This is a genomic window from Vibrio sp. 5S239, from assembly GCF_041439575.1.
In the GTDB taxonomy this organism is placed as follows: Bacteria; Pseudomonadota; Gammaproteobacteria; order Enterobacterales; family Vibrionaceae; genus Vibrio; species Vibrio kanaloae.
This window is the reverse complement of the sequence record NZ_JBGOOM010000017.1, coordinates 1-57671: the sequence shown is the minus strand read 5'-3', so window position 1 is coordinate 57671 and position 57671 is coordinate 1. Positions and strand designations below refer to the sequence as shown.

Sequence of the window (57671 nt, the reverse complement as noted above, 5' to 3'; positions counted from 1 at the left end):
CGCTCGGAAATGGTAAAGCTCGATCAAATTGACGATTTTTACAACAGTGCAGATTTCTCGTACTCACATTTCGCCGATCACGAACATAATATTGACCTTACTGTGCGGATTTCTAAACGTCCTATTGAAGCTCGGTACAAAAATTCATTGTTACCGCTGCTCGTCGATTCAGTCTCTATCCAAAAAAATGATAACGATATCTTGAACCTTGGCGAAAGCAATCAGCCTATTTATCAAACCTCACTTTCAACTGGCGCATCCATCACGTTCTACAGTGACAATGTTGTTGAATTGTGGGCTGCACTTGCTCTGATGCTCGCCACACTACTGTATCGCTCTTACATTTTAGGCTTTATCACTTACATGTATCGTTGGAGACATATCTCCTTTGAGGAAGAGCCAATAATCAACACAAAAGACAACACCGTTTTATACTACGAGTTGTTGTCGAGAGTTCATAACGTTGGCGTCCTGAGCTTCATCAACACTATGAGACGTACCAATTTATTGACTTTTCATACTATTTTAATCATTGAAACGGTCAAAAACGCTAAGTTAAATAACAACCATGAGATCTATGGTGTCAATGTATGTCCGAGTGCTTTGGTAGGATCTAATTTTGAAAAACTCAGAAAACATTTATTAGCATTAGAAGCAAATGAGTTTGTCGTAGAAATTACTGAGTACTCGAACATTGGTTATGGCTGTGAGGTCATCGACAACATCAAAGAAGTTAAAGAACTTGGTATAACCATTGCGTTGGACGACTTTGGCACTGGCAATAACAATATCGAAATCATTAGTATTATCTCTCCTCGCTACCTAAAACTGGACCGTTGTTTTGTTAAAGACATCGAATCAGGTGAGCATCATCAAGGTGTATTGCTAAACATCTCGGAAATAGGTCGCTTATCAAACATCACTATGATTTATGAAGGTGTAGAAACCCGCAGACAACAATACATCTTATGTCAACTCGGCTACAACTTACATCAAGGCTACCTGTATAGCAGACCCAATAATTCAAAGGAGATAACCTCTGACCCTATTTGAGTATTGATGCCGCCCCTTTTCTATTAAAATAGTTATCGCTCATAAGACCGATTTAGAGCCCACAAGGATGTAGGCTTCAAGTCCCACCTTTCCGCAAAACGTTTTATCCAACCATTAAAATACTCTGTCCATTTTCATAAAAACATTGCCAATTTGAACAAATAGTTTAGTGTTATACTCATGTATATCACCATGTAGTGTTAATTATGACCAAATGGAAAGACGACCAACCGATCTTTAGGCAGCTTGCGACAAAGATCAGTGACCAAATTCTTCAAGGTGTTTGGTTAGAGCAACAAGCATTACCCTCTGTGCGTACGGTTGCCGCTGATCTAAAGATCAACCACCTCACCGTCATGAAAAGCTACCAGTTACTGGTTGATGAAGGGTTAGTAGAGAAAAAACGCGGCCAAGGCATGTATGTAGCCGAGGGGGCAGTTCAAAAATTGAAAGAGTCTGCACATCAGTCATTTATCAACACACAGATCCCAGCCATCGCTGAGACGCTAGGCATCATTGATATGAGTGTCGAAGAACTCGTGAAACAGCTAGCACAACATATAAAGGACAAGTCATGAGTACGTTACTTTCCGTGAAAAACGTAACCAAAACCTATTCAAATCAAGTGGGTGTCGAGAACATCAGCTTTGAGTTAAAACCGGGGCAAGTGCTTGGTTTGCTGGGCCACAATGGCGCGGGTAAATCAACTCTGATCAAATCACTGCTTGGCGGACACAGCTATCAAGGTGAGATAGAGGTTAACGGCTATCACCCTATCCACCAGCATGCAGAACTCATGCAGCACTTGTCGTACATCTCAGACGTTAACGTGTTACCCGAGTGGATGACCGTTAAGCAACTACTTCGATATACCCAAGGTGTACACCCTAGCTTCAATAAACAAAAAGCAGAGCAGACATTAAGCAGCACCAACATCAAGCTCTCTTCGACTATCAAGCAGCTTTCTAAGGGAATGAAAGTACAACTTCACCTTGCGATCATCATCGCGACTGACACTCAAGTGTTGATCTTAGATGAGCCTACACTTGGCCTAGATTTGCTGTACCGCGATACTTTTTATCGCCACCTTTTAGAGTGGTTCCACGATGGCGATCGCGCCATGATCATTGCTAGCCATGAGGTTTCAGAAATTGAACACCTATTAACGGATGTGCTGATTTTGAAGCAAGGCCATTGTGTGCTGCAAAAGAGCATGGAAGACATCGAAAACGACTATTTCATTATCGAAGTCGCCAACAGCCATTCAAACGAGATCCAGAAGCTCAATCCATTGACCTCACAACCGGGCCTAGGGACCACTAAGTGGTTATTAGAAGGTCAATACAAAGAACTGGTTGAATCATTAGGAAACATCTACAACGTGGGTCTCGCTGACCTATTCCTTGCAACACAGACGGAGAAGGCATAATGCATCCAAGTTTTTACATGCTAGAAAAAGAGCTTATCGAGCACAAGATTAACACTCGTTTACCTCTGTTTGTCGCATTATGTGGTTTGTTGCTGTTCGTTAGCCTGTTCTTTAGCGGCCAGGCGCAACACGATTTTTTCTTTCAAATGGAAGTCAATGGCGACGTTAGTGACATCCACAGAGAGTTCGCACAAGACCTCAACTCAGTGATCTACTTTGGCGCGGGCCTTATTTCTCTGATCCTATCGACGCTTTACATCCCTAAAACGCTGCGTAAAGAGCGTCAAGAAGGCAGTTCGATGTTTTGGAGAAGTATGCCAGTATCCAATGCAATGACTCACGGAGTGAAGCTAGGCTTCGGTTTAGTGGTTATTCCGGCTCTCTGTGCGCTATTAGTGCTATTCGCCGATTTCCTGCTTTGGATACTGAACATTTCAAGCCAACAGCAATTAGCGCTGCTCGTCGAGCAGCAGTCTCTGTTTTATGTGTTAAGCAACTGGCTCGTGTTCTTTGGAAGAATGATGTTAGTTGCACTGGTTCTATTACCATTGGCAACGGTTACTCTGGCTATTTCACAGTTGGTTAATTCACCATTGCTTGTGATTTTTATCTCAAGCTATGCGATTAAGTTTCTCTCTGTTGCCGTGTTTGGATTTTATGGCATCAATGACTTCCTATCTCTCATCGCTTCGCTACCAATCAACGTGCTGATGGCGAGTAATCCGTTCAGCGCAATTGCAGAAGCTCCAGTTTTATCTTTAGGTATTTATGTATTGATTGGTGTTAGCGGTTATCTACTGAGCCTAAAGCTAAACAGAACGGATGATGTGAGTTTGAAGGGGCTGTTCCAACGTTAGAGAGAGCTCTCCTGACGTTAACGATATCACTCCTGAGTAAATCACCACGTCAGATATCCAAATCAAAATCAAAGCTTCTGAGAAATCAGGAGCTTTTTTGTTTTCCCAATCACAGCAAATAAGTGATCATAATTATCGCAGGCAAAGGCTTTAGGGCCAGGCAGACATTTTCGGTAAGTTATTATCCTACACCACAATTTCTAACGAAGTTATCAAGCCTTTCAACAAGCGAGGGTGACCAAATACCTACGACGATGGGTATTAGCAATACATCCAGTTAATTAGCCTTACCGTTTAGATCATAAAAAGAGCTAGAGGGTCGTTTTAACTAAGAAGAACTAAAGTGGAGTAAAGATGAGCTAAGAGGGGTATTAATGAGCTGACACTGGATGCATTGTACTTAATGCCTGTCAGCTCTTTGTAGAGTGATTTCTTTAGTCACCAACCAGATTAAGGTCCTTGGGAGAACTAATGAAACCGGTTTGTTGCATTTTTCATTATACTTAAGCTTTTCAGCTTTTTGACTTGATAGCTTTACGATTTAAAGCTTATTTCTTTGCCGCTTCTTTTGACGTGTCTTTCCAATATTGGATACGAACGCGATGAAGTTGTGCTCTTCTCATTTTTTTCATATGGGATATTTCCTTTTCATTTAACTGCTCTTCTTGAGCTATTTTTATTGCCAACTATTCGAATCTAACGGTGTTTGATGGCTAGATCAATGATACAGGTCACGAAATATATGGAATTCTTAGTACCATTTGCATCAAAGTTAGACCTAGATATCAACTATGGTTCAGTTTCATACCATGAGCCGTTATTCGAATTTAAGGTTAGCTCTCTCAAATGACATATTCATTTCAGTATCAATACAGTTCCATGATACGTATTAATAGACCGGACCAGCACGGATTTAGTTCCAAATATTTACTTTATCCCACCCACTAAAGTTACCACGTAACAACCGATATGTTGAAGATGATCGTTTTATACCCCACATTGATCTGTACGTCACAACATCAAAATGTGATTATATTGGCAATGGATAAAGCTTCTATCTAATAGATAATGCTCGTAATAGATAAAGTTAAATGGACGTAATAATGAGTAAAGTAATTCTACAAGGTCATATTCTAGTGCCAGACAACGCCCTAGAAACAGTCACCCAAGCCTTAGCTAAGCATAAAGAACTCACACTGGCGGAGCCTGGCTGTATAGTGTTTCGAGTCAGTCAAAGTACGCTTCAACCTAATCGCTTTGAAGTGTATGAAGAGTTCACTAACCGAGAAGCATTCGACACACACCAGCGTCGAGTTAAAAGATCGGAATGGGGTGAAATCTCCAAGAACGTGACACGTCATTATCAAATCACCGATGCCCCGGCACCATAATGACGCACCCACTAGTCAACTGCATCATCACACGGATTAAATAAGCTCCCTAACGAACGTAGGTTTTAAATGTGCGGAATGTCCACTGAACTCGGTGGTCAAAATTGCTAGTGCAAATTATAAAAACCGTCAAAGAATCAAACCATGTGATGACGCTTGAACTGAATCAACCCATAAATCCGCACCGCCTAAAGGAACACCTAAAGCTTGTAGGGTTGGCAACAATGCTTGCCCTAAAATAGCAGTGAGTAAACTCGAGATAGCTGGGCTTAACGCATTGCTAATAGGCGTGAGTAGATAGCCTAAACCAAGTGGAGCGTCAATATCTAGATTGATAGCTGTGGTAAATGCACGCCCTGAATCGGCTAAAATATTGTCGCTCTCTTCTGAAGAGTAAGGTAGCTCATCCAAAGCAATATGAGTAGCTGACCAGTCTCTATTATCTTCTATGTCTATGTTTATTGTTATTTCTATTGCAGAAAATAGAGGCAAATCGATACTAATTTCAATTGGATCGGCATCCATAGTTAATAACGAATCTTGGATAAGAAATTCTGCTTCTGGGTTATCTTGGTTAAGATCCAGATGAGTTAAAGTCGCCGTAGCTTTAGTTGCGCTAACATTAATAACAAGCGGAGAAATATCAATACCTGTAGGGGTGAGAGTAGATAAAGCGCCTGTAATATCATCGACCAAATCAAGATCTGCCGCGAGCTGTAATTCGATTTGTGAGTTGCTAACACTGGGCGGAGCGTTTTCACTTATCGGTAACGTTGCAATGGTGTATTGTGGTGCCTCGATAATTTGCGTCCTGAGTTCGATACTGGTAACACTAGGGATAACAACCGAAAGATCGGGGATATCGACGAAATGCTCTTTATTAGAAGCGAATATCGTGGCTTTAATTAATTTAAGTGCGTTAAGAGAAGTCTCAAGCGCTGCTCCTTGAGTACTAGTTTCAGTGAGTTTTAAGATGTCACCAAGAACGATATCTGGAATGGCAGTAGCAAGAACAAGTTGGTCTATTATGACGTTCAGGCCATCTGTGGATGAATCCCCTCTGTCAAGTATATTGAGGTAAGTATCAAGTACGGTTAAGAGTGAAATATCACTTTCTAGCACTTCCTGAGGTGATCCCAAACCTAAGTCTAGTGCCAGTGTATCTAACACTGAACCAAGTTTTAATGAGGTGTTGGCTAACCCTTGATAACTGGCCGCAGTTAAGTTGATATCGATGCCTAGTAACCCACTGAGCAAACCATTTAAAATGCTACTTTCTGTTGTTTCGAGAGTTTTACTACCAATCCCAAAACTGATGATTCCTGCTTTTTGTATGGCAGATTCTGCCATCAAGGTAATTTGATTGTCGTTGAAAAGGCCACCAGCAATCATACTTTGTGGGACGGTTTTTGTGGCCACAACTTTAGTGGCCGGGTAACCATCTGTAGCCGCGCTGGGGCTCGGATTAAAAATCCAACGGTTATCCTGAATCAAGGCATAACCATTTTGAATAACAATATCATCGACTTGTTGCTGATACTTATCAGTCAATATAGCCTCCCAGTTTTCAACTGCTTCAGGTTGGATGAAATAGGGATTGTTCAGACCAATTTCTGAAGCAGAAAGATCGGCGATTGATTGTAATTGCTGACGCTGGAAAGCAAGTCGTGCAGTATCAATAGCGACAGAAGTAAAGATAACCAAACTGAGCAGAGCAGTTGCGAGCCATAAAGTTAAAGCGCCTGACTGATAGCGTCGCATGAGTATTACTCCCCGAAATCGTTCTTAATAAATTTTTCCGGAATAGCGTGGGAAAAGGACGCTTCGACACGTTCTTGCACTGCTTTGCTAACTTCTGGTGTTAGGGCGTCTTTATGACTGGTTGCGAGCATATTCTCACGTTGAATTTCCAACCAGATACGGGTGTATTGAACCGTTATTTCCTCACCTTTTTGGTGTTTAGAGGGTAACTGCTGCGCTAAACTGATGCATGAGTAACCAATGGTAATACCTAAAAGAAAAAGTGCTTTCATTGTTCCGACTCCTTGATGCTCAATGGACTAAAGCTACGCAATGCAGTAGTCAGTTCTAGGTTTTCTTTATATCCCCAGCCGTATCGCTTAGTGAGACTTTGTGCTGCTTTACGATCATTATCTCGTGATAATGCTAGCCATAGATTTTTGGCAGAATGGTGATTATCGGGATTAAGTTCTAGCGCGGTGAGAAACTCTTTTTTCGCGGCATCCGTACCATTGTTTAGCAGTAGGAAAAATCCGTAGTCGTTACGAATAGCTGAATCATCAGGCTCTAAGTCAACAGCCAAACGTAACCACTTTCCAGCCTGTTGGTAGTTTTTCTGATACGCTGAAATCAAACCTAACCCGTGTGCAGCTTTGCCTCTGAGGCACGTGTCCATTAGTTGGTTATACACTTTGCTCGCATCATCCCACTGACGGGTTTTTAATAGTGCTTTAGCCTCTAGAGATGATCTAGTTACTGATGTTGTATTTATTTTTTGTAACATCGCCAGAGTGGAATAATATTGCTGGTTATTAAAGGCTTGTTGTGCAAAAGATAGTTTCATACCTTGAGACTGAGACAATTTCTCATTACACATACCTGGAGACTGAGTATAGTCACTTGGTTGCTGGCTGGATGAGCAGCCCGCTAGGATAAAAATAATAACCACGAATAAAAATTTCATTTAACCTCCAAAGGCAGCCATCAAAGCCAGCGCTGCCGGACCACCGAGAACAATAAATAAAGCGGGAAACATTAACGCCATCATGGCGATTGAAATTTTACCAGACAACTTAGTCACCTTTTCCTGCAGCTCTACGCGCTTGTGTTGGTAAATTAATTCGGACAGTGATTGGAATGACTCTTTCAACCCTCCACCTGTTGCCGCGGCCTGAGATAACATAATCAGAAAATCTTGAAACCCGCTCGACAAAGTTATTTGTGCCATGTCATTAAACACGACTTCCCGGTTTTGTCCCGCGTCGATACGTGCCACGATAAGTTTAATATCTTTATTAACTTCAGGAGTTAGCTCTTTCGCCTCCAAAAGGTAAGCTTTTAGTAATCCTTCTAGAGAGAGACCAACTTGCCATAAAATTGACATCATGTGCACGGTCGTCAACATCTCTTCGTTTATGCGTCGGGCGCGTTTACGAGCCTGGATACGAAACCAGTGAAGCGATAGTAATGCACCTACTGCCATGAATAAGGCGTAGAAAAGAAAGGTGCGTTCCATCGTGGATGAAAACAGGTATTGCTGACCAGTAAAGATCAAAAACAGCCCAGACCAGACTAGAAACATTTTAATTAAGCATAAAACTTGTTGTCGCCCACTGATATAACCCGCTTGACGCATCGCAAGTACGATACCGGATAACGACTTTTCATGGTCTTTTTTTGATTTTCGCCACCATTTCATAGAGCTCAGCATTAGGGGCTCTTGCACCGGTTTCGGTTTTGCAGAGACGTTAAGTTTTTGACCTGACGAGCGCATCAATTTCTCTTGGCGAATTGCTAGGTAACGACACCCTCCAGCACAAAGAGCTAATACTACTGAAAGTAGAAAATATACTTGAGCCATGTTCACCTCCTTGTAATATTCAAGTTAGTTATAAACTACGAAACATACGCCAGATCACTACAATACCTAATAGCTGAAGGACAATGCCAAACAGCAAGGCTTGGCGCCCAGTATCGGAGTACCACATATTGATAAGCAGCTCAGGATTTTGTGTCAGCATATAGGCACTAACTAATACCGGAGCAGAGCCAATTACCCAGGCAGTCATTCGTGTTTCGCCGGTAATCGATTTTAGTTCACGACGACTCAGATCCTGCTGTCTAAGCAGTTTCACTAAGCTTTCGAGTGAAGAGGTTATACTACCGCCATAACGAGTATTAACACTAAAAATGGAACCCAGAAGACGAAAAGCGGGCACCCCGGTAATCTGACTTTCTGTAATAAAAGCATTTTGTAATTCAATACCGAGCGCCCGTCGGTCATTGATGCGTTGTAATACATCGCTTAGTGGGTAAGAAGTTATCTTTGCCGACTGATCAACGGCTTGCGGGACTGTTAGTCCAACTTTTATTCGACGATGCACTTGGTCAATAAATGAAGGCAGCTGTTGTGTTAGCCGCATTCTTGTTTTCGCTTTACGCAGTCGTGCAATGAGTACTATAAGTAAAAACGATACAATCAGACTAACGGCAAAACTAAGGTGACCGAACCGCCATGCTACGCCGGCATTGAAGGTAGTAATAAGTAAGATTAGAACACCATTTTTCAACCATGATTGACTAAACCCTAGTGCTTGCGCTTTCTCGATTAGTAAGTCTTTTAAACTGTCACTCTGTGTACGTACTGTAAGCTCGGGGGATACATCTTCTTCAGTGGCCTGTTTTCTTTTGTATTTAACAGCGAGCGCGTAACAAAGAACAGAGGTAACAGCTACAGCAACGCTCAGTAACAAATATAGATTTACCATAACTGCTCCTCAAGCTTAATTTGAAGTTCATCGCTCGGAGTACCACTGGGTTGAAATGTTTTCTGAGTATATTCATAGAGCTTATGTGTATTGATGTGCCCATCTTCTACGTTGCCAACTTCAACCACCTCAGAGACGACGCGTTTTCCATTGGGGAGTCGACGGATCTGTATGACGATATCAACAGCGGATGAAACAACTTTACGAATGAAGTTCTCACTGGAATTAAAGCCGGTCAGTGTGACCATCATTTCTAATCTTAGTAAGGCATCACAAGGTGAGTTTGCATGCAATGTGCTCATGGACCCCAGATGCCCGGTATTCATCGCTTGCAACATATCTAAGACCTCCCCTCCTCGACTTTCTCCTAAAATGATACGGTCGGGCCGCATCCTAAGGGAGTTTTTCACCAGCTCACGTGCCGTCACTTCACCATTTCCCTCAGAGTTGGGAGGCCGGGTTTCAAGGCGGACAACGTGGGTGTTACGTAGTTGCAGTTCAGCAGCATCTTCAATGGTAACAACCCTTTCATGTGTCGAAATGTACTGACTGAGAATATTAAGTAGCGTTGTTTTCCCTGAACCAGTGGCACCACTAATTAAAATATTGAGGCGTGAAGCGACGCAGTGTTTCAAAAATTCAAGCATATCTGAAGACAGGGTCTCATTAGCTAAGAGGTAGTGCTCCGTTAAGCTATCTTGCTTAAATTTTCGTACTGATAGGCAGGGGCCATCTAATGCTAAAGGAGGAATAATTGCGTTGATACGGCTTCCATCGGGTAAGCGAGCATCAACCATTGGATTCGATTCATCAATACGTCGACCGAGGGGAGATAGCATTTTTCTAATCACTCTTACGACATGCTCGTCGTTCAAGAAATGATGGTTCACCTGTTCTAACCTTCCTTCCCGCTCGACAAAAACCAATTTAGGACCATTGATCAATATGTCATTGATGGATGGATCCTTAAGTAAGTTTTCAATAGGACCGTAACCTAACATCTCATCGACTAACTCTTCAGCTAGCGTGTCTATTGGCGTTGATTGATCTATATGATCTTTGATTAGATATTGTTGGATATATGTAGTGACAGACAACATCAGGTCATTGCGATTGTCGGATGCAAGACTAAACAAGACACCATCATCTTCCATTTGCTCTATAACGTACTTATGTAAGTCAGCTTTTAATTCCAAACTTAAGGGTTGGTAGGAAGCGGTTTTAAAGGTATTCAACCAGTTGTTCGTCGTCATAAACAGTTCCTGATATTTGTTGGCTTACGCTAGGAATCAGCCTTAAATGGCCAAAATCAGTTGGAAAACCCAATATTGCTGGGAAGATCTTCCGGTTCCGCATGCATGAACACCATCTCGAAAAAATCGGGGTCGTAGTTTCGGTAAATTTCTCCTGGCAGAGGCGGCAAAGTTGCCCCTTTCGCTATCGGACGTACTAAGTGGGGTGTAACAACCATCATCAACTCTTTATCATTACTTTCTAACCGACTGGAGCTGAAAAAAGCACCTAATATTGGAATATCACCTAACCCTGGGAAGCGGTCAGAATTTTTCATGGTACTGCTGCTAATCAAGCCACTGATGATAAAGGTTTCACCATCACCGAGTTGAACAGTAGTATCAGTACGACGCACGCTAATTCCTGGCACCTGGACACCGCCGGTACTGACCGAGTTGCTGTAATTTAGTTCGCTTACTTCCGGCGCGACTTTTAGCATGATACGGTTGTTTTCCATAACGGTAGGTGAAAGATTAAGCCTTACTCCAAACTCTTTGAAATCAATAGATATATCACCATCATTGGATGATCTAGGATAAGGAAACTCACCACCAGCTAAGAAAGTTGCAGTGTGTCCAGACATGGTCACTAAGCTGGGTTCCGCCAAAGTGTACGCAAACCCGTTAGCATTAAGCGCACTGATGGTGCCTAATATTCCTTTCGATACATCCCCAATCACGACATTAAACGCATCACTCAAGGCCAAAAAATTATTTCCTGACGATAACTCTCCAGCAAAGGAAGCGCCATTTAGAGCAGAGCTGTTACCAATGCCAAAGGTTGTATTTCCAGTTTGTCGCCCAAGAAAAAAACCCGCCTGTTTAAGAGCACTCTTACTAATTTCGACCACTTTAATATCGGTTTGAACCTGAATATTATTATAACTGACAGCCGTTGGTTGCACTTTGAGTTGGTATTCTTTAGGTGTGTCCTGAGCCGTAGTCCAAACACTCAAGGTAGTAGAACCAACTTTCTTACCTGTGACCAGTAGTGTGGTGTCGTTAAGTACCATTAGTGATACTACGTCAGGAGTGGCTATAGCGGCTCGTTTTAACTCACCTCTTAGGATGTTGATACTGCGTTGAGAGTCTTTCTTGAGAATAACGGTTTCTGCCGCTTGAGATAGAAACGATAATGGGATTAAGAATGTCAAAAATAGTCTTCTCAGGCTCATAGACAACGTTCCTTATTGTTGAGGCACTTTAACGACAGAGCGCTCATCGCCTTGAATCAGTTCGACATATCGAACGCGTTGAGGTGCATGCTGACGGGTTGGTTTTGGTTTGGAAGCTTTTTCAACCTTTTTTCGAGGAGGCAGAAATTGTCGAAGTTCAGCTACAGATGTTGTTTTAGTTCCCTCACTAGGTTGGCTTCTTAAAGAAACAGTATGTAGCAGTGACCTAGGCTGAAAATCATTCGTTTTTTCATTGGTTAGCTCTTTACTACCCACAGCAGCTAACCTTAATTCACCACTGCTGTCCGCCAGTAAAATAGTCGGCGCTAAATCCACATAGACAGACAGTACTACGGATTTAGCATGATTTTCCCGGTCCTCACTTTCTGTACCAAATTGTAGGTCACCCACCGCCAACACTTTTAAGTTAGATGCTATTTTTCTGGCTGTAGTCGTAGTACCAGATTCCCTGTTGGGCTTTAGTAACAACATCACATCAACATGGTCACCGGGCTGTATGTAGCCCCCAACGGTTAACACTTCATCTGCTCTTATAGCAACTGCTCTTTGGTTAAGCTCTAAGTCATCGATCATTGGTCGGATTGTGGCAAAAAGATCATCGGTCAAATAGTCACCTTTTTCGACAGATTTACTCAGGCGTCGACCAACCGCTAACCGTTTTTTTAATACGTATCTCTGGTCGAGTTGTGTTGTGGTGACCTGCTTAAACATATCCGCTGAAATCATCGTTCCATGGTTCTGAGGTTCATCGAAGGCCCAAACACTGTATAGAGTCGGTGCAGCTTTGGGCTGTTGGGGGGCCGGCTCTTGTATAGAAAACATGCCGACAAAAACGAGAATAATAGCTAAGGCTAGAAAGGCAACAGACGCCAATTTTAACACTGCGACTTTGTTCAGAGTCATGTTCATTTCTGGCTCCTAATTCAGTTTAAGAACAGCGGTACCAACAATTTGGTCCGGAAATACGGAGACTTCTTTAGGTAGTAAGCCGTCAATGATGTTGGTCGGAAGAAAAGGGGTCGTTCGATATTCGTCCAAAACAATCGTAACTTGGCAACATATGTCAGAGCCGTCTGTCGGATCAGTGATTGTTGAGATTCGGATTAATTCCTCGGGGTCTGGCAATGTCACTCCAAACAAAGAACCAAGACTTTCTCCTTGACCCTGGGTGAACCCCTGAATGATTATTTTTGCATGAGTGCGGATTGTGGGGGTTACTTCAGTAAGCACTTCAGCACCGGAGCAGTTTTTATAACTGAAATAACATTCCTCATTGACGAAGGCCATAGACTGGCGGATGCTCTCTTTGGCTACATGATCGAACATACTGGCCGCAAAAAAAATCATGCAATAATGAATCACAGCAAAAAGTAAGATCACTATGATCGGGAGTAAAAAAATAGTTTCTATAGCCACCGAACCAGATTGTTTTTTTAAATTCGTTATTGATTGAGGCATATCCTTTCCTACATACTAGTCGAAAATATTAATCCAGTAGCAGTGATTGCAATGGCCGGTATAAATGGTGCTTCGTTTTTTTTTCTAAAAAAAATGATGAAATAAATGATGAAAATAGATAATGCAATACCAGTAAATATTGCCATAACATCAATGGGTAATATAAATGATAACCCCAGCAGTATTTTTCCATCCGCACCGCCAAAACCAAATACAGAATAACCAATAAAAACCCAAAAAGACGTAAATATCACAGACCACATTATCTGAGGACTGAAATTAAGGTTTCCAACTCCATAAAGAGCTAAGAGAGGGGCTAGCATTAAAATGAAAATTAATAGCGCAGGTACTTGCCTACTTTTTATGTCATAAACACTCGCAATAAACAACAGACCGCAGTAAATGGCAAATGGACTCATTGAATCACCATAATTTAGCCTCAGCCATCTTAGCCTTCTTCAACGGTTGTTGGCAGAGCGTCTCTAACAGCGGTTAATACGCTTTCAATACGTGCGCCGATGTTGTCGTCACCCGTAGAGAAAAGCGCAATGGCAATTGCCGCGATGGTGGCAATAATGGCGTACTCGATACCTGATGCGCCCTTGTTACAGTGTAAAAAAGAGATAAATTTACACCACGTCTTGATGGTTAATCTTTTCAATAAAAACATAGCTACCTACCTGATAATTACGTACTTAGATGATGGAATTTGTCATGGAGAATATCCAATCCTTGTTAAAGGGCAAACAGTGTTGCATTGCTACCTTGTTACTAATCATAGTTAGAGAATCAAAATGATGTGAATGTTTTATGTGACTCAAGTCTCATATGTGAGTCTTAATGTTGTTTTCCCTATAATATGAAATTTTCCATCAGTTTTTATGAATTAATCATAAACAGTTGATGATAAAGATATTAATAGAAATCAAATTCACAACTGATAAGTATTATTTATTTTATGGGAAAATTACGATTTTTATTCTGGATTTTTATCAAATTTCAATCATGATTATTAGTATCTCACTGAGATCGAAACCTAGCTTTTCAGGTGGATATGAGATAGCAATATGGTTAGAGAAGAATAAATACGGAAAAGCTAGATTTTATAACATTGATGATACCAAACAGTAAGGTAAGTAATTTATTTCTCTAAAAAATGTATATTAAATTAAGTTGATGATATAGAGGAACGCTGGGAACCCTAGATTTATCATGGCGTATAATGTGTTATTTACACTATATTTTGTAGCTCTGAAGCTATTTTAAGTTTGAGCACAATAACAAATGTTCATCGTAAGGTTTATGAGTACGTAGTACCAACGAGTCCTTGAGCTAAAATAATCCGTTCCCTCTTAGTTATCAACCATAAGGAAAGTATCTGAATAAAGGAGGATACCATGACTATTTTATATCGAAATTTTCTTGTTTCGTTAGCGTCTTTATTGATGATAACTGCATGTAGTGGCAACGGTTCTGGGACAATTGCCTCTGGTGGTAGCGGCCCGGAAACGACAGAAGAGGACGTCGTTGGTCCGCAGTCCGTTAGTCCACAATCTGATAGCAACCTCTTGTCAGAAGCTGGTAATAATGTGTCGCAAAGTGAGTTAAGTAACTCGTTAGATTCAATAACAACGGGATCAGGAGAGGTATTAGTAAACCTGGGGGAAGTTGTGACTGCTTTGGGGGATGGGTTACCGCTGGGATCTACGGCTTTGGAAATCGATGATGCTTATGTCAGCCGCACTTTGCAAGGCACTGCTAATGCCACTGAAAAATTAGGGACAACAGTTGTCTCCGCTGGCGATACCGTTGCGCAGTTAGATGCGCTACCTGTGTTCGTTCAGCTTAATGACCGTACCGGATTATTAACTTATACCGGGGTGACTGTGTCCGATCTAGGTGGAACGGTCGAAAATATTGGTGGGTGGCTTCAGTATCAAACGTCAGAAGAAGGTAATTTATATGGATTATCTGAACAGCTTGGTACGATGACAGCACCTATTCTGGTACAAGCCGATGGTATGATCGACCTGAAAGGTAATGCGCTAGTCATATTTAACGATATACAAGACGTTAAGACCACTTTGCCTAACTTTGTTTACTTATCCACTTCGACTTTAACTAAGGGTACCACAGCGCTACTGATGGACACTCAAGGGATGGTTGAAGATACTGGCCAATTATTTGTTGGAGAAAAAGGCCTAACCGCATTACTCACCAATGAGTTGCAGCAGGATGAAACTTTACTGCTCAATTTGGAGTCAGCATTAGCCAACCGTTTGGATACTGATCCGCTCTCTGGTTTAAATGATAATAACTTACTTTCTGAAACAGCGCTGCTTTCTAGTGTAGACGGAAATCTAATCCTAGTTTCCCAGAATTTAGGTGATGTATTGAATTTAGAAACAGGCTTGGTCAACTCACTAGATTTGAGTACAACTCTACTTAACTTTAATCAATTGGATGATGCATCAACACCTCTGTCTAGTTTATTAGGATCAACAGCCCAAAGCCTTCAAGATGTTGTTGGTGGATTAAAGGGTAATTCATTAGATGTACTTTCGTTAGATATAACAGATAACCTAGCGGGAGAAGATAAATTAGGGCTGTCTTCTTCAAGTGAGGATAGAGGGACACTCACACATCTCACGACTAGCACTCTGAAACCGATTCTAGGTCAGTAATATGATTGAGTCTGATAAATAAAGAGCCAGAGATCATGGCTCTTTATTCTATAAGGGTATCTATGTTGAGAAAGAAAAAGTCCTTTTTTTTTGTTGTTGGTTTACTTTCAACCATCCAGTGTCACGCTGCGGAGCCCCCTTTATTAGTACAACCTGAACCGAAGAACCAAGCCGAGTCTTCTTCCTATGTTGACGTTGAGCAGATGAAAGGAGAAGTGGAGGTACTCAGCTCAGAGGTTATTCAGTCAATACACTTTTCTGGTGGTACATCGTTGGAGCTTGAGCAGCTAGCACAAGATGTTCAAGTGCTGTTGAATCAACCTTATTCGGTCGAATTGATCGGGCAAGCGATCGAAAAAATCACCCAGCGTTTTCATATCGCCGGCTACCCTCTCGCTTTTGCTACTGTTAAACAAAATGACTTTCGGGATGGTCGATTGACTATCACTATTGTGGAAGGATTTGTGATCAGAAGTGAACTTGAGATCCCTAATGATACAGTTAAACACAAAGTGCGCTCTATTTTACAACCGCTATTGAATGAGAATCCCGCAACTCAGGCCTCTCTAGAACGCGCTATCCTGCTAATCAATAGAATTCCTGGTTACCAATTTGATATTACACTCCCCAGACCAAAAACTATATCTGGCGCGACATCTATTCGTATCGTTACCCGAGATAAGACCGTATTTGAACCTTTTATCGGTTATTCAATGCAGCAAGATTCTGAGCGTAACTTCTCTTTGGGACTGCGTAGTAATATTAATCGGATGTCGATTAATCGTCTAACCCTCATTGGTTTACTCCCACGTGATAATAATAGCGATGAAGGATATTACTCAATGAGGCTTGAACACGACATTTTCCACAACGGAACTTTAGGTAGATTGAGCGCTAGCTATTATACCGATAACGAAGAAAGCATCCTTGATATAGGAGGTGTGAAGTTAGCGGTTGACAATACTTTTGAACGACACAGCTTGGATTACGTTATCTCTTACCCGATAACATTAAATCAAACGACCGACTTCAGTGTGTCTCTGGGGGTGCTCTATGAAAAAGAGGAACGCAATTATGATGTTTCCTTCAATGGCACATCTTTAGGCAACTTAGACGATCACCTAGATTATGTTATTGGCCAGATTTCAATAGATGTGATTAAACGATTTGACAATTTCAACTTCTCAGCCGGCTTAGGAGTCAACCAAAGTATCAGTAGTGCATTTAGATATAGGAGTGATTTAGAAACTGAAAATATCTACAACAGCGATTTTACTTTTTACGACCTTAATTTATCTACTTCATATGAACTTATTCAGGATTACGTTGTATCTTTGCGGGCAAACGGTATGTTTGCCGATGAGAGGATAGTGCCATCGCAGCGTTTAAATTACGGTGGTCTCAACTATGGCCGTGGTTACCCGGAAAACACCATAGAAGGTGATAGAGGATATGGCACCGAAGTGAAGCTGTTACAACGAAACAAACATGGCAATTATTTTTTTAACCCCTACATCACGTATGACTTCGCTTATACCGAACGAGAGCTTTCTACCGCCAGAACAGACCGGCTCTCATCAGCTGCACTTGGTATTGAAGTTGGCTTTGAGGCTAATTTATATGTTGCTATCGACTATGCTAAACCCTTAAAAGAAAGAGAATACAATAACGACTATGTCTACAACCTAAATATAAACTGGCAATTTTAGTTAACTTTCGTTTTCCTGATCCCAAAATCAGATTCAGCAATACGCCCCACTACAACAGGCACCTGAACAGTACATATTTCTTCGTCTTGACAAGTAAATATATAGTTCGCTTCCCCCGACTCGGCCGTTAAGCTACAAGAGCTGTCCTTGGGTCATAGTGTCGACTGTTAGAGTACCAAACATATCCGCCGGCGATAGAGTGATGGCGTAACTAAATGTTGTGATAAAAACAGACAAAAACACATGCAAAGTGATTGCTTTTTCATGCTAGTGCCAGACAACGATCTAGAAGCAGTGACACAAGCCTTGGTTGTACACAAAGAACTGACACAGGAAGAAGCTGGTTGTATTGCGTTTCGAGTCACTCAAAGAATGCTTCAACCTAATCGATTTGAGTTTATGAAGAGTTTACGAATCGATCAGCATTTGAAGCCCACCAACAGCGAGTAAAAACCTCTGAATGGGGTGGAATCTCCCAGAACATGACACGTCATTACCAAGTCACCGATATTCCGACATCATAATGATACATCCGCTACCCAACCGCATCGTCACGTTGATCAAACAAGATCCCTTACGAATACAGGTTTTAGACTGTATCTATCAGTTGGATTTACCGGCAGTGTTATGTCGCTGCGGGCTTTGTGAGAAACCTCGTTTGGGATCACCTTCACTTGCATGGTTATACCTCCCCGACTCCACTCAATGATATTGATGTGATCTACACTGATCCCATTGATACCTCTTACGAATCGGAGCTTAGATACGAGGCTCTGCTTAAACAACGGTTACCAGAACTTAATTGGCAAGTTCGCAATCAAGCCAACATGCAGACCAGAAATGAGGATGAGCCTTATCAAAGTTCATTGGATGCCATGAGTTACTAGCCAGAGAAAGAAACTGCAGTTGCCGTAAAGCAAAGCCCGACAGGGGAAATCGAGTGTATTTCGGCTTTTGGTTTAGAGAGTTTGTTTGATTTAAAGATCACACCGAACCCCAATCGCAGCAGAGACGTGTTTGCTCAACGAGTTCAGTCTAAAAATTGGTTAACTCATTGGCGAAGTTAACTATTGGTTGTTTGAGCCTTAAAGGGTCCTTTGTCGCTTGTACTAATTAGTCGCAAATTTTATACATTAATATGTTTAATATAAACTATGGTTAATATCAACTCACATAAATATAAGGTAGCTATTATGTCAATTATACGTGCGTTACCAATACTTATAAGCTTAGTTATCATTGGGTGTGCTGATACACATACACTTCAGGTTACGAATGTAAACTCGACAGCTAAATTTGAAACAAGTGATTCAGTTTTAATTGGCCGCTCAAAGAATGGGGAGTATGGGAAGCACTATTATTCGGGCTCAGGACTAATGGTGAGTAAAGCTCTTCAATCAGAATTATTCACAAAACTAAACAACGTCGCAATCGCTAACCAACCGGCTGATTACAATTTTGTCCTTGAATATGCGAAAAGCAATGAGTTCGACTACTTAATTTTTCCTACCATATTACACTGGGAAGATCGCGCGACTGAATGGTCAGCAAAGCCAGATAAAGTAAGGGTAAAAATTACAGTTGTTGATGTCAAAACAAAAGTAATTATTAAGTCTGGCATAATCGAAGGAAAAAGCGGGCTAGCTACCTTTGGCGGTGACCACCCACAAGATTTATTGTCAGACCCGGTCAGCGAATTTATGGCTAGCCTATTGAATTAAGTATTTATCGTGGTGATTCAATAATTGAGCTATATTGCGTAGATAATATCAAATCTACCTTATGAGACCGTAGTTAACATAATTAACCAGTGTCGAATCAAAACTTTGCCTCTGTACTAAAAACATTGACTAAAAATCCAATCAGATCGAACATGCACCGCTTCCCACCCTAATGTTAACCGTGCGTTGCGACTAACTGCTACGCCGTCTCGTCATACTGAGTAACGACCATGGACGGAAAAATGGAAGGGGTTAGCGCTTACGTAACTTTAGAGCCATGTTCATTTTTCGGCAGAACACCCGCTTGTGCCAATACTTTGGTTAAAGCAAGTGTAAAACACGTGGTAGTGGCGATGCTAGACCCAGGCCCTCGTAATAATGGTCGTGGTGTTGCGGTCCTTGAATCGTACGGCGTGAAGGTTGATGTGGGGCTATGCCAAACGCAAGTGAGCGCCTTTTTACCCCCTTACCTTGGTAAGTCCTAGATCTTAAACAGCCAGTATTAATTCAATTTCACTCGGTAAAGCGGATTTATGGACTTATCAACAAAATACGACCAGATATGATCATAAACTGCATGCTGATTAGGAAACGGCGCTAGTACTTTAGCTTCCTCTAAACTACACCAGCGGTACTCGGTATGCTCATGGTTCAGTTCAACCGCCTGATTGGGTGGGCATAACACGGCAAACACTGGAATTAGTTGAATCACATTGACGTCCGCCTCGTAGAACTGTTCTAGGAACTGCGCATTATACAGAGCTTCCACTGCGATTTTGGTTTCTTCTTCAAACTCACGAACAATGGCCTGACAGCCAGTCTCACCCACTTCGATTGAACCAGCAACATGGCACCAAAAACCGCCCTTCACACGCTTCATTAATAGCATTTTCGTTTGGCCGTTGATTTCAGAAAGAGCGACACCTGCCACGATGGAAGTATTTAGTGGGATCATAACATTACCTTAGTTACACAAGACATCGGTAAAGCTACCACCCTTCGTTTATTAAGTTGTCTTCTATAATAAAAAACGAGAAGTCACTCATCCATTTATGAAGCTCAAACCGTCACTCGGAAACTTGGAGTGACGCATCACAACAGTGGTATCCAATAATTGAACCATTTCTTATTTGTGGCGCTTTTCGATAAAGAGTAGAATCGCCGCCTTGTACCGTGTTGAAGGCTTTCTAGTAATACACGGTAGACTCACTACCCATTACACGACGATATAAGAATTAAGACGACAATATGCACTCACCAAAACCAACGCACGCCTCAGAAAAAAGCCACAACCCTGAGCATTGCTTCACTCGCTTTCAACAGCCGATCGAGTCATATTCGTTGCCTGAGCGTTTCACGTTCCCATTCTATTACGAACCACACCCACTGTGTGAAATCGCCTCTCACCAACTTCAACAATATCTAGAAACTCAAACCGATTGGCAGCATGATTTCGGGCTAGATTCTGACGATGGTCGCGGCAAAATGTTTGGTGTGTTACTGGTGAAAAGTCCTGAAGGTGAATTGGGTTACTTCTCTGCTTTCTCTGGGAAAATCGCCGACCAAAACCTACTGCCTCACTTTGTTCCACCTGTATTCGACATGTTAAGCAGCGACAGCTTTTTCCATCAAGACACGGCCGACATGATGGCTGTGAATGCGAAATTTAAAGCGCTGCAAGTCAACACTGAATATCTCGAATTGTGTGAGCTGTTAGCACAACAGAAAGCACAGGCAGAACAAGAGATCGAAGCGCAACGCTTGCTGATTATTGAAGGCCGCAAAACACGTAAAGAGCAACGTGAACAAGGCAAAGAAAACCTTGATGAGCAAGCTTTCGAACAGCTAAATAACGAGCTAAACAAAGCCAGTGTTGCCGACAAGAACCAGCAGAAGTACCTAAAACTCAACTGGGAACAAACCCTGCAAGTGTTGCAGGCTAAAGTTGATGTGTTCACCACTCAACTAGCTGAGCTCAAAGAGCAAAGAGCACACCTTTCTCATCAGCTTCAACACAAGTTATTTTCACAATACGCTTTCCAAAATGCGGAAGGCAATGTCGAAGATCTAAACCAAATTTTTGAAAACACGCCGAATAAGATCCCACCTGCCGGGTCTGGCGAATGTGCCGCGCCAAAGCTTCTGCAATACGCATACTTGAATGGTTATACGCCACTGGCGCTGGCTGAATTCTGGTGGGGTCGCTCACCAAAATCGGAAATCCGCAAACACAAAAAATACTACGCCTCTTGCCAAAGCAAATGTGTTCCAATTTTAGGCCACATGATGATAGGCCTAGAAGTCGATCCAAACCCACTATTAGAAAACCCAGCAGAAGGCAAAGAGCTGGATATTCTGTTCCAAGACGAGCACATCGTTGTGGTACACAAGCCAGCCGGTTTTCTATCTGTACCGGGCAAAACGATCAAAGATTCGGCCTACACTCGCGTTCAAGAAATGCACCCCGATGTGGAAGGACCATTTGTTATTCACCGTTTAGACATGGCGACTTCTGGCATTCTAATATTCGCCCTCACACGACGTGCGAACAAAAGCTTACAGAAGCAGTTCATTACTCGCGAAGTCGAGAAGCGTTACGTGGCAATGATTGAAGGCGTTCTGGCAGAAGAGGAAGGTTATGTTCGCTTGCCATTGCGTGGCGACCTTTACGATCGCCCTCGTCAGATTGTCTGCTTCGAACACGGCAAGCCTGCAGAAACCAAATGGGAAGTGATTGAGCGAAACGAGCAAGCCACTAAGGTTTACCTGCACCCTAAAACAGGGCGTACACACCAGTTGCGTGTTCACTGTTCACATGAAGAAGGTCTTAACATGCCTATCGTCGGTGATGGCCTATATGGCAATAAAGCCGACCGATTGCACTTACACGCGGAAAGACTTGCGCTGCACCACCCGGTCACCAAAGAGTGGATGGAGTTCCAGTTCGACGCTGAGTTCTAAGGGTTCTCGTTAATACTAAGCTTTAATTGAGAGCCACACCGTTTGTGGCTCTCCTTCTCACGCTATCCACCATTCTCACGCCCTTATTTCTTCTACCTCTTTCGGATATATCGCCACGCTTATTGCACTACATCAAGATTCACTTTGTTGTGAAGAGTAGGATACCCCTCTTCTTCTTTCCTTGAGGCCTTTGGTATGTCATCAGCTGCTTTGAATGTACAATCCAACACACAAGCCCCTTCAGTGATCGCGCCTCAAGCACTAAGCTTGAAACCACTCACCAACAAGAAGCCAGACTTAAACTCGGCGATGTTGAATCTCATTGAAGAAGTGAAAAACGAACTCCCTCTTTACGAGTCAGAGACGTTCATTTGTGGGCCAAAAGGAAATTGCTCCGGTTGCTCTAAGAAATTATTGGAGATGGTCGACAGTGAGTTGATGTACTGGGAACACAGTATTTCAATCGGACAAGGGCCAAACTTCGAAGAACTGCGTCGTTTTGGTAAACTATGCAGCAGCGTAAGACGCGGCTTAGAACGCAATGGCTTGGTAGAAAAGCGTCCGAGAGGTAAATAACAGCGTTCTCGTTGGAGGTTATCCAGCAAGGCTATATTGAGAGTCATACAAAAAGCCACTCATATCGCTATGAATGGCTTTGCCTTTGCTAAGCTATATTTAGCTCTACATCAGTTACCTAAAAGAGATCAGTACTTAACTTGGTAATTCAAAGTATAAGTACGACCACGGCCTTTGTAATCGTAAGCTGCAGCATCGTAGTGAGACGAGTATACAATTTGTGCGCGCTGACCCCAGATCGTTGTGTAGTCTTCGTTAAGTAAGTTTTGGATACCAAAACCTAAGCTGCCGACAGGTAATTGGTAAGAGCCCACAAGATCAAACACAGTGTAACCATCCAGTTTGTTTTGAGAGTCATCTTCGTAATCAAACATAGTTTGGCTTTGAAGTTTAAGCGCGAGCTCTGAATCATACCAACCAGCCCATGCTGTGGCTTTTGACGTGCTCGCTTCTCCAGCTGTCATATCTTTCCAACCATCGTCGCCTTTCACTTCTGAAACAACGTAGTGACCTGAAGCCCCCAGTTGAACGTTGTCATGTACCCAGTAAGACGCCATCGCTTCTAATCCGTAAACACGCTTTTTATCATCCAACTCTTCAATAAGCAGTGTCTGCTTGTTGTATTTAACCGCTTTATCCGAGTGAGAGTAATACGCTGCAGTTTGAAGATTCAAATCACCGTTGTCTAAGCGATAACCAAGTTCAACACTATTGGTTTTAATGCCCGACATTTTTGAGTTGTTAACATTAATACTGTCGTTTAATTGCCAGTTATCACCAACCAACGTGTAGTCACCTTGGCCGTAGTATTTCGCAGGATCCGCAAGGTCAAAACCTTGAGAGAAGTTAGTCCAGATTTGAGACTCATCATTGAGGTGATAAATCGTACCCAAGTTAAACAACCCAACACTGTAATTCGTTTCACCACCCGGTACTGAGTCGGCTGATGTTCCGTTGCCTTTAGCTATCTGACCCTGTTGCTTATATCCAACAAAATCGTCAATCTTATTGACCATATATTGATAACGGAAACCACCTTCGACACTCCAAGCATCAGTAATCGAATACCCGGCTTGCACAAAGCCCGCTACAGAACCAACCTCAACGCCAGGATAACGACCTATTTCAGCGTAAGTTTGGTTAACTAGATTACCAGAATTATTGGCTATCGTTGGATCATAAAGTGCTTGGTTGCTCTCTAAGGTATCTTGATAAGCATCAATACCATAAACGATGTTAAACTTGTTAAAACTCTTCGCTAAGGCTGTTTTTAAAGAGAAAACATCCGTTATTTGTTGACCTGAAGATTGATAATAAGGCGTGTAGGTCTGATCTTCTTTACGGTAAGACGCTTCAGCAATAAGTTGATGCCCTAAGAACTGGTCATCAACGTAAGACGCACGTAACATCATACGCTCAGTGCCATGTTCACGGTCAGAATAAAAACCTTTTCTCACGTCCACAAATTTATTGTTAACGATGTAAAGTCCGTAAGGTGAATCTTGTTGGCTGTCGTAGTATTGAGCTAACAAGTTCAGCTTCTTCGTCTCAGAGATATTCACACCAACTGTCGTCAAAAAATCAACTGTTTGGTTAAACTGTAACGAACCCTGAGAAATATCAGGCGTTACGATATCGCCGTCAGCATCAAAGAAACCCTGGGTTTCGGTATAAACCACAGATGCACGAGCAGTAACCTTATCGTTACCACCAGAAATTGATTGACCCACTTTGTAATCAAAGTCTTCTCCTGAATTAAAGCCTGATGAACCTCCCACATACGATTCAAACTCTAGCGCTTCACCATCCGCTTTTTTGGTGATGATGTTGATTACACCACCAGACGCACCCGCACCATAGATCGAAGTGGCACCCGACAACACTTCAATACGATCAATGTTAAACGGGTCGATCGAATCTAAGTGACGACTGATTGGACGTGAAGATTGTAAAGATACACCATCAATCATCACGAGCATCTTACGTCCACGTAAGTTCTGACCATAGTTAGTACGAGCACCACTGCTAACGTCTAACGACGGGATAGTTGCCGAGAGAATCTCGCCAAGTGACTTACCACCACGAAACTCCTGCTCAATTTGCGCCGAATCGATATACCAAACAGTGCCGGGGATATCACTGATCGCTTTAGGAGTTCGACTTGAAACAACGACCATTTTTTCTTCAGTTGTTGTTTGTTGAGCTTGGGCTGGGAATATTGTGCTTGCAGCGGCAACCGCTAAAGCAACAGTCGATAGTGGAAAACTTCCTTTTTTAACGTTCATTTTATTCTCTATTTTTATTGAGAGAAGGATCCAAAAACCATCAAGGCTTATGTGATGTCCTTCATTATTACTTTGCTAAATAAACCAATGTCATCATCACCCATCAGGTGGTTCACACATGGCTTAAATTCTCAAATCATGGCTTAAGCAGACAAGACAATACCAATTGTCCAAAACAACAAAGCCATTACGTATCAAATGCACTATTTAATAGAGCTCAATTCAGACAATGTGGAAGGACTCGGTCGATCAGGTCTTCAATAGATAAAGCGTGATACGCATCTTCTGTAAGGAGCAATGCAGGTAGGTCATATTCATGACTGCCAAGTTCAGAGTGATAGCTTAGAGGGATTTGAATCACTCTATTTTCTGATAAGGACAGCTGGAAAATGTACCGGCCTTCAGAACGTTGAATTTGAATGAACTGACTTTCGCGGGCAAGAGAGTTGAGAAAACAAGCAATGGACGGGTCATTACCTCGGACCTGTTTGTTTGAACTCTCGAGATTGAGCCGATCGTTTTTACGATTCATATTATTTCTCGAACTATTATTACCAAACCAATATAGAGAATGCTAATTATTATCATTTGTATAAGCAACCAATTTTTTTAATAATTAACAAAAATAAATAACAAACCTACAAATATTAATTCTATCAATAACATACCGACAAATAAAAAGGCCAGAGCACTCGAATTTTCGGTACTCTGGCCTCTATAACGACGTACAGATCGACTGCAAATATCGTATTAATTCCTGCTAAAACTGAAGGGTTCTCTTATTAACGTCTCATTAAATACAGGAAGTAACCTCCACCTATTAATGAAGCCAATAGACCAGCAGGGAATTGCCAAGGGAACCACAAAGTTCGACCTAACCAATCGGCAATGACCATAACAATTGCCCCCAATAATGCAGCGGTCAACATTTGTGGTACGGCACGATATTGGTGCAGAGAGCGAGCCATATGCGGTGCAAGTAGGCCAATAAAGCTCAATGGCCCTATTACGATGGTACACAACGTCGTTAAAGCCGCGACCAAAAGAAGTAAGACTAAACGTACCGTGGTGGCGCTCACACCAATGCTATTAGCCGTTACCTCCCCTAAACTGATGATCTCTATCCAACGATTGAGTGCTAATGCAAAAGCTCCGACTAAACCAACGCCACTCAATAGTAAGACGATATCTTGAGTAGCCACCAGATAAGTTGAACCCGATAGCCACGTAAGGAGTGCCGTTGCATTTTCATTCCCGGAACTCATTGCAATACGTAGCAAGGCATCAAGCCCTGCGCTCAATGCAATGCCAGTGAGTAAAGTTCGCGCGGGAGCAAAGTTGTGTTTTCGTCCCACCAACCACACTAATACTGTCACCGATACAGCACCTAGAGTCCCAAGAGCCATTTGTTGCTCTCGTTCAATCGCTACCCCCGTTAAAGTCCCGAGTACTAAAGCAAGAGCCGCACCAGAGCTGATCCCCAATACTTCGGGACTTGCCATTGGATTGTTTGAAATTCGTTGAATAATAGTGCCCGCAACGGCGAGTCCTATCCCTGCAATTAACGCAACCAATACCCGTGGCGCACGCAGTCGCAATAAGGATTGATTGAAACTCAATGTCCAACCAAACTGATCTCGCCCGACAACAACAGCTAGTAAAGCAGCGATTAACAACACGCCAAACATGATCACAATGATCTTTTTCGTATTTACATACTTATAGCGTTCCGTCTGCTCACTACGCGCTTTTAATTCTGAAGGTAACTTGGCCCTTTGTAGTAACCAAAGCAAAAATGGCGCCCCAATCAATGCTGTCATGGCACCGGTAGGAAGCAGCTCTCCCCCAACGCCTGAAAAAGGCTGAATAACTAAATCAACAATCAATAGCATTAGGCTACCGACCCACCCACTCACCACAATCTGATGCCTTAACGATCTCGCACCAAGCATCCTCGCTATGGCGGGAGCAACGATACCAACAAACCCAATGAGCCCTACTTCACTGACTACCGCAGCGGTGATAAAAATAGCCAAAGATAAACACAACAGCTTGACGTGTTTAATGTTAATGCCAAGCGAGGTCGCAACATTATCGCCAAACTGTAGCGCAGACATTGGTCGATGAAGAAGTAGTAACAAAAAGGTTGGGAAGGAAACCAAAGGAATCAGTGTCTGAGCACTCGACCAATCATTTTGATTAAGTACACCTGAACCCCACACAAAAATACTGGTAAGTCTTTGTTCGTTTAGCATCAGTAGCATGGTATTCACTGATCCCAAAAACAAGCTAACCACCATACCTGCCAGCACTAAGTGTAAAGGTGAGAAACCTCTGGCAGCACTAAGAGAAAAAACCAGCGCCGTCGCTAAACAGCCACCAATAAAGGCAGGAATAAATGCTGGTATGGCTAAGCCAACAGGCAGAAACAGTATTCCGAGAACCATGCCCAATTCTGCTCCCGCCGCAACCCCTAATGTAGTGGGTGATGCGATAGGGTTTCGCAGCACAAACTGCATCACAGAGCCCGCAACAGCAAGACCAAAACCACATGCTAATGCGACCACTAGTCTAGGCAGGTAAGTTAGCCGGGTAATCAAGTGCTGATAATTCGACGCATCAAAGTGGAATAACGTATCCCAAATCAGTTCAACACCTTTAGAGTATGGTGCAGTCACTTGCAGTAACATACCGATCACTATGATTACCGAAAGGAGCAATATCGTCATTTTCCAATTAACGCGCTCCACAGACCGATTAGGAAGCTTAATGGCGGTATTTGTCATTGTTTATTCATGCTATCGCTAATATGGAAACTAAAACGTTGCGCAGCAATAAGCCCGCCGAACGTCCAAATCGCAGGGAGTTCATGAACAGAGTCGGTGCGAGTGAACTCCATGACTTGCCAAAGGGGTGAGCGAGAGAGCTGTATTAATTCTTGTTTCTTAAGAGGTCCAAGCAACATGACATTGGTATGCTGGTGCTCTGCTAACTTCTCAGTTCCTACCGTAGAGAACCCCCAAAGATTCGTTTGCGCTTGCCAGTCATTACGCAACCCCATAGCATCAAGCGTTGATTGTGCAAGCGAACCCTGTCCATGAACCCGCAGGGTTTTGTCGTTAATAAATCGAGCAAAAATAAAAGGCTTACTTCCCTTGTTCGCGGCTCGTACTTTCGCTCCGTTCTCTGTCAATACGCGTTTAGTCTGTTGAATCACATCCTTTGCTTGTCGCTCTTTGCCGAACAACTTACCTAAAGACACCGTCACGGATTCCGCCGACTCAAGAGGTTGTTTATCTTCGCTATAAACGCTGAAAACCACGACAGGAGCAATTTGATTGAGCCGCTCGTAAGCTGCCGCCATGTGTTTACTGATCAAGATGACATCGGGCTTTAACGTAGTAAGCAGCTCTAAATTAGGCTCACGCCGAGAACCTACGTTGGTGGCATTTGAGTTCAGAACTGGCTCCACGACCCACTGCTTATAACCATCAATATCCGCCACGCCTTCAAGCTCAACCCCCAAACTCAAGACGGTCTCTGTTAATGCCCAATCTAAAGCGACCACTTTTTCAGGGACGGAATCAAAAGAGGCAACACCCATTTCATGTTTAAGGTCCATAGCGTTAGTCGCAAACGCTAGAAACATAGAAAACATCATCACAAACTGTTTCACAACTGAATCCTATTGATTTTAATTAAGGGATATAACTGATTTGTTGACCCGTTTCTGGGTGCTGGAATAAGGCGAGATCAATTCCATAGATCTGCATTAACGTCTCGCGGGTCATAAATTCTTGAGGAACCCCAGAGGCTATAACCTTACCGGAAGAAAGCGCTATCAGGTGGTCACTGAATTTAGCCGCCATGTTGACGTCGTGTAAAACCATGATAACCGTCAGGCCAATAGTACGGTTGAGATCGCGGATAAGAGATAGCAACTCATGTTGGTGGGCAATATCTAGTGCAGACGTCGGCTCATCGAGCAAAATACATTGGCTTTGTTGAGCCAATAGCATCGCTATCCAAGCGCGTTGTCTTTCACCACCAGATAAAGTCGCCACAAATCGATCTCGGAAGGCATTTAATCCAACTCTATCAATAGCATCATCCACAATCGCATAGTCTTTTTTGCTGTAGCGACCAAAGGCGCCTTTCCACGGGTAACGGCCAAAACAAACTAATTCTCGAACAGTGACGCCGTCAGTAATTGGTGGATGTTGAGGCAAGTAAGCCACTTGATGAGCAAATTCAAGATGATTGAACCGAGAGACTGGTGTACCTCTCAAGAGAACTTGTCCTTGAGTAGGAACATTTTGGCGGCTCAACAATTTCATCAGCGTCGACTTACCACAGCCATTGTGCCCTAGCAGCGTAGTGATTTGACCGGGTTCAAAAGTTAAGCTCGTGGCGGAAAGAATAGGGTTGCCGTCGATTTCAAACGACGCATCGACAAGTCGGTACATAATTAAATACGCAGTTGTGTTATTAGCTACAAGCCGTTAATCTTATCACAACAAAATAACAATGATAATTATTATCACAATGAACAGTTTTATCATTAACAATACTATTCATTGTCGTCCTCACCATCGCCACAAGTACCTCAAGATATGTCAGGAACAAATAGCAAACGCGTTCAATTAGCCACTATAGGTTTGGCCGCAGCTCTCATGGGCATTGGGCAAAATGGATTGTTGGTCTCGCTACCCTTCTTGGTAGAACAATCCGCATTTGGGCTGTCAACATGGTCTATTTTGATAGCCACTGGTAGCTTTCTATTTTTGCCATCCGCTCCTTTCTGGGGGAGGTACAGTGATAAACACGGGCCTAAAAAAGTAGTTATTCAGGCTCTGATTGGCATGGCAATTAGCTTCTCATTTCTGGCTTTATTTGCGATTTTGAGTAAAGGTAAGGATTCTTACATACCGTTCTATTTCACTGGGCTACTAGTGGCTCGCATTATCTACGGCTGCACTGTTTCAGGAATGGTGCCGGCAAGCCAACATTGGGCTATTATCTTATGCGGCAAGGAAAATCGACTTCAAGCCATCACATCAGTCAGCATAGGGTTAAGCGCAGGCCGCTTAGTCGGACCACTTATCTCAATATTGGCATTAAAGTTATCCCCTTTTGCCCCACTGATGATCATGGTTACGCTTCCTTGTATCGCTCTGATGGGAGCTCTAAATCTCCCGATTCCAAACCAACCTCAACAGGAAACCAACAACAAAAGCCCACAGCCCTGGTTACCCAATCCAAGGCTATATCCATACCTAATGAGTGGATTATTCTTGTGTGCTGCCATTGCTTTACTGCAATATAGCTTCTCGCCTTTACTTTCTTCAATAACCGATTGGTCCACCAGCCAGATCAGTGACGGCATAGGAGCATTGCTGACCATCAGTGCTGCGTGCACGTTCGGTACTCAGCTATTGGTAATCAAAAAGAAAAAACTCACACCACGTATCATGTATCAACTTGGCGCGTTTGCTATGGTGATGGGGTTTACTCTATTTCTCGTGACGAATATTTGGGTACTTTGGATTGCAATGGCAGTAGTCGCGAGCGGGGCCGCTTTATTGGTTCCGGCTTATACCTCTGCCGCAACAGAACAACAAAATGAAGCTCCCGGTGCGGTTGCAGGTTACCTCTCAATGGCACACACGATAGGCTATGGAGTGGCATCATTACTTGCCTTCATGGCAACCCTTTCACCCACTTATCCGATCTATTTGTGCATATTGTTTTCGGCCACGATACTCATTATCGCTTACTCTGTATCGAGGTACCGTAACACTGAGGCGGTAGAATCACCTTAGCGTTTATTGTCCGGATGCCTTGGACAATCGCGACACAATTTACGCCCTTGGCATTTATAAACTAAGCAGCAGCTGGTTCGAACCAAAACAAGCTTTTTCTCATGTTCATGATAACGAATCGAATGGATAAGTTTTTCTGGCAAAGCACAGGCATTTAGCCACAAACGAGCCTGTTCAAGTAAGTACGCCTCAGGCAGTTCAGGAGCGTACTGACTCAGTTTCACCAAACACCCAAGAATCCCATCAGCAAACAGATGATTGGTGAACCCAGGGCGAATCCGCGTCCACTCACTCATTTCCTCACGAAAATAATCAAATAATGACACTAGCTCTTGGCCTGCACGTGTAACCAACTCATCCTCTGAACCCGTGACATAAGCGGTTGAAGGGAATTGATAGCCACCAATAAAATTAGGGTGTACCTGCTGAGCCATTGAGGATAATTCAGGTAAACCGCGGCAAGAGTAAATAGAGATAAATGAAACGTAAATAGGCTGCCAGCAAAGCAGTGTCCAGGTTCGAGTCAACCAGTATGCAGCCCCTGCTTCTGGGTGTTCATTCTTAAGGTTTTCATAAAGCTCGTGCAGAGTATCTGAGCTAGGTATCTCTTTATGGATAAGCTTATCAGCGAGGTTAGCGTCAGACAGAGGAGTGATTTGACCATCTAAATAGGGAGTCACCTGTTTGGCGTGTTCAAAAAGATGTTCAAAGAAAATAGGGTCGTTCATTTTATCCGGCTATCCGTAACTACATCAGCCCGCTACCATAAATAAAGTAAAGTATTATTGCAATTAGTTCTCATTAAGATTTCAGTACGGACAGGCAACAAACATAATATATCGACAAAAAGGCTCTTGTGGAGCCTTTTAACGAAATCAATAATGACTATGCTTGAGCAACTTGGCGAGCCGAGTGTTTAATAAACACAGTAACCACAGCCACGATTGCAAGTGCAAAACAGTAGTATGAGTGCGTGATAATATCTAAAGGCGATAAGTTAAACACCGAACCGAGCAACAGCACTTGTGCACCATAAGGCAACACACCTTGAATCACACAGGAGAAGATATCCAATAAGCTTGCAGAGCGACGCGGAGATACATTGTTCTCCTCTGCCAATTGGCGGGCGACGCTACCAGAAACAATGATCGCTACCGTGTTGTTTGCAGTACATAGATTCACCATAGATACCAAACCAGCAATACCTAACTCACTTGCACGGCCATTCGCTTGCTTAGAGTGTGAAGAACCAAACGCACGAATCACACCACTGACTAAGTTAGTCAGGAACACCAACCCACCTTGGCGACGCATTAGCTCACTCAAACCACCAATCAGCATCGACAGTAAGAAGATCTCCTGCATATTGCCGAAGCCTGCATAGATATCTTGAGCGTAATCCGTCATACCGTAGTTCTCAACAGAACCTAGGCTCACGCCACCCGCCAGTAAGATACCAATCGTTAGCACGACAAAAACATTCATGCCCGATACCGCAAGAATTAAGATAGTGATGTAAGGCAACACTTTCAGCCACTCGATTGGACCTGTTTCAGGAACCTGAGTTGCCGTGCTATTGAAAGCAAAGATAACAATCGCGATAAGAGCAGCAGGCAGTGCAATACGGATATTCTCTTTAAACTTATCTCTCATCTCACAACCTTGTGAACGTGTCGCGGCAATTGTGGTATCAGAGATGATAGACAGGTTGTCACCAAACATAGCGCCACTCAAAACAACGCCGGCAGTCAGTGGAATGCTCATGCCTGCTGAATCTGCAATGCCTAACGCCACTGGTGCAACGGCAGCAATGGTCCCCATTGAAGTACCCATTGCTGTCGCGATGAAAGCTGAAATCAGGAAGATACCAGGCAGAATCATGCTCGTAGGAATAGCCGATAGACCAAGGTTTACCGTCGCATCGACGCCACCAGAGGCTTTAGCCACGGCCGCAAAAGCCCCCGCCAATAGGTAGATCATGCACATTGCGATAATGTCTTTGTGACCTACTCCACCTAAGAATTGTTCGATAGCACGGTTCAATTTATCCTTGCTTAACAACAACGCCAGCATCACAGCAGGCAAAGCCGCAATCGGAGCTGGAAGCTGATAGAAAGCAAAATCGACGCCTTGCAGTGACAAGTACGTACCTACGCCAATAAACAGCGCTAGGAACACAATCAGAGGGATAAGCGCAACTGCAGAAGGTGCAATTACAGCATTAGAATTTTTTGAATTGGACATGGAACATCAACGCAATAAAACAAGAAGAGGAGCAGACTAATGTCACACTTAGATCTTGTCAACGTCTAGACGTCTAAATGTCTAATTTAATGTAAAGTAATAAGCACATTATTGAACATCACATAATAAAAAGCGGTGACTGATCCGTAGACAGCCTCAAAAAACAGATCATGCAGTGAACTTTAACGCTTACGCTTAAGCATCATTAGTATTCGCCAGTATCGAATGTTGTAAGATAGCCTAGAGCGCTAGACAACGAAACAATAGTAAGTATTCAAACGCTAATTTTTAAATACTCACGTTCTAAAGCCACCACTTATCGAGTTCAGTTCTCAATTCAAATGTTGCCATCAGTACCTGTCACTAATCGGCTGACCATACGTTTTTGAATTCTGGCCACCCCCAGTTAGTGATAGCGACATTTTTCAAAATCCCTTGGAAACGCACAGTTTGCAAGTGATGAAACATTGGCACCAACCAATAATCAGAAATCAACGTGGACGCGATAGGTTCCAACTCTACTAAGTAGTCAGGCAGTTCAACGGAGGCTTTGTGATGATCCAAACGCTGTTTCAGCCAGTCGCTGTTCGTCCCCCCTAGTGCGGAATGCAACACGGGATCATTCATCAACCACGAGAACAATGAAGAAGGTGTGTTGTCATCTAAGTTCAGATTACACAACACCAAATCCTCCTTTAGCTCGCCACTCTGGGACAGCTGAGCCAATTCTCTAAAACTGTAGGTATTCACCTCAACATCCACGCCATATCGTTTTAGGATGTCTGATACGCAAATAGCACATCGGTATAACGCATAGTAGTCGTAAACCGCGATAGTCATCTTTTGAGGAAGTTGAGCTTCCTTTGAAGGCGTTCGATATAACCTTTGCCAACTTGGCAGTATATTTTGAGCCAAAGAGACACTAAACAACCCTTGATTCTGTTCTAATTGAGACAAAATAGCTTGTGGGTTGGCGATCCCTGAGAGGTACTTACGCTGCTCATTATTGAGTGGCTTAACTGCTGAATTCTGATTAAATAGGATAAATAAACACCCGTCCTCGACTCGGCTACGAAGGCCGTCACTCTCTGCAGACACCAGTTCCGTATCGCTTCTCCCCAATTGATGAAAACAGGACGAGTCTTGATAAGGCGAAACCTGCATTTGGCTATCATCAAAGCGAGCGCTCCCCGTCATCGATTCTTCAAATTGCCAAATGGTGACCTCATCGGTTAACGATCGGCAGCCATAGTAATGTTCGAATGCAGCTAGTTTTAGACGCTCGTTATTACTTTCCACCACTTTGAAAGGGCCAGTTCCAATCACGGCATGAGACATAGATCCTAATGGCGTCGGTTTACGGGCGACTTGAGCTGCTGGTTGAATCGAATACTTAACGCCAGCAAGCAAACCTGCAAACCCAGTGTCTGCTTTAGTTAACTGAAAGCTGATTCTCAATGGTTGATCGCTGTATACAGAAGCCACATGAGCTAACTCTGTCTGATAAAAAGGTAAGGTTTGTAGGGCAGAAAACAAAGACACAAGTTGCTTCGCATCGACTGGGTGTCCATCGTGAAAGCTAAGGCCAGGGCGTAAATAAAAGGTCCAAGTTAATTTTTCAGAATCATACACCCAATGATGAGCCAACTCAGGCTTTAACTCGCCTTTACCATTACAAGTGACGAGGCAGCTAAATACTTGCCTGATCAAAAATCGTTCACTACTGCGATGAATATGATGTGGGAACAAAGCCTCAAACTTACGTTTGTAAGTCAATTGAACATGCAGTAGCCCTTCGCGCATCGTTGCACCAGATGTTTTTTGGAGTAGAGACCCAAATATTGCACGGTCATTTTCCAAAATAGAAAGTGCTTTTTCGTATTTGCCTTGCTCTATCAGTTTACTGGCAACATGTTGAGTCAACTCTTGATTGCTAAAACACAAGGTCAGGTTAGATCGTTGATTCCTGCCGACTTTTGGCTCCCACACCACCCATTCAGCGTGATGCATTTTACCTAGCAAGGTTCGAGCATGGCGCAAACTAGTAAACAATTTGTCTGCAACCTCAGTTAAAGTCACCGAATGTGAGATATTAGGCTCGAACGAATTCAACCTTGTGTAGTAGCGCATCATGTTTAGATCAGACAAATAATGAACCTTTTTATAAACAACCCTTCCTGATTAAGCCCATTATAAAACACATCAGACCAAAAGTAGTGATAAAGGAACAAAACAGGAACAGATTGTTAAAAGTCTATCTGTTTATTAGTTCCTATTAAATAACCATACTTAATGAGTCAGCAAGGAACCCCGCATTACCGCCAAAGCCTAATACAAGAGAAGTAATCCCCATGAGAAAATACTATCTTAATAAGCTAAAAAATACGTCTAGCAAGCTCGAGAGAGAAGCACTGAGAACACTTATAGAGCTATGTAACTGGCGTTATTAGTACACATTTAGCACCGAGTTTACGCGAGTTGAGTACCACTTAATATGCTCCACCCCCCAACATGAGTTAGGTCTCAACTCGCTTTTTCCTTCCAAATACCTTTTCAACCCCGCCGTACCAGTAACTCATTCGTTCGATAAACTTACGTTGTCGACTCGACAAATTTAATTCATTTTCTTAGTTAAACGAAAAGCCTTAAGGTTCGCTCCAAAGCAAGCAAGGAGCCTCAGAAAAACTGAAAGCTCAGAGAACAACTCATTTATTTGCAGTTACCAATCAGGTATTAACTAAGGAAACGCCATGCGTATCGCAATTCTTTCTCGCAATGAAAACCTATACTCTACTTCTCGCTTAAAAGCGGCAGGAGAAGCTCGTGGTCACCATGTTGATGTTATCGACACGCTGCACTGTGATATAGATATCGCGAGTAACAATCCGAAGATTCGCTACATGGGTGAAGAGCTACCTCAATATGATGCTGTTATTCCACGTATTGGCGCTTCCATTACCTTTTACGGCACTGCTGTTGTGCGCCAATTCGAAATGATGGGCACTTTTTGTATCAATGAGTCAGTCGCTATTAGCCGTTCTCGCGACAAACTACGCTCACTGCAACTGCTGTCTCGTAAAGGCATTGGCTTACCAAAAACAGGGTTCGCGAGTCGCCCAGACAAGATTCAAGACTTGATCAAAAACGTAGGTGGCGCGCCACTTGTTATCAAGCTTCTTGAAGGAACTCAAGGTATCGGCGTGGTTCTAGCCGAAACAAACAAAGCAGCTGAAAGCGTCATCGAAGCATTCATGGGCTTAAAAGCGAACATCTTGGTTCAAGAGTTCATAGAAGAAGCAAACGGCGCAGACATCCGTTGTTTTGTTGTTGGTAACAAAGTAATTGCAGCAATGAAACGTCAAGCTGGTAAGGGGGAATTCCGCTCTAACCTGCACCGTGGTGGTACGGCTCAACTGGTAAAACTCACCAAAGAAGAGCGTGCTACAGCAATTAATGCAGCTAAAATCATGGGATTAAACCTATGTGGTGTCGATATTCTACAATCTAAAAATGGCCCTGTAGTAATGGAAGTTAACTCCTCCCCAGGTTTAGAAGGTATTGAGAAAGCGACTGGAAAAGATGTTGCTGACATGATTTTCGACTTTGTCGAAAAAAATGCTAAGCCCAATGCAAACCGCACTCGCGGCAAAGGCTAATTGAAAGGTAAACTATTAAAAAATCGCTTTAACCGCGATAATAACTAAATGAGCCGTAAACCAATGATTGGAAAAAACATGAATCAGAAAATGATCATAGGGAATACTGAAGCAATTTGCTTACCGGAGTTAGGGATAACTGGATTACATACGCGTGTAGATACAGGGGCTAAAACCTCTTCGCTACATGTGGATAACCTGATCTGCAGTGAAACTGACGGTGAAAGCTACGTTGAATTTGATTTACACCCAGACATCTATCACCTTGAAGAAATAGTTCGCTGCAAAACTAAATTAAAAGCAAGTAAGCGAATCAAGTCATCAAACGGTGAAGTAGAAACTCGCTGTGTCATTGAAACTATGCTTAAAATAGGTGATCAACAGTGGCTTATCGATATCACGCTGAGCAACCGTCAAGACATGACCTACATGATGCTTCTTGGTCGTCAAGGAATGAGCGACAAAGTGATTGTAGATCCAGCAGGTGAATTCCTACTGACTCGCTAATCCAAATCACCGTAACCTAATCACAGGTTATAACAAAATAAGGCCCGTCTCGTAACGGGCATTTTTGTTTACCTATTTATGTCCTACCTTTCTACAGTCAGTACTTTCGGTGTTGCGGTTTTCCACTTATTTCTAAGACTTACCATGATACTGAAAACCAAATCGCCAAATTGATAACAGTAAATTCTTCATTTTAATTTTCGTTACACGCCAATGAGTCACAGGTTTTCTTGGAGCACTCATTAGCAAATGTTCAAAAGCTGTCTGACTAAAATCCACCTGCCCTCCATGCGCCACCAGCAAAGTATCAACCTGCATGTCATAAATGCGAGATACCGACTCTCGATATTGATTCGGATGAAAGATGGGAAACGGCGGAATCAATTTCTTTTTAACCTCCACCATTAAATCAGCCACATAAGCGACGCTATGCGAAGGACAATAAACGGACAGGTCTCTGTCGGTATGCCCTGGCGTTTCCAATACAAGCCAATCATCAAAGCCAGGAATCGTATCACCGTCCGAGAGTTTGTAGTCAGGTTTGAGCTTCCTTGAATACCAAAGGTTTGCTCTAGGCTTACCAAGCCTATTTGCCATCCACCTTGCAAGGGCAAGATCGGTTAGGTGCATCAATATACCATCGACTCCTTGATACCAATCCCTATCTCGGTTCGCTGCCACCAAATTACAGTTGGTCAGCTTTCTAAGCTTATGTGCTGCACCCGCGTGATCTGGATGCATGTGTGTCACGACCACTGTATGCAGGTCGTTAAATTCACGACCAAGCTCATCTTCAATGAAAGCTTTAAGATGGGGAATATCCGCTCGGCACGCGCCATCAAGTAACAGCAGCCTGTCTGGGTACTCTACGAGATACATGTCTTGGATATAACCTTTGATTGTATGAAGCTGCAAATTGTATTCCTATTCGCTGTCCCTGCCGACGGGTTAAATTTAACAATTTTGAAACAATTGTACTTATCAGAATATAGTAAATATGACTGAAATGTAATTTTTTGAATCATTGCCTACTGATAATAAAAACCTTAGCCGAATACCTCATCAATAGGTATGTGTAATAACACCCTTTACATGCAGTTGATTCTTAACACTTAAGAGCATTTATATTTTAGTAACATCGCCGTTATTAGCTATCTATAACAATACGTTTCAATCTATTATCAAATAATATTTGAAAGTATAACAAATATAGCACTGTTGAAAATTGACAACCTTCCAGTAACATTTACATCAATTACTAAGGGGAAAACAATGAAGAAAACAGTAATCAATACCGTTCTCGCGAGCGCTATTCTATCCACTTATGCGTATGCAGAAACTGAACTTACTCCAGAACAAGCTACCGTTGTTGCTACAATGACTGAACGTCCGGGCAACCCTTCCGTCACACCGGATGGACGTTTGTTATTAAGTGTTCATCCGCTTGACAACCCAACAACCAAAGTCATCGAGTTAAGCGTGGCTGGAAATCAAACGCCATATCCGACGATGAAGTATGCACAAGGTGATGATTCTCTATTTAAAGCCGTCATTGCCATTCGTACGGATGATAACGGAGTCGCGTGGATCCTAGATCTAGCAACCCATACCATAACTGGTTGGGATACTCATAAAGAGACGTTGGTCAAAACGATAAAAATACCGGCTTCCGTTTTGAAACCGACAAGCTTCCTCCAAGACTTTGCGCTAGACCAAAAAAGGCAGCGTATAATAATCGCCGATATGACTCAAAATGACCTGAAAAGTGAAGCAATTCCAGCCTTTGTAACCGTAGATCTCAAGACAGGGGAAGCTGTACGTGTGGCTGAAAATCACCCGTCGATGAAAGCCGACAGTAAAACCGGTTTTGCTTTAAACCCAATCACCATTGATCCATCTTACGAATGGGTTTATTTCGGGGCCGTCAATGGTCGCACCGTTTATCGAGTAAAAGCGAATCACTTTGACAACAACGGACAGACAGTCGCAAGCAATATAGAAAAATACGCTGATAAATCTTATTCAGATGGCATTACGGTAGACAGCGCTCAGAACGTTTATGTTACTGATATAGAAAACAATGCAATCGGTGTGTCCACCCCACAAGGATACCGAATTATTGCCACGCTATCAGACAACCAAACTTGGCCTGATGGCATGTCATTTGGCCCTGATGGTTATATTTATATAACGGTCAATCAACTTGATCGAACTGCGGCTTTAAATAACGGTACAGATACAGGGACCCGACCATTCGAAGTTGTAAAGATCAAAGCCCTCGCCACAGGATCAACGGGGCGATAATCAAACAGTAGTGAGCCGATAAATAGGCTCACTACTCACTTCTCCAATATTTTTCCTTTCTATATCCGCTGGTAAAATAAAGATATAAATCGTGACGACAAAATACGTGATTTGTTGACCTGAGTTATTAGGACTATATATGCGCCTCTAATTTATTGTCAGAGTGCTATACATGAATCAACTAATCGATGCTCTTTCTACCCATGGCTATTTTGTTTGGGATGACTTCTTAACTCACGAAGAAGTGGTGGCATTGAAGGATTGCATTCCAGAAGCCTGGAAAAAGGCTAAGATTGGCCGTAACGATGACGTAACGCAAGAATCGACTATTCGTAGTGACAAAATTCAATGGGTAAACCGCGATACAGGAGAGCCAGCCTCTCTGTTCCTAGACAAAATGGAACGAATTCGTTTAGCAGCAAACCAAGCGTTCTTTTTGGGTCTGTTCGAGTACGAAGCGCACTTTGCTAAATACGAAAAAGGCGACTTCTACCAGAAGCACTTAGACTGTTTCAAGGGCAATGAAAACCGCCGCCTGACCACTGTGTTCTATATGAATGATGAGTGGACAGAAGAAGAAGACGCAGGTGAGTTAATCATTTACGACCTAGAGAACAATCACGTCACAACCATTCCACCAAAATCCGGTCGTTTGTTAGTGTTCTTATCCGAACAGTTTCCACACGAGGTTCTAACGACAAATACCGAGCGATTCAGTATCGCAGGTTGGTTTCGTATTAACGGCGTTAAAGACAACCAGCTCGACATCGCGCACTAAAATTTTGCCTCTCTATCTTACTGAAAGCCTGTTCATCAAGAGGCTTTCAGTAATGAGCGAACCTTTATAGAGGAACGAACAAAGTCACTATCCAAACCATCATTAACCTCCCCTCTTAAATAAAATCGAAATGAATCTTTCATACCACTGAAACGATTTAGCCACGTAAGTGAAATATGCCCTGTTCAAGATAACTTCAAACGATACCCCTACCGTCTCGTTAACACTCTTGATCAAAATCTCATACGAATTTCATCCAAAAGGAAACTAAGATGAATAAGCTAATTTTAGCAGGCATTCTTTCGGCAACAGCAGCAATGCCAGCTTTCGCAACGACTCAAGTCACTTGGTGGCACGCAATGGGCGGCCAACTTGGAGAAACCGTCAATAAAATTGCGACAGACTTTAACGCATCACAAGACGATTACGAGATCACGCCAATCTACAAGGGGTCATACACTGAGACCTTAACAGCGGGCATTGCAGCATATCGAGCAGGTGAAGCACCAAATATTCTACAAGTTTTCGATGCGGGTGCAGCAACCATCATGAACGCTAAAGGCGTCGCGAAACCAGTACAAGATATTATGGTTGAGTCTGGCTACAGCTTTGATTCGAACGATTACCTAGCGGGGGTTCGTAACTTCTACGCTGATAACGAAGGCAAAATGGTCGGGATGCCTTTCAATAGCTCGACCCCGGTTCTTTACTACAACAAAGATCTTCTTTCCGAAGTCGGTGTCAATGCACCCAAAACATATGAAGAACTAGAAGTGGTGGCTAAGAAACTGAAAGCAGAAGGTCATATTGCCTTTTCTCAATCTCTAACACCATGGATCATGTTCGAAAACTTTAAGTCACGCCATAACCTACCAGTATCAGACCAGAACAACGGCTATGACGGCTTATCGACTAAAATCATGTTCAACACCAAAGACATGATGATGCACGTTAGCAAGATGAAAGAGTGGTCAGATCTAGGTTACTACAAATATTACGGTAGCGATTGGGATGCGAACCAAACCCCTTTCGAGCGCCAAGAAGTGGCAATGTGGATGGGCTCTTCAGGCTCATTCGGCGGCTTGCGTAACCGTGTACCTTTCGAACTCGGCACCACTTATCTCCCATACTGGAAATCGGTCAACCCGGATGCTGGCTTAACCTTCATTGGTGGTGCTGCTCTGTTTGCTCTCAATGGTCACAAACCGCAACAAGACAAAGGTGTCGCGGCGTTCTTTGACTATCTCACTAAGCCTGAAACTCAAGTTTACTGGCACAAAACAACTGGCTATGTACCTGTCACAACAGCCGCTTATGACTTGGCGAAAGAGTCAGGTTACTACAACGAGCAACCTGACGCCGAAGTAGGTGTTAAGCAGCTAAGCCTCAAGTCGGGTGAATGGACTAAGGGCTATCGCTTAGGTTACTACCCTCAGATTCGTGAAGTGATGCATCGCGAGTTCGATAACATCTTCGCCGACCGCTCTAGCGTCAAGGATAGCTTAGACAAAGTAGAAGATGAAAGCAGCAAGTTACTGAAACGCTTCGCTCGTACGATGAACTAATTCTGCTTTTTAACCAAAGCAGATAACTGAGCTAAAAGCTTAGCGAACCAAAGCTGTTCATTGCTCCTCACCACTTGTCACTGCGTCATTAAAAACGTAATAGCAAGGTGTGAGGAGATTCTTCACTAGCGCCATTTCTTGCTCCAAAAACTACAACTCAACTGGATGCATTCCTTTGCTATAGCGCTAGTGCTCACCGTAACTAACAGTGATAACAGTCACTAATTTTTGGGGATTACCCTGTGGAACGACGTCAGCAATTCTTTCACTCTCCGCTGCCTTACTTATTTTTAGCACCTCAGATACTCATCATTGCGGTTTTCTTTATCTACCCGGCTGCAAAGGCGGTTTACCTTTCATTTATGTTGGAAGATCCTTGGGGCACTTCCTCCATCTTCGTGTGGTTCGAAAACTACCAAATGCTATTCGAATCGAGTGAGTATCTGAGCTCAATTGGTTTCACCTTAATGTTCGCGATTGTGGTCTCTTTCTTATCGCTTGCCTTAGCGCTGCTGCTCGCCGTGAAAGCCGACAACATCATTCACGGACAAGGCGCTTACAAAGTCACGCTCACTTGGGTTTATGCGGTTGCTCCTGCAATCGCAGGCGTAATTGGTGCTTTCTTGTTTAACCCACACATTGGCGTGTTCACTGAAATATTTGCCGTGGTGGGTTGGGACTTCAGCTTCCAGACCGATCCTGTGGATGCCACGTTTGCTCTGGTTTTGGTTTCAGTATGGAAACAAGTCTCAGTAAATTTCATCTATTTTCTAGCAGGCCTTCAGTCTATCTCTTACGCGGTAAAAGAAGCAGCAATGCTAGATTGTGTCAGCGACTCGAAACGTTTCTGGAGCATTACCTTCCCATTACTGGCCCCTACAGGTTTCTTTCTGTTGGTCATCAACCTTACCTACTCCTTCTTTGAAACCTTTGGCGTGATCGACACCATGACCAATGGCGGCCCAGGCGGTGCCACAACATCACTAGTATACAAAGTGTATCGAGATGGTTTTGTTGGAGCTGATTTAGGCGGAAGTTCTGCGCAATCTGTGGTGCTGTTGTTACTGGTACTCATTCTCACATTTATCCAGTTTCGCGTTGTTGAAAAACGTGTTCATTACTAGCCCATTACGGCTAAGTTTTAACGCGACAGGAGTTATTCATGAAAAGTAATAAGATCACTGACCACCTAATTTTAATTGCTGGAATGCTGTTTATGTTGGTCCCAATCTGGCTGATATTCGCCAGTTCAACCCATAACCCAAACACCATTGTCAGCGATGGCTTACAGTGGCTACCAGGCGATAACTTTACAGCTATCTATAGCGAAGCCTGGAACAAAAGTATGGGCTTTAGTGGTCAAGTCACCGCCAGCAAAATGATCGCCAACTCGATGATCATGGGGCTAGGTTTTGCGATTGGTAAGATCATCATTTCAATGATGGCGGCATTTGCTTTAGTCTACTTCCGGCTTCCTTACGCGACAGCTTGGTTTTGGTTGATCTTCGTAACCCTGCTACTGCCACTAGAGGTTCGTATTATCCCATCTTATGAGGTTGTCGCTGGGCTTGGGCTGCTCAATAGCTATACCGGTTTGATTCTGCCTTTGATAGCCTCTGCCACTGCAACATTCTTTTTCAGGCAGTTCTTCAAAACCATCCCCGACGAACTGCTCGAAGCCGCTCAGTTAGATAACGCAGGCCCATTTCGGTTCTTTGTCGATATCTTACTGCCGCTGTCTAAAACCATGATCGCCGCGATCTTCATCATCATGTTTGTGGTGGGTTGGAACCAGTACTTGTGGCCGATCATGATGACTACCGATGAAGGTTACAACACCATCGTGATGGGTATTAAACAAGTACTCAATAACATCAATGAAACCAGTTTACCGCGCTACGACTATGTATTCGCCATGGTAATTTTAGCCATGTTGCCACCTGTTTTAGTGGTAGTTGTATTTCAACGTTGGTTTGTAAAAGGGCTAGTAGAAAGTGAAAAATAATAACAAAAAGATTCTAATCAAAGACAATCGCATTCAATCACTCGATGAGTACAAGACATCTCACCAAAAAACGGAGGGCACTTCGATGTCAATTCATAATCAAGCGGGCAAAGGACATAAGCACAATCAACCAGTCATGTTAGGTCTTAAGAATTTGGTAAAGACCTACGAAAATGGTCACCGCGCTGTCAAAGATGTGTCGCTTGATATCGATAAAGGTGAGTTCCTTGTATTGGTTGGCCCTTCTGGTTGTGGAAAATCTTCTATCCTACGTTCTATTGCTGGCCTGGAAAGCATCTCTGGTGGTGAAATTCACTTGGGTGGTCGCCGTGTTGATAACGAAAAGCCAGCTCAACGTGATATCGCAATGGTCTTTCAGAACTATGCGCTCTACCCACACATGACGGTGTATAAGAACCTCGCTTATGGCTTAAAGAACCGAGGTGTCAGTCAGCACCTTATTGAAGATAAAATAGAGAAAGTCGCCAAAACGCTGAAAATCGAAGAATACCTAAACCGTAAACCCGCCAAGCTATCCGGAGGTCAACGCCAACGTGTTGCAATGGGACGAGCGATCGTCCGCGACCCACAACTGTTCTTATTTGATGAGCCTCTGTCCAACCTAGATGCATCGCTGCGTGCACACATGAGGTTAGAAATTAAAAAGCTACAGCGCGAACTCGGTGTCACCAGTGTTTACGTGACTCATGACCAAGTTGAAGCAATGACTTTGGCAGATAGAATAGTGGTTCTCAACAAAGGTCAGATTGAACAAGTCGGTACGCCAAGAGAAGTCTACCACCAGCCTGCTAGTGCCTTTGTGGCAAGCTTCATTGGTAGCCCTGCGATGAACTTTTTATCAGCCACAATCGACGACGGTTATCTTGAAGTCGGCGATCAACAGATGTATTTACCCGAGTACGCCCACGTAAAAAATACAGCCATCACGCTTGGTATTCGCCCAGAGCACTCTGAAGTTTGCGCAGACTTAGTCATGAACACGCTGCCGCTTGAATTACGCATCAGCGTGGTTGAGCCTTTAGGGCCAAATCAATTGGTTCATGGCCTTGTCAACGAACAACCATTTATTGCAGTAACACCCGAAATGACCCTATGCCAAGCGGTACCGCTCGGGTTGAGTATTGATAAATCCAACCTGCACATTTTTGACAGTCATGGCAAACGCATTCACCCGAATAACTTCACATCACAAGAGCCACACGAAGATGCGACAAGCTTAACGACGGCTCTAGCGTAATCGAGTACACTGATATTTAATGCGTTTTTGCGGTGTGTCTTTAAGAAGGATTAATTATGTCGTCTATCATCGTAGGTCATCGTGGGGTAGCAGGTACTCACCCAGAAAATACCAAAGCAAGCATTGAGCAAGCTGCTAAGCTCGGTTTGAAATGGATTGAAGTAGATATCCAGCCAACACAGGATGATCAACTTGTGGTTTGCCATGATCACACTCTGGATCGCTGTAGCGATGGCAAAGGTCGTGTTGATGAACACACCCTTGCAGAACTGCGTCAACTCGATTTTGGCAGTTGGAAATCTGAACAGTTCGCGGGAGAAAAAATACTGACATTGGAAGAGTTACTCGCACTTGTTGAGCAACATAGTCTTAGCGTCAATCTAGAAATTAAAGTCGACAGCCGACACCAGGCGCCTCATGTAGTTGATCTATTGCACGATGAGTTAATTCGCTCAAACCTAGACACCGATAAGGTCTTGCTATCTAGCTTCAGCCACCAAGTTATAACGGAGATAGCTCGTCACTTACCGAGATACCGAGTTGGAGTGATCACAGAGCAACTGACTCAAGCTGACTTGATGCTGATTGATGAGGTCAAAGCGTTCAGCTGTCACATGAATTATAAGCACGTTGATCAGAGCGATCTCGATACACTCAACGAAGCATACGTTCAAATCTGGTGCTACACCGTAAACGATCCGTCTAGCTTCAAATTTCTCTCAAACGTGGACGCGGTATTTACTGATTTTCCTAATGAATTCAGCTCTATTAATTGATAATACGAGCACTGGAAAATAGAACGGAGAGTTAAAAATTAACCGTTAGAAATCTCAAAATTCGATAACAAACAAAAGCGAGTATGGGCAGCTATCAACTACCATTCAATATGGATAGGGGTGCCCATTTTTACGAGTTGGATGAACTCATCCATATCTTGATTGGTTAATGCAATACAACCATCCGTCCAATCAAAGCTTTGAATAAAACTCGGTGAACGACGCTCTCCATTTTTGATGCCGTGGATTTTGATGTTACCTCCAGGGTCCACGTCATTTTGCTCTGCCCATTGCATATCCGAAGGTTGCGGATAATTAATATGTACTGATCGATAAAAATCCGACTCTTCCATCACATAATCGAGCTGGTATTGCCCTTCTGGCGTTCGGTTGTCCCCTTCAAAGCGCTTATGTCCTTTCGGTTGTTTACCCAGCGCAATACGAAATTCCTGTATTACTTCTTCCCCTGTTAATAAATACATTCGACGCTTCGATTTATCGACCTTAACCAGAGTTACTGCCGGTAACTTCGGTTCTAATTCAGAAATGGTATCTGGCTTAAGGTAAACCCGCCGAGATGATCGTTGAGAGAGTTGGGCAATTTGTTGGCTAGAGTCCCCTTCAGCAGAATTATTTTTAAGAGTACCACCAGTAAGAACAGTGACATGCTTTGGATTTGTGGTTACTGATGAAGTAGTCGCACGATTAGATGGAGCAGACTCAAACACCATAGTTTCAATCGCTATCGCATCTGAAGCTATCTTTTCTACGACCAGTTTTTTGCCGTAAACAGACTCTTCCAACATTGATTCCGATGCAGCATATAGAGCGTGAGTCGACAACATTAAGTAAACAAATAAAAACCAAAGCAAGCGCACCCTTAAATCTCCTCAAAACGCATAGACATGGTTCGTGACTGAGTTTCCATCCCTAGCGACTCATAGAACCTTTGAGCTTGCTGGTTGAACTCCATCACTTCCAGTCGAAGCTCAATCGCGCCCCTAGATTGAGCCCAGTGATTAAATGACCTCATCAAAGATCGACCAACACCTTGATTCTGGATCTGTTCATTAACCACAATTGTGCTCACTCTCGCCACTTTATGCGGCTGAATAAAACTTACCCCTTTGTTCTGCGTCACTTTACCTGCTAAAAAGCCAACCACTTGTTGCTCATGAACCGCAACCAAGAAAGTCCCTAAAGGGTCGATCATCATGCCTAACCAGTACTCCTCACTGTCGGCGAAACCCTGTGAAGGTGGCGCAAATACCATAGGAGCGCCAAGATGATGTTGACGGTTTATCTGATCAGAGAGCTCTAAGATTGAGCGTATATCAGCGACTTTGGCAGTACGGATTTGCATATCATTACCTTATTTTCTTTCAATGAAACCTTAGCAAAAAAGGCTTAGTTGTGCACTGTTATACCGGCTGCCTCAGGGGCCCTATCACTATCATTGACAGATACTAGGCTGTAATTTCAGGGGAATTGTTCCGCAAATCAGGGGAACATTTATAGTCGTTGAGTGCTACTATCGTTACAGAATTAATACGCTAACTATGGATACCTATATGATAAAGTTCGCTGTAATTGGCACCAATTGGATTACACAAAAGTTTGTTCAAGCTGCCCATGACACACAATCAATGCAACTTGGTGCGGTATATTCACGTAACCTAGACAGCGCCGCGCAATTTGCGCAAGAGTTTAACGTTAAAACAAACTACGATTCACTCGATGCGCTAGCGAATGATAGCACTATCGAAGCCGTGTACATCGCTTCACCTAACTCATTACATTGCGAGCAATCAATATTGATGATGGAGCATGGCAAGCATGTTATCTGTGAAAAGCCTGTTGCGTCTAATATTGATGAAGCGACTCGAATGTTTAAAATAGCCAAACAAAATGGTGTGGTGTTATTTGAAGCGTACAAATCTCAATTTCTTCCGAACTTTAAACAAGTTCAATTGGGGTTAGAAAAGATCGGCAAAGTGCATAAAGCACACATCAATTACTGCCAATATTCCTCGCGCTATCAAAAATATCTAAATGGAGAGAAGCCAAATACTTTCAACCCCGCTTTCTCTAACGGCTCGTTGGTCGACATCGGTTTTTATTGTGTAGCTGCGACAGTCGCGCTATTTGGCAAACCTGAAAATGCGCAGGCTTCTGCAAAGCTACTTGATTCAGGCGTTGATGCGCATGGCTGTGCGATCTTCCAATACCCAGAATTTGACGTAACCCTTGCGCACTCCAAAGTGAGCGACTCCTATGCGCCAAGTGAGATCCAAGGAGAGCTTGGAGCAATCATCATTGATCATATCGCCGAATGTACCGATGTTAAGATCCACTACCGTGATGGCAGTATTGAGAACCTCACCCAAGTACAGAGCGAAAACTCGATGAGTTACGAAGCACAAGCCTTTGCAGACTGCATTGGTGGCGATCAAACTACAGAATCTCAAGCAGAACAACGCGCTTTAACCGTTGCTCAGTTAATTACAGAGATGCGTCAGCAAGTTGGTGTCGTTTACCCTGCTGACAAATAGAGCTACCCAGCACGTTAAAATACTGATTTTGAAGACATACTAATTTATGCATAACCAAATTTAATCTTTACGACAAAGAACCGGATTAGTTGATTTAGGTTCGATCTGTTTAAATTCGCGTTCGATATCCATCGTATTTATTTAGTTTGTTGAAGGTGTGTAAAATGTTTTCAGTTGATGATCGCGTTATGGCAACAAAAGGGGTTGATCTTGGTGAAATGGTAGTAACGGGCCTAAGTGCTGGCGGTTTCTACGTTCACGTTACAACGGTAGAAGGCGCAATGCCGCTGACTTACCCAATGCAAGACCTTAAAAAAGCATAGTTTGATTACTCCGCTCATTTAGCAGCCACTCTGCTAAAGATAACAGAATTAAGGCTTTGGCTACTCCTCTTTGTTAGGACGATCAGCCAGAGCCTTTTTTATATCAGCTATTCTCCCCCAGCTCTCTCCGTTGGCTTCCCCATCACAATAAATGCCCTTACCAGTGGCTAATACCACCAACAAAAAACCATTAAAATAAATCACTTAACTTACAACTTGCCTATTTTCAGTTGATATTGGTCATTAGAGAAAGCTTATTTTTAGCAAAAGCTTCTGGTATATTAGCAACATCTTATACTGATAATAACCATGAACTGAGGGAAGCTATGAAGCTTTACATCTACGACCACTGCCCTTTCTGCGCAAGAGTTGCCTACATTGCCCAATCTCTAAGCTTGAATATCGAACTTATTTCTGTCGATTATGATGACGCCCAAACCCTTATCGACCTTATTGGTAAAAAGATGGTACCAGTATTACAGAAAGACGATGGCTCTATCATGGCTGAAAGCTTAGACATCATCGCTTACTTCATGGATTTGAAATCAAGCAACGAACAACGTGAACCGTCAGAGCAGGCTACACTCTTTCAAAACCGTTCGTTCCCTCTCACTCAGCAAATCGGACGCCCACGTTGGTGGAATCTCGATTTGGCTGAATATCGCTCTGTGGGAAGCAAACAAGCTTGGCGTGCAAGTAAAGAGACAGAAGGTTTTAACTTTGAAGAACTCTTAGAAAACACACCGCAATACATCCAACAAATCAACCCATTGCTAAAAGATGCTGAGCTTTTACTGGACTTAGAAAATGGCGAGTCATCACTGCCTATCATTGATCAAGCACTCTATTTCTCGATGCTACGTGGCTTCTGTGTTGAGTCAAGCATCACATGGCCACCAGCACTTGAGCATTGGCTCGAAAAACAGAGCAAAACGCTCAGCATTAAGCTTCTTCGATAATTTGTTAGTTCGATAAGTCATCAACAGCTAACCTAAACGGAAAATCGAAGCGCCTCGACCTATCATCGCTAGCTTCGATTTTATGCTACTCCTCAACTTTCTTTTGTTCCTCAACTCTCTTCACTACAACAAACGTCTTCTCAAACCAGTACGCTCCAAAATTCGTGTCGAAATCTCTTCAACCGATAGTGAAGACGTATTGATGTAAGGTATCGCTTCTCGGCGAAACATCGACTCTACCGTTTGCAATTCATACAAGCATTGCGAGTCACTCGCGTATTCACTGCCCGCTAAACGGCTCTCACGAATCTCCGTCAGCCTTTCTGCATCGATGGTTAAACCAAACAGCTTGTGTCGGTAGATCTCAAATTCAGGCAACAGCTTCAAGCGCGCTAAATCGTCGTGGATGAATGGGTAGTTTGCGACACGCAAACCAAACTGCATTGCCATATACAAGCTTGTCGGTGTCTTACCGCTTCGAGACACACCCAATAGGATGATATCCGCCTCTTCGAGCCCTTTAAGCGTAATGCCATCATCATGAGCCAGCGTGTATTCAATCGCAGCAATACGGTCGAAGTACTTCACTGAATCTTTATTAACACTACGTGAACGCTGCAACTTAGGCACCGGGGCCATCTGGGTATCGTCTTGCACTTTCTGCACAATACTCTCTAGCACGTCATAGCAGTGCGCTGGTGCCTCCAAAAGCTGCTGCTTAATTTGCGGAATCACAATCGAAAAAAAGACCAGAGGCTGGTTACCAGTCTCACGATACGAAATTTCAATCTCTTTTAATAAATCAGAAAGTTTGTCTTCACTTTCAACAAACGGGAAGGTTTTTTCGTTAGCTTCGAACGGGAATTGACCTAGAACAACATGCCCTAAAGTCTCACATGTTATGGCCGTTCCATCAGAAACATAGAATACATCACGACTTTGGATATCAATTTGCATTTTTTATTTAATGTTTAAAATTATTTTGAGTAGGATAGACACCATAATATATATAACGAAACCCTGCTGACTATTACGTCCCCCACAGCTTTGAAAAATACTTAACATTTTTTTTAGCCTTTGCGTAATCGTTTGCTTTTAAATCCCTACAATGCTTGCTATGTTTCTGGAGAAATAAATGCAAAATAATACCCTATGGTTCAATGGCCTATCCATGGAAGATGTCGACAAAGTCGGCGGTAAGAACGCCTCACTGGGCGAGATGGTTTCTAATCTGTCCAATGCTGGTGTTTCTGTACCTAATGGTTTTGCTACCACTTCGTATGCGTTTAACGACTTTCTTGATTACAAAGGTCTTGATGAGCGCATTCACCAACTACTTGATGAACTTGATGTTGAAGACGTTGACGCCCTGCGTAAGACAGGTGCAACGATTCGACAATGGGTTCTAGAGGCCCCCTTCCCAGAATCACTAGAGCAAGACATCCGTGATAACTACCGTGAACTAATTGAAGGCAACGAAGAATTGTCTGTAGCGGTTCGTTCATCTGCAACCGCAGAAGACCTTCCAGATGCTTCTTTCGCAGGCCAGCAAGAAACCTTCCTTAATGTGAAAGGTGTCGACGCTGTACTAGAAGCAACCAAGCACGTTTACGCTTCATTATTTAATGACCGCGCTATCTCATATCGTGTACACCAAGGTTTTGATCATCGTGGCATTTCATTGTCTGCGGGTATCCAACGTATGGTTCGCTCAGACAAAGCCTCTTCAGGTGTCATGTTCACGCTTGATACTGAGTCTGGATTCGACCAAGTGGTATTCATCACCTCTTCTTGGGGTCTAGGTGAAATGGTTGTACAAGGCGCAGTAAACCCAGATGAGTTCTACGTTCACAAGCCAATGCTAGAAGCGGGTCACTACCCAGTTGTTAAAAAGACATTTGGTTCTAAGTTGATCAAGATGATCTACTCAACCAATCAAGAGATTGGCAAGCAAGTTGATATCATCGACACAGATACTCAAGAGCGTAGCGAGTTCTCACTGAACGATGAAGAGATCCAAGAGCTAGCGAAACAAGCGATGATCATCGAGAAGCACTACCAACGCCCAATGGACATTGAGTGGGCAAAAGATGGCATCGACGGCAAGCTTTACATTGTTCAAGCTCGCCCAGAGACTGTATGTTCTCAAAGCGACCAAAACGTTATCGAACGTTACGAGCTAAACAACAAGGCGGATGTCTTGGTTGAAGGCCGTGCTATCGGTCAACGTATCGGCTCAGGCCCAGTTCGTTTGGTTGATTCACTAGACCAAATGTCACTGGTTCAAGAAGGCGACGTCTTGGTAACAGACATGACAGACCCTGATTGGGAACCTGTAATGAAGAAAGCGTCAGCGATTGTGACTAACCGTGGTGGCCGTACTTGTCACGCCGCGATCATCGCTCGTGAACTCGGCATTCCAGCAATCGTTGGTTGTGGTACAGCGACAAGCAACCTGAATGATGGCGACACCGTGACAGTGTCATGTTCTGAAGGCGAAACCGGTTATGTGTACCAAGGTGAGCTCGACTTCGAGATCAAACGTTCTGAGGTTGATGAGCTACCAATGCTGCCAACTAAAGTCATGATGAACGTGGGTAACCCAGATCGCGCATTCGACTTCGCGCAAATTCCAAACGAAGGGGTTGGCCTTGCTCGTTTAGAGTTCATCATCAACAAGATGATTGGTATTCACCCGAAAGCCCTATTAAACTTCGATGCACAAACTGACGAGCTAAAAGCGGAAATCAGTGAACGTATTCGCGGATACAAAGATCCAATCGATTTCTACGTAAGTAAGCTGACAGAAGGCATCGCGACTATCGCGTCTGCATTCTGGCCTAAGCGTGTGATCGTACGTATGTCTGACTTTAAGTCGAACGAGTACAGTAACCTAGTAGGCGGCAAAGAGTTCGAACCACATGAAGAGAACCCAATGCTTGGCTTCCGTGGCGCTTCTCGTTACATCTCACCAGTATTCGAAGATTGTTTCGAGCTAGAAACTCAAGCGATCAAACGTGTTCGCGACGAGATGGGTCTTAAGAACGTTGAAATCATGATTCCATTCGTTCGCACTCCAAGCGAAGCGGCCTCGGTTATCGACATTCTGGCTAAATTCGATCTTCGCCGTGGCGACCAAGGTCTCAAAGTCATCATGATGTGTGAGCTGCCATCAAATGCAATCTTGGCAGAAGAATTCTTGAAGTACTTCGATGGGTTCTCTATTGGTTCAAACGATATGACACAGCTGACACTTGGTCTGGACCGAGATTCAGGTGACGTTGCACACCTATTCGATGAGCGTAACCCAGCCGTGAAAGCAATGCTGAAAATGGCGATCGACGCAGCAACCAAAGCCGGCAAATACGTGGGTATTTGTGGCCAAGGTCCGTCTGACCATGACGACCTAGCTGAGTGGCTAATGGCTCAAGGCATTAGCTCAGTTTCGTTAAACCCGGATACGGTTATCGATACATGGTTGAAGCTAGGTAACGTTACGAATAAGTAACACTTAGCCTAATAATCAGAGTCAACAAAGCCAGTCATCGCGACTGGCTTTTTTTCCCCTCAACGCTAGTCACATCGAGCAGTATTCTCTGACGAAGCTGAATATGTATAGATCTGGTAACATTTATTGGTATCGAACTGACCTTACGCTATCCTTGAGGCAAATCTACATTGAGGGGTTTGTCACTGTGACAAGCCTTGCTTCAAGACTAATAAGAGTGTTATGAATTCAACAATTACAACCCCTTCGCCTTCTCTTAGCCGACAACTCTATACAATGACATGGCCAATGCTGTTTGGAGTGCTCTCACTAATGAGCTTCCAGCTTGTAGACAGTGCTTTCATTGGTCAATTGGGGGTTCTGCCGCTCGCAGTTCAAGGTTTCACGCTTCCAATACAGATGATCATCATTGGTATTCAGGTCGGATTAGGCATCGCAACAACGGCAGTCATTGCGAGAGCCATTGGTGCCAACGAAACACGCTATGCCAAACAACTTGGTGGATTAGTCATTGTAATGGGGAGCGTGAGTGTCGCGCTTTTTTCGTTCATCATCTACCTGCTTCGTGGGCCAATTTTACAGCTTCTCGATGCGCCGCCAACGGTATTACCAATCATTGATTCTTACTGGATCTATTGGTTAGTCAGCTCTTGGACTGGCGCACTACTCTACTTCTTTTACAGTGTCTGTCGTGCTAATGGCAACACTATGCTGCCTGGCTCAATGATGATCGCGACCAGTATCATCAACTTAGTATTGGACCCGATTTTCATCTTTACGCTCGACATGGGCATCAACGGTGCAGCAATTGCGACCATTTTGGCGTTCGGCGCAGGCATCTTTATCGTGGCTCCTAAAGTGACCAAGAAGCATTGGATGACGTTCGACTGGCACGATCTCGACATCGGCAAGAGTGTTCGCTCCATCGGTAATATCATGGGCCCTGCGATGATCAGCCAACTGCTACCGCCAGTCTCTTCTATGTTGGCGACTAAACTGCTTGCTGGCTATGGCACCGCAGCTGTGGCGGCTTGGGCGTTAGGATCTCGTTTTGAGTTCTTCTCAATTGTGGCTGTGCTAGCATTGACGATGTCGATGCCGCCAATGGTTGGCCGTATGTTGGGAGAAAAGAGCCTAGAGAACATACGTAAACTCGTGAAGATTGCCGTCACCTTCGTGTTAGGTTTTCAGTTGGTGGTTGCGCTAGTGACTTGGTTGTTCTCTGGCGGGCTAGCGAGCCTAATGACCAGTGACAATGAGGTCTCAACGATTTTGAATTATCACTTACTGATCGTTCCTATCAGCTTAGGGCCACTGGGTATCTGTATGTTGATGGTTTCGATTTCTAACGCTTTAGGCAAGTCTTACACCGCATTAACGATTTCAGCACTGCGTCTGTTTGCTTTCTTCTTACCTTGCTTATGGGTTGGTTCGCAGCTTGCTGGCATTGAAGGCCTATTCTGGGGCGCCATGGTAGGCAATGTACTTGCCGGCACCTGTGCATGGTTTATGTATCAGCGAGCGCTTGGGCAAGTCGAAGCTAAGCTAGCCAAATAGGTAATTCGGGAGCCCATCAACCAAGAAACCTCCAAAGAACATTAATTAGATAGCAGAGCGATTACGCTCTGCTTTTTGGATAAGCTACAATCTTATAGCTCAACTGATGGCATAACAAAGTCGACATATAACGCAAAATTTCCGATTCCAGAAGCTTTAATACCATCCAAGTCTAAATCATTTGTCGAATAGATCATGGAAGAAACCCCCATGTTGCTTAGTTCTATCGCCTTCTTATACTCACTCCCAAGCGAGTCAAGGTTATCACCCCGATACGTCACAGCCTTAATTTTATTTAAATCAATCCACTCAAGAATAAATGGTGTATTTAGATCTATATTTAATGCGACATTATTAAAACCTAACTCTATTGCTTCATTATATTTATCTATACTGAATACTTCGATAATAGATTTATCTTTATCTATTATATATTTTGAAAGCAAGGCAAGATTTTTTATTTTATCCGTGACTAACACCACGTCATTTTCATCTAGAATATCAATAGCTGTAGATATATTTAATGTTTTATATTTATCATAAATTGTCTTTGATTCAAACTCTTTATAGCTAATAGACCCAGTATTATTAGAATTTGTCATTTCGTGAAAAGACTTCCAATCATGAACAGCAACAATCCTTCCATCCGATGAGATAAGTAGATCTAACTCTATCATCTTGAAACCATGTTCAATTGATTGCTCCATCGCTTCTAACGAGTTTGTATATTTTAATCCATTGATTCCCCCACCGGCATGTGCGATCAAACCACCAGAATTAACGATAATTTCAGAGATATTATTATGTTCATTTGGGTATGCCTTTACATTGCCTCTCCATACATCAATGACTACACTCATCGAAGGGCCGATAACAAAAGCTACCCAAAAACATATGAGAACTAGACAAAATATTGATATTAAGACTCTGATTCCTTTAAGTATCATGACATTTTACCTGTTGAGAACTGGGGCTGGTGATAATGTGTGGTTTACCCTGTCAATATTGAGTTTAAACATGTTATTTATAGCAACTATAATAGCATTTGTCGGTAATAGATTTGTATTTCTTCTTCTCACGGTAATAATGACTTTTGATTTCTACTTAAGATTAAACTCTCTAAGCTTAGACTTAGGTGTCTTAGGGTCGGTTTTAGAGTCTAATCGAGGTGAAGTTCTTGAACATATAAAAAGCATTAGTGCCGTAACATATTTAAAGATAATTGTATTTTTCATTCTGGTCTTTCTATCATTTCACATTACATTAGGAAAGGTTGGTAAGTCATTTTCATTAATTATGTTGATATTATTTTCCAGTATATTAATCACCAAATTTTATAGCTTACATGATAATAAAAAGACGACATATCTCAATGAAGAATACTTAAAAACAATCCATCATGAAGTGTGGTTTAGTTTTTTAGGGCTAATTACAGTTATTAAACCTATTTCTTTATATTATGAACTGTCTCTTCTCGAAGGGGGAAAATCAGTAATCTCTTCAAAATGGGAGAATGTTCATACAAATAAGGTATTAAAGGATATTTACATCGTAAATATTGGTGAATCTGTTATTAAAAATTACTACCCATCGTATAACGAAGAGAATGGAAAGATAAAAGGAGCAGCCGTATTTAATGGTGTTATTTCCCCATCCGTTGTTACATATTTCTCAGTCCCTCGAATATTATCAAAGAGCCTAGATGTAAACAGGCATGATAAAAACTTAAATGTGATAGATCTTGCTAATGATGCTGGAATGAAAACTTATTGGATCTCAAATCAAGCTAAGATCGGGCAGTACGAGACACAGGTATCCGCAATCGCGAGTAGGGCACATTACCAATATTATAAGAATACGTCTTATGATAAAGCCGAACCCGATAACATTATCCTTCCAGAAGTTATCAAGGCGATTCGTGAAGAAACTAAAAGGCCAAAAGTGATTTTCATCCACACCATGGGGTCACATTATGATTTTTGTAAAAGATTTGATGAAGAAATTTCACTAAAATCCTCCGATAACAAGTATCTAGCATGCTATTCAAAATCAGTGGCTTATGGCGTGGCTTTTATAGAGAAGCTTAGAGACCTACTCACGCTGCATGATAAAACATATAAAATCATTTATTTTTCTGACCATGGCCTAACATCTGTAAACGTTCCACCGTATCTGATTCACGGAACTGGCTCACATTTTTCAAGGCAGGCAGTAGAAGTACCTTTCATAGCAATGAGTAATGATCCACAAGAAACGAAAATACATTCGGTTAAATATAACCTAAGAGACTTTTCAGACACATTTGCACAATGGGTAGGAATATCTTCAGAACAGACAGAGCAAAACAAAAGTATCTTCAATACCGAGTACATAGGAAAGGAGTATGACTCAGTGTTAACGAGTGAGTTCAAGGTAAGAAAAATCGACTAAACGAACAACTGGTACAGAAGGTTCTGAACACCATAAAGTTACTTAGTAAGTAACCTTCTACACACATCAAATTACCTCTTATTTAGCACTATGTGAGCGAGTATCAGCTCTATGTTACTGATTCAACGCATCCTAGTAACCTTGTTAGCAAACAGCCTAATAAGGTGATTTAGAAAACTCTGACAGTATCCGCAAGTGAATTAAGTGCGTGTGTAAATATTTGGATGATACATAATGATTTGAAACAGATAAGAAAAAAGCCCGCTGATTTCTCAGCGGGCTTTTTAATGGTGGTGGAGGGATAGGG

General features: G+C 42.9%; 51 protein-coding genes and 3 pseudogenes (1 of these 54 running past the window's edge). 29 read left to right on the top strand and 25 right to left on the bottom strand.

The features are described from left to right. The 5 genes from ACED48_RS13880 to ACED48_RS13860 form a co-directional block, all read left to right on the top strand. Positions 1–1053, top strand: partial view of an EAL domain-containing protein gene (locus ACED48_RS13880; RefSeq protein WP_017058709.1) — the 3' portion only. It extends 708 nt beyond the left edge of the window; only the last 1053 of its 1761 coding nucleotides appear in the window; its start codon lies off the left edge, out of view; its stop codon occupies positions 1051–1053. A 206-nt stretch (positions 1054–1259) separates the two neighbouring features. Next, the gene (locus ACED48_RS13875) at positions 1260–1631 is read left to right on the top strand and encodes a GntR family transcriptional regulator (RefSeq protein ID WP_017058710.1); all 372 of its coding nucleotides are present in this window, start codon (positions 1260–1262) and stop codon (positions 1629–1631) included. After that, positions 1628–2482, top strand: coding sequence for an ABC transporter ATP-binding protein (locus ACED48_RS13870; RefSeq protein ID WP_017058711.1), 855 nt, complete (start codon positions 1628–1630; stop codon positions 2480–2482). Before ACED48_RS13875 ends, ACED48_RS13870 begins: the two co-directional genes overlap by 4 nt. After that, complete coding sequence (locus ACED48_RS13865) at positions 2482–3339, top strand: hypothetical protein (protein WP_017058712.1); 858 nt, start codon at positions 2482–2484, stop codon at positions 3337–3339. Before ACED48_RS13870 ends, ACED48_RS13865 begins: the two co-directional genes overlap by 1 nt. A 1103-nt stretch (positions 3340–4442) precedes the next feature. Continuing rightward, positions 4443–4730: a putative quinol monooxygenase gene (locus ACED48_RS13860; RefSeq protein ID WP_017058714.1), complete on the top strand. Its 288-nt coding sequence runs from the start codon at positions 4443–4445 to the stop codon at positions 4728–4730. A 129-nt stretch (positions 4731–4859) separates the two neighbouring features. Here the strand turns inward: ACED48_RS13860 and ACED48_RS13855 are convergent, their stop codons facing one another. The 11 genes from ACED48_RS13855 to ACED48_RS13805 are packed head-to-tail and all read right to left on the bottom strand — an operon-like array spanning position 4860 to position 13854. Further along, on the bottom strand, positions 4860–6491 hold the full coding sequence (locus ACED48_RS13855; RefSeq protein WP_017058715.1) for a hypothetical protein: 1632 nt from the start codon (positions 6489–6491) through the stop codon (positions 4860–4862). A gap of 5 nt (positions 6492–6496) precedes the next feature. Further along, positions 6497–6763 (bottom strand): DUF3613 domain-containing protein, encoded by a 267-nt coding sequence (locus tag ACED48_RS13850; protein ID WP_017058716.1) that lies wholly within the window; start codon positions 6761–6763, stop codon positions 6497–6499. Then, complete coding sequence (locus ACED48_RS13845; RefSeq protein ID WP_017058717.1) at positions 6760–7434, bottom strand: M48 family metallopeptidase; 675 nt, start codon at positions 7432–7434, stop codon at positions 6760–6762. Before ACED48_RS13845 ends, ACED48_RS13850 begins: the two co-directional genes overlap by 4 nt. Continuing rightward, complete coding sequence (locus ACED48_RS13840; RefSeq protein ID WP_017058718.1) at positions 7435–8331, bottom strand: type II secretion system F family protein; 897 nt, start codon at positions 8329–8331, stop codon at positions 7435–7437. It abuts the gene before it with no gap. A gap of 28 nt (positions 8332–8359) precedes the next feature. Further along, complete coding sequence (locus ACED48_RS13835) at positions 8360–9238, bottom strand: type II secretion system F family protein (protein WP_017058719.1); 879 nt, start codon at positions 9236–9238, stop codon at positions 8360–8362. Next, entirely contained in the window at positions 9232–10491 is a 1260-nt protein-coding gene (locus ACED48_RS13830) for a CpaF family protein (RefSeq protein ID WP_017058720.1), read from the bottom strand. The genes ACED48_RS13835 and ACED48_RS13830 overlap by 7 nt, the downstream gene beginning before the upstream one ends. Before the next feature lie 56 nt (positions 10492–10547). Continuing rightward, on the bottom strand, positions 10548–11705 hold the full coding sequence (locus ACED48_RS13825; RefSeq protein ID WP_017058721.1) for a type II and III secretion system protein family protein: 1158 nt from the start codon (positions 11703–11705) through the stop codon (positions 10548–10550). A gap of 12 nt (positions 11706–11717) precedes the next feature. Beyond that, a complete protein-coding gene (gene cpaB, locus ACED48_RS13820; protein WP_017058722.1) occupies positions 11718–12635 on the bottom strand; it encodes a Flp pilus assembly protein CpaB in 918 nt (305 codons plus the stop codon). Between the two features lie 9 nt (positions 12636–12644). Then, positions 12645–13184: a TadE family protein gene (locus tag ACED48_RS13815; RefSeq protein ID WP_017058723.1), complete on the bottom strand. Its 540-nt coding sequence runs from the start codon at positions 13182–13184 to the stop codon at positions 12645–12647. An 8-nt stretch (positions 13185–13192) separates the two neighbouring features. Beyond that, positions 13193–13603, bottom strand: a complete 411-nt coding sequence (locus tag ACED48_RS13810; protein WP_017058724.1) for a prepilin peptidase — start codon at positions 13601–13603, stop codon at positions 13193–13195. A gap of 29 nt (positions 13604–13632) precedes the next feature. Further along, entirely contained in the window at positions 13633–13854 is a 222-nt protein-coding gene (locus ACED48_RS13805; protein ID WP_017058725.1) for a Flp family type IVb pilin, read from the bottom strand. Positions 13855–14629: 775 nt separating this feature from the next. Between ACED48_RS13805 and ACED48_RS13800 the strand changes: the two genes are divergently transcribed. The 6 genes and pseudogenes from ACED48_RS13800 to ACED48_RS13775 all read left to right on the top strand — a co-directional run. Continuing rightward, on the top strand, positions 14630–15868 hold the full coding sequence (locus tag ACED48_RS13800) for a collagen-like triple helix repeat-containing protein (RefSeq protein ID WP_371692178.1): 1239 nt from the start codon (positions 14630–14632) through the stop codon (positions 15866–15868). 35 nt (positions 15869–15903) lie between these two features. Next, on the top strand, positions 15904–17577 hold the full coding sequence (locus ACED48_RS13795; protein WP_084026619.1) for a POTRA domain-containing protein: 1674 nt from the start codon (positions 15904–15906) through the stop codon (positions 17575–17577). A 243-nt stretch (positions 17578–17820) separates the two neighbouring features. Continuing rightward, positions 17821–18101, top strand: a pseudogene (locus ACED48_RS13790) (putative quinol monooxygenase). Continuing rightward, positions 18101–18694: pseudogene (locus tag ACED48_RS13785) on the top strand (nucleotidyltransferase family protein). The pseudogenes ACED48_RS13790 and ACED48_RS13785 overlap by 1 nt, the downstream one beginning before the upstream one ends. Positions 18695–18770: 76 nt before the next feature. Next, entirely contained in the window at positions 18771–19298 is a 528-nt protein-coding gene (locus ACED48_RS13780) for a DUF4823 domain-containing protein (protein ID WP_017058729.1), read from the top strand. 233 nt (positions 19299–19531) lie between these two features. After that, positions 19532–19783 (top strand): annotated as a pseudogene (locus tag ACED48_RS13775) (riboflavin-specific deaminase); the annotation flags it as partial. Positions 19784–19800: 17 nt separating this feature from the next. Here the strand turns inward: ACED48_RS13775 and ACED48_RS13770 are convergent. Next, a complete protein-coding gene (locus ACED48_RS13770) occupies positions 19801–20253 on the bottom strand; it encodes an NUDIX pyrophosphatase (RefSeq protein ID WP_017058731.1) in 453 nt (150 codons plus the stop codon). Positions 20254–20546: 293 nt separating this feature from the next. Between ACED48_RS13770 and ACED48_RS13765 the strand changes: the two genes are divergently transcribed. Both ACED48_RS13765 and ACED48_RS13760 read left to right on the top strand, forming a co-directional pair. Further along, the gene (locus ACED48_RS13765; RefSeq protein WP_017058732.1) at positions 20547–22259 is read left to right on the top strand and encodes an RluA family pseudouridine synthase; all 1713 of its coding nucleotides are present in this window, start codon (positions 20547–20549) and stop codon (positions 22257–22259) included. Between the two features lie 195 nt (positions 22260–22454). After that, complete coding sequence (locus tag ACED48_RS13760; RefSeq protein WP_017058733.1) at positions 22455–22835, top strand: hypothetical protein; 381 nt, start codon at positions 22455–22457, stop codon at positions 22833–22835. Between the two features lie 128 nt (positions 22836–22963). Here ACED48_RS13760 and ACED48_RS13755 read toward each other — a convergent pair whose 3' ends face one another. The 5 genes from ACED48_RS13755 to ACED48_RS13735 all read right to left on the bottom strand — a co-directional run bounded on the left by ACED48_RS13755 (position 22964) and on the right by ACED48_RS13735 (position 29586). Further along, on the bottom strand, positions 22964–25120 hold the full coding sequence (locus tag ACED48_RS13755; protein WP_017058734.1) for a TonB-dependent receptor: 2157 nt from the start codon (positions 25118–25120) through the stop codon (positions 22964–22966). Positions 25121–25337: 217 nt separating this feature from the next. Continuing rightward, entirely contained in the window at positions 25338–25481 is a 144-nt protein-coding gene (locus tag ACED48_RS13750) for a hypothetical protein (RefSeq protein WP_158006796.1), read from the bottom strand. Between the two features lie 421 nt (positions 25482–25902). After that, complete coding sequence (gene fhuB / locus ACED48_RS13745; protein ID WP_241811134.1) at positions 25903–27849, bottom strand: Fe(3+)-hydroxamate ABC transporter permease FhuB; 1947 nt, start codon at positions 27847–27849, stop codon at positions 25903–25905. A gap of 53 nt (positions 27850–27902) precedes the next feature. Beyond that, positions 27903–28796, bottom strand: a complete 894-nt coding sequence (locus ACED48_RS13740) for an iron-siderophore ABC transporter substrate-binding protein (protein WP_017058736.1) — start codon at positions 28794–28796, stop codon at positions 27903–27905. Between the two features lie 22 nt (positions 28797–28818). Further along, a complete protein-coding gene (locus ACED48_RS13735; protein WP_017058737.1) occupies positions 28819–29586 on the bottom strand; it encodes an ABC transporter ATP-binding protein in 768 nt (255 codons plus the stop codon). 147 nt (positions 29587–29733) lie between these two features. Between ACED48_RS13735 and ACED48_RS13730 the strand changes: the two genes are divergently transcribed. After that, positions 29734–30942: an MFS transporter gene (locus ACED48_RS13730; RefSeq protein ID WP_017058738.1), complete on the top strand. Its 1209-nt coding sequence runs from the start codon at positions 29734–29736 to the stop codon at positions 30940–30942. Here the strand turns inward: ACED48_RS13730 and ACED48_RS13725 are convergent. The 3 genes from ACED48_RS13725 to ACED48_RS13715 form a co-directional block, all read right to left on the bottom strand. Continuing rightward, positions 30939–31670: a siderophore ferric iron reductase gene (locus ACED48_RS13725; RefSeq protein ID WP_017058739.1), complete on the bottom strand. Its 732-nt coding sequence runs from the start codon at positions 31668–31670 to the stop codon at positions 30939–30941. The two genes, ACED48_RS13730 and ACED48_RS13725, sit on opposite strands and share 4 nt — an antisense overlap. Positions 31671–31827: 157 nt before the next feature. Continuing rightward, on the bottom strand, positions 31828–33186 hold the full coding sequence (locus tag ACED48_RS13720) for a Na+/H+ antiporter NhaC family protein (protein ID WP_017058740.1): 1359 nt from the start codon (positions 33184–33186) through the stop codon (positions 31828–31830). A gap of 363 nt (positions 33187–33549) precedes the next feature. Beyond that, a complete protein-coding gene (locus tag ACED48_RS13715) occupies positions 33550–35334 on the bottom strand; it encodes an SgrR family transcriptional regulator (protein WP_017058741.1) in 1785 nt (594 codons plus the stop codon). 602 nt (positions 35335–35936) lie between these two features. On the opposite strand from ACED48_RS13715, the gene rimK reads away from it, so the two are divergent. Both rimK and ACED48_RS13705 read left to right on the top strand, forming a co-directional pair. Further along, on the top strand, positions 35937–36842 hold the full coding sequence (gene rimK, locus ACED48_RS13710; RefSeq protein ID WP_017058742.1) for a 30S ribosomal protein S6--L-glutamate ligase: 906 nt from the start codon (positions 35937–35939) through the stop codon (positions 36840–36842). Positions 36843–36920: 78 nt separating this feature from the next. Beyond that, a complete protein-coding gene (locus tag ACED48_RS13705; protein WP_017058743.1) occupies positions 36921–37349 on the top strand; it encodes a RimK/LysX family protein in 429 nt (142 codons plus the stop codon). Between the two features lie 132 nt (positions 37350–37481). On the opposite strand, the gene ACED48_RS13700 is transcribed toward ACED48_RS13705, so the two are convergent. Then, complete coding sequence (locus tag ACED48_RS13700; RefSeq protein ID WP_017058744.1) at positions 37482–38264, bottom strand: MBL fold metallo-hydrolase; 783 nt, start codon at positions 38262–38264, stop codon at positions 37482–37484. Between the two features lie 357 nt (positions 38265–38621). Between ACED48_RS13700 and ACED48_RS13695 the strand changes: the two genes are divergently transcribed. The 7 genes from ACED48_RS13695 to ACED48_RS13665 all read left to right on the top strand — a co-directional run bounded on the left by ACED48_RS13695 (position 38622) and on the right by ACED48_RS13665 (position 46035). Then, the gene (locus ACED48_RS13695) at positions 38622–39653 is read left to right on the top strand and encodes an L-dopachrome tautomerase-related protein (RefSeq protein ID WP_017058745.1); all 1032 of its coding nucleotides are present in this window, start codon (positions 38622–38624) and stop codon (positions 39651–39653) included. Positions 39654–39825: 172 nt separating this feature from the next. Further along, positions 39826–40431, top strand: coding sequence for a 2OG-Fe(II) oxygenase (locus ACED48_RS13690; RefSeq protein ID WP_017058746.1), 606 nt, complete (start codon positions 39826–39828; stop codon positions 40429–40431). Positions 40432–40703: 272 nt separating this feature from the next. After that, positions 40704–41996: an extracellular solute-binding protein gene (locus ACED48_RS13685; protein WP_017058747.1), complete on the top strand. Its 1293-nt coding sequence runs from the start codon at positions 40704–40706 to the stop codon at positions 41994–41996. Between the two features lie 242 nt (positions 41997–42238). After that, entirely contained in the window at positions 42239–43120 is an 882-nt protein-coding gene (locus ACED48_RS13680) for an ABC transporter permease subunit (RefSeq protein WP_017058748.1), read from the top strand. 38 nt (positions 43121–43158) lie between these two features. Continuing rightward, on the top strand, positions 43159–44001 hold the full coding sequence (ugpE, locus tag ACED48_RS13675; protein WP_017058749.1) for a sn-glycerol-3-phosphate ABC transporter permease UgpE: 843 nt from the start codon (positions 43159–43161) through the stop codon (positions 43999–44001). Beyond that, positions 43991–45259: a sn-glycerol-3-phosphate ABC transporter ATP-binding protein UgpC gene (ugpC, locus tag ACED48_RS13670; RefSeq protein WP_017058750.1), complete on the top strand. Its 1269-nt coding sequence runs from the start codon at positions 43991–43993 to the stop codon at positions 45257–45259. The genes ugpE and ugpC overlap by 11 nt, the downstream gene beginning before the upstream one ends. 56 nt (positions 45260–45315) lie before the next feature. Continuing rightward, the gene (locus tag ACED48_RS13665) at positions 45316–46035 is read left to right on the top strand and encodes a glycerophosphodiester phosphodiesterase family protein (protein WP_017058751.1); all 720 of its coding nucleotides are present in this window, start codon (positions 45316–45318) and stop codon (positions 46033–46035) included. A 98-nt stretch (positions 46036–46133) separates the two neighbouring features. On the opposite strand, the gene ACED48_RS13660 is transcribed toward ACED48_RS13665, so the two are convergent. Together ACED48_RS13660 and ACED48_RS13655 are read right to left on the bottom strand one after the other, a co-directional pair. Continuing rightward, positions 46134–46913 (bottom strand): murein L,D-transpeptidase family protein, encoded by a 780-nt coding sequence (locus ACED48_RS13660; protein WP_017058752.1) that lies wholly within the window; start codon positions 46911–46913, stop codon positions 46134–46136. A 2-nt stretch (positions 46914–46915) separates the two neighbouring features. After that, on the bottom strand, positions 46916–47398 hold the full coding sequence (locus ACED48_RS13655) for a GNAT family N-acetyltransferase (protein WP_017058753.1): 483 nt from the start codon (positions 47396–47398) through the stop codon (positions 46916–46918). A 208-nt stretch (positions 47399–47606) separates the two neighbouring features. On the opposite strand from ACED48_RS13655, the gene ACED48_RS13650 reads away from it, so the two are divergent. The 3 genes from ACED48_RS13650 to grxB all read left to right on the top strand — a co-directional run bounded on the left by ACED48_RS13650 (position 47607) and on the right by grxB (position 49869). Next, positions 47607–48587 carry a Gfo/Idh/MocA family protein gene (locus ACED48_RS13650; RefSeq protein WP_017058754.1) on the top strand — a complete coding sequence of 327 codons (981 nt, stop codon included), beginning with the start codon at positions 47607–47609 and terminating at the stop codon, positions 48585–48587. Positions 48588–48751: 164 nt separating this feature from the next. Beyond that, positions 48752–48910 carry a hypothetical protein gene (locus ACED48_RS13645; RefSeq protein ID WP_017058755.1) on the top strand — a complete coding sequence of 53 codons (159 nt, stop codon included), beginning with the start codon at positions 48752–48754 and terminating at the stop codon, positions 48908–48910. A 326-nt stretch (positions 48911–49236) separates the two neighbouring features. Then, positions 49237–49869, top strand: coding sequence for a glutaredoxin 2 (grxB, locus tag ACED48_RS13640; RefSeq protein ID WP_017058757.1), 633 nt, complete (start codon positions 49237–49239; stop codon positions 49867–49869). 123 nt (positions 49870–49992) lie between these two features. Here grxB and ACED48_RS13635 read toward each other — a convergent pair whose 3' ends face one another. Further along, positions 49993–50826, bottom strand: coding sequence for a pyruvate, water dikinase regulatory protein (locus tag ACED48_RS13635; protein ID WP_017058758.1), 834 nt, complete (start codon positions 50824–50826; stop codon positions 49993–49995). 178 nt (positions 50827–51004) lie between these two features. On the opposite strand from ACED48_RS13635, the gene ppsA reads away from it, so the two are divergent. Both ppsA and ACED48_RS13625 read left to right on the top strand, forming a co-directional pair. Further along, positions 51005–53377, top strand: coding sequence for a phosphoenolpyruvate synthase (gene ppsA, locus ACED48_RS13630; protein WP_017058759.1), 2373 nt, complete (start codon positions 51005–51007; stop codon positions 53375–53377). 222 nt (positions 53378–53599) lie between these two features. Then, positions 53600–54934, top strand: a complete 1335-nt coding sequence (locus ACED48_RS13625; protein WP_029627321.1) for an MATE family efflux transporter — start codon at positions 53600–53602, stop codon at positions 54932–54934. A gap of 92 nt (positions 54935–55026) precedes the next feature. Here the strand turns inward: ACED48_RS13625 and ACED48_RS13620 are convergent, their stop codons facing one another. Continuing rightward, the gene (locus ACED48_RS13620) at positions 55027–55881 is read right to left on the bottom strand and encodes a glycerophosphodiester phosphodiesterase family protein (protein ID WP_017058761.1); all 855 of its coding nucleotides are present in this window, start codon (positions 55879–55881) and stop codon (positions 55027–55029) included. Here ACED48_RS13620 and ACED48_RS13615 point away from each other — a divergent pair. Continuing rightward, a complete protein-coding gene (locus ACED48_RS13615) occupies positions 55880–57364 on the top strand; it encodes a sulfatase-like hydrolase/transferase (protein ID WP_198928340.1) in 1485 nt (494 codons plus the stop codon). The two genes, ACED48_RS13620 and ACED48_RS13615, sit on opposite strands and share 2 nt — an antisense overlap. Positions 57365–57671: the final 307 nt, after the last annotated feature.

What these genes read in the sequence shown, in the direction of transcription:
- ACED48_RS13805 (WP_017058725.1), bottom strand. Translation starts at nt 13,854, where the DNA reads ATGTTTTTATTGAAAAGATTAACCATCAAGACGTGGTGTAAATTTATC.
- rimK (WP_017058742.1), top strand. Translation starts at nt 35,937, where the DNA reads ATGCGTATCGCAATTCTTTCTCGCAATGAAAACCTATACTCTACTTCT.
- ACED48_RS13730 (WP_017058738.1), top strand. Translation starts at nt 29,734, where the DNA reads ATGTCAGGAACAAATAGCAAACGCGTTCAATTAGCCACTATAGGTTTG.
- ACED48_RS13780 (WP_017058729.1), top strand. Translation starts at nt 18,771, where the DNA reads ATGTCAATTATACGTGCGTTACCAATACTTATAAGCTTAGTTATCATT.
- ACED48_RS13835 (WP_017058719.1), bottom strand. Translation starts at nt 9,238, where the DNA reads ATGGTAAATCTATATTTGTTACTGAGCGTTGCTGTAGCTGTTACCTCT.
- ACED48_RS13635 (WP_017058758.1), bottom strand. Translation starts at nt 50,826, where the DNA reads ATGCAAATTGATATCCAAAGTCGTGATGTATTCTATGTTTCTGATGGA.
- ACED48_RS13615 (WP_198928340.1), top strand. Translation starts at nt 55,880, where the DNA reads ATGACATTTTACCTGTTGAGAACTGGGGCTGGTGATAATGTGTGGTTT.
- ACED48_RS13765 (WP_017058732.1), top strand. Translation starts at nt 20,547, where the DNA reads ATGCACTCACCAAAACCAACGCACGCCTCAGAAAAAAGCCACAACCCT.
- ACED48_RS13825 (WP_017058721.1), bottom strand. Translation starts at nt 11,705, where the DNA reads ATGAGCCTGAGAAGACTATTTTTGACATTCTTAATCCCATTATCGTTT.
- ACED48_RS13760 (WP_017058733.1), top strand. Translation starts at nt 22,455, where the DNA reads ATGTCATCAGCTGCTTTGAATGTACAATCCAACACACAAGCCCCTTCA.
- ACED48_RS13810 (WP_017058724.1), bottom strand. Translation starts at nt 13,603, where the DNA reads ATGAGTCCATTTGCCATTTACTGCGGTCTGTTGTTTATTGCGAGTGTT.
- ACED48_RS13725 (WP_017058739.1), bottom strand. Translation starts at nt 31,670, where the DNA reads ATGAACGACCCTATTTTCTTTGAACATCTTTTTGAACACGCCAAACAG.
- ACED48_RS13755 (WP_017058734.1), bottom strand. Translation starts at nt 25,120, where the DNA reads ATGAACGTTAAAAAAGGAAGTTTTCCACTATCGACTGTTGCTTTAGCG.
- ACED48_RS13850 (WP_017058716.1), bottom strand. Translation starts at nt 6,763, where the DNA reads ATGAAAGCACTTTTTCTTTTAGGTATTACCATTGGTTACTCATGCATC.
- ugpE (WP_017058749.1), top strand. Translation starts at nt 43,159, where the DNA reads ATGAAAAGTAATAAGATCACTGACCACCTAATTTTAATTGCTGGAATG.
- ACED48_RS13815 (WP_017058723.1), bottom strand. Translation starts at nt 13,184, where the DNA reads ATGCCTCAATCAATAACGAATTTAAAAAAACAATCTGGTTCGGTGGCT.
- ACED48_RS13690 (WP_017058746.1), top strand. Translation starts at nt 39,826, where the DNA reads ATGAATCAACTAATCGATGCTCTTTCTACCCATGGCTATTTTGTTTGG.
- ACED48_RS13875 (WP_017058710.1), top strand. Translation starts at nt 1,260, where the DNA reads ATGACCAAATGGAAAGACGACCAACCGATCTTTAGGCAGCTTGCGACA.
- ACED48_RS13795 (WP_084026619.1), top strand. Translation starts at nt 15,904, where the DNA reads ATGGCTCTTTATTCTATAAGGGTATCTATGTTGAGAAAGAAAAAGTCC.
- ACED48_RS13735 (WP_017058737.1), bottom strand. Translation starts at nt 29,586, where the DNA reads ATGTACCGACTTGTCGATGCGTCGTTTGAAATCGACGGCAACCCTATT.
- ACED48_RS13625 (WP_029627321.1), top strand. Translation starts at nt 53,600, where the DNA reads ATGAATTCAACAATTACAACCCCTTCGCCTTCTCTTAGCCGACAACTC.
- grxB (WP_017058757.1), top strand. Translation starts at nt 49,237, where the DNA reads ATGAAGCTTTACATCTACGACCACTGCCCTTTCTGCGCAAGAGTTGCC.
- ACED48_RS13705 (WP_017058743.1), top strand. Translation starts at nt 36,921, where the DNA reads ATGAATCAGAAAATGATCATAGGGAATACTGAAGCAATTTGCTTACCG.
- ACED48_RS13855 (WP_017058715.1), bottom strand. Translation starts at nt 6,491, where the DNA reads ATGCGACGCTATCAGTCAGGCGCTTTAACTTTATGGCTCGCAACTGCT.
- ACED48_RS13845 (WP_017058717.1), bottom strand. Translation starts at nt 7,434, where the DNA reads ATGAAATTTTTATTCGTGGTTATTATTTTTATCCTAGCGGGCTGCTCA.
- ACED48_RS13645 (WP_017058755.1), top strand. Translation starts at nt 48,752, where the DNA reads ATGTTTTCAGTTGATGATCGCGTTATGGCAACAAAAGGGGTTGATCTT.
- ACED48_RS13860 (WP_017058714.1), top strand. Translation starts at nt 4,443, where the DNA reads ATGAGTAAAGTAATTCTACAAGGTCATATTCTAGTGCCAGACAACGCC.
- ACED48_RS13870 (WP_017058711.1), top strand. Translation starts at nt 1,628, where the DNA reads ATGAGTACGTTACTTTCCGTGAAAAACGTAACCAAAACCTATTCAAAT.
- ACED48_RS13685 (WP_017058747.1), top strand. Translation starts at nt 40,704, where the DNA reads ATGAATAAGCTAATTTTAGCAGGCATTCTTTCGGCAACAGCAGCAATG.
- ACED48_RS13800 (WP_371692178.1), top strand. Translation starts at nt 14,630, where the DNA reads ATGATAACTGCATGTAGTGGCAACGGTTCTGGGACAATTGCCTCTGGT.
- ACED48_RS13655 (WP_017058753.1), bottom strand. Translation starts at nt 47,398, where the DNA reads ATGCAAATCCGTACTGCCAAAGTCGCTGATATACGCTCAATCTTAGAG.
- ACED48_RS13840 (WP_017058718.1), bottom strand. Translation starts at nt 8,331, where the DNA reads ATGGCTCAAGTATATTTTCTACTTTCAGTAGTATTAGCTCTTTGTGCT.
- ACED48_RS13770 (WP_017058731.1), bottom strand. Translation starts at nt 20,253, where the DNA reads ATGATCCCACTAAATACTTCCATCGTGGCAGGTGTCGCTCTTTCTGAA.
- ACED48_RS13830 (WP_017058720.1), bottom strand. Translation starts at nt 10,491, where the DNA reads ATGACGACGAACAACTGGTTGAATACCTTTAAAACCGCTTCCTACCAA.
- ppsA (WP_017058759.1), top strand. Translation starts at nt 51,005, where the DNA reads ATGCAAAATAATACCCTATGGTTCAATGGCCTATCCATGGAAGATGTC.
- ACED48_RS13695 (WP_017058745.1), top strand. Translation starts at nt 38,622, where the DNA reads ATGAAGAAAACAGTAATCAATACCGTTCTCGCGAGCGCTATTCTATCC.
- fhuB (WP_241811134.1), bottom strand. Translation starts at nt 27,849, where the DNA reads ATGACGATATTGCTCCTTTCGGTAATCATAGTGATCGGTATGTTACTG.
- ACED48_RS13720 (WP_017058740.1), bottom strand. Translation starts at nt 33,186, where the DNA reads ATGTCCAATTCAAAAAATTCTAATGCTGTAATTGCACCTTCTGCAGTT.
- ACED48_RS13665 (WP_017058751.1), top strand. Translation starts at nt 45,316, where the DNA reads ATGTCGTCTATCATCGTAGGTCATCGTGGGGTAGCAGGTACTCACCCA.
- ACED48_RS13620 (WP_017058761.1), bottom strand. Translation starts at nt 55,881, where the DNA reads ATGATACTTAAAGGAATCAGAGTCTTAATATCAATATTTTGTCTAGTT.
- cpaB (WP_017058722.1), bottom strand. Translation starts at nt 12,635, where the DNA reads ATGAACATGACTCTGAACAAAGTCGCAGTGTTAAAATTGGCGTCTGTT.
- ACED48_RS13865 (WP_017058712.1), top strand. Translation starts at nt 2,482, where the DNA reads ATGCATCCAAGTTTTTACATGCTAGAAAAAGAGCTTATCGAGCACAAG.
- ACED48_RS13650 (WP_017058754.1), top strand. Translation starts at nt 47,607, where the DNA reads ATGATAAAGTTCGCTGTAATTGGCACCAATTGGATTACACAAAAGTTT.